At 64.0% G+C, this 57,671-nt stretch carries 49 protein-coding genes (2 of these 49 running past the window's edge); 20 read left to right on the top strand and 29 right to left on the bottom strand.

Annotation, left to right across the window (positions count from 1 at the left end; all coding sequences use genetic code 11):
* The 4 genes from EDF56_RS06430 to EDF56_RS06415 form a co-directional block, all read right to left on the bottom strand.
* Window positions 1-879, bottom strand: the 5' end (the start) of a protein-coding gene (locus EDF56_RS06430) for a TonB-dependent receptor (RefSeq protein WP_165912105.1). The gene continues 1,485 nt to the left of window position 1, outside the view; only the first 879 of its 2,364 coding nucleotides appear in the window; the start codon lies at window positions 877-879; its stop codon lies off the left edge, out of view.
* 57 nt (window positions 880-936) lie between these two features.
* Window positions 937-2,640, bottom strand: a complete 1,704-nt coding sequence (locus EDF56_RS06425; protein WP_207904640.1) for a class I adenylate-forming enzyme family protein — start codon at window positions 2,638-2,640, stop codon at window positions 937-939.
* A complete protein-coding gene (locus EDF56_RS06420; RefSeq protein ID WP_132385930.1) occupies window positions 2,640-3,758 on the bottom strand; it encodes an amidohydrolase family protein in 1,119 nt (372 codons plus the stop codon). The genes EDF56_RS06425 and EDF56_RS06420 overlap by 1 nt, the downstream gene beginning before the upstream one ends.
* A gap of 229 nt (window positions 3,759-3,987) precedes the next feature.
* A complete protein-coding gene (locus EDF56_RS06415) occupies window positions 3,988-4,869 on the bottom strand; it encodes a LysR family transcriptional regulator (RefSeq protein WP_132385929.1) in 882 nt (293 codons plus the stop codon).
* A gap of 139 nt (window positions 4,870-5,008) precedes the next feature.
* Between EDF56_RS06415 and EDF56_RS06410 the strand changes: the two genes are divergently transcribed.
* Together EDF56_RS06410 and EDF56_RS06405 are read left to right on the top strand one after the other, a co-directional pair.
* Window positions 5,009-6,211, top strand: coding sequence for an amidohydrolase family protein (locus EDF56_RS06410; RefSeq protein WP_132385928.1), 1,203 nt, complete (start codon window positions 5,009-5,011; stop codon window positions 6,209-6,211).
* 97 nt (window positions 6,212-6,308) lie between these two features.
* On the top strand, window positions 6,309-7,157 hold the full coding sequence (locus tag EDF56_RS06405) for a fumarylacetoacetate hydrolase family protein (RefSeq protein WP_132385927.1): 849 nt from the start codon (window positions 6,309-6,311) through the stop codon (window positions 7,155-7,157).
* Window positions 7,158-7,229: 72 nt separating this feature from the next.
* On the opposite strand, the gene EDF56_RS06400 is transcribed toward EDF56_RS06405, so the two are convergent.
* A complete protein-coding gene (locus tag EDF56_RS06400; RefSeq protein ID WP_207904639.1) occupies window positions 7,230-8,321 on the bottom strand; it encodes a Gfo/Idh/MocA family oxidoreductase in 1,092 nt (363 codons plus the stop codon).
* Window positions 8,322-8,427: 106 nt separating this feature from the next.
* Here EDF56_RS06400 and EDF56_RS06395 point away from each other — a divergent pair, with 106 nt between their 5' ends.
* The 4 genes from EDF56_RS06395 to EDF56_RS06375 all read left to right on the top strand — a co-directional run bounded on the left by EDF56_RS06395 (window position 8,428) and on the right by EDF56_RS06375 (window position 14,437).
* Entirely contained in the window at window positions 8,428-9,261 is an 834-nt protein-coding gene (locus tag EDF56_RS06395) for an aldo/keto reductase (RefSeq protein WP_243652428.1), read from the top strand.
* Window positions 9,258-10,325 (top strand): LLM class flavin-dependent oxidoreductase, encoded by a 1,068-nt coding sequence (locus EDF56_RS06390; protein WP_243652427.1) that lies wholly within the window; start codon window positions 9,258-9,260, stop codon window positions 10,323-10,325. The genes EDF56_RS06395 and EDF56_RS06390 overlap by 4 nt, the downstream gene beginning before the upstream one ends.
* A 495-nt stretch (window positions 10,326-10,820) precedes the next feature.
* Window positions 10,821-12,041 carry an MFS transporter gene (locus tag EDF56_RS06380; RefSeq protein WP_132385923.1) on the top strand — a complete coding sequence of 407 codons (1,221 nt, stop codon included), beginning with the start codon at window positions 10,821-10,823 and terminating at the stop codon, window positions 12,039-12,041.
* Between the two features lie 95 nt (window positions 12,042-12,136).
* Window positions 12,137-14,437, top strand: a complete 2,301-nt coding sequence (locus EDF56_RS06375) for a TonB-dependent receptor (protein ID WP_132385922.1) — start codon at window positions 12,137-12,139, stop codon at window positions 14,435-14,437.
* Between the two features lie 285 nt (window positions 14,438-14,722).
* Here EDF56_RS06375 and EDF56_RS06370 read toward each other — a convergent pair whose 3' ends face one another.
* Window positions 14,723-16,096 (bottom strand): FAD/NAD(P)-binding protein, encoded by a 1,374-nt coding sequence (locus EDF56_RS06370; protein WP_132385921.1) that lies wholly within the window; start codon window positions 16,094-16,096, stop codon window positions 14,723-14,725.
* 416 nt (window positions 16,097-16,512) lie between these two features.
* Between EDF56_RS06370 and EDF56_RS06365 the strand changes: the two genes are divergently transcribed.
* From EDF56_RS06365 to EDF56_RS06350, 4 genes are read left to right on the top strand one after another with little or no spacing between them, the layout of a single operon-like run.
* Entirely contained in the window at window positions 16,513-17,388 is an 876-nt protein-coding gene (locus tag EDF56_RS06365; RefSeq protein ID WP_132385920.1) for a TauD/TfdA family dioxygenase, read from the top strand.
* 50 nt (window positions 17,389-17,438) lie between these two features.
* Window positions 17,439-18,428, top strand: coding sequence for an aliphatic sulfonate ABC transporter substrate-binding protein (locus EDF56_RS06360; protein ID WP_132385919.1), 990 nt, complete (start codon window positions 17,439-17,441; stop codon window positions 18,426-18,428).
* Complete coding sequence (locus tag EDF56_RS06355; protein WP_132385918.1) at window positions 18,425-19,255, top strand: ABC transporter permease; 831 nt, start codon at window positions 18,425-18,427, stop codon at window positions 19,253-19,255. The genes EDF56_RS06360 and EDF56_RS06355 overlap by 4 nt, the downstream gene beginning before the upstream one ends.
* Window positions 19,256-19,265: 10 nt before the next feature.
* Entirely contained in the window at window positions 19,266-20,078 is an 813-nt protein-coding gene (locus tag EDF56_RS06350; protein ID WP_132385917.1) for an ABC transporter ATP-binding protein, read from the top strand.
* Between the two features lie 204 nt (window positions 20,079-20,282).
* Here the strand turns inward: EDF56_RS06350 and EDF56_RS06345 are convergent, their stop codons facing one another.
* From EDF56_RS06345 to EDF56_RS06330, 4 genes are all read right to left on the bottom strand, one after another.
* Window positions 20,283-20,939 (bottom strand): GntR family transcriptional regulator, encoded by a 657-nt coding sequence (locus tag EDF56_RS06345; protein WP_207904638.1) that lies wholly within the window; start codon window positions 20,937-20,939, stop codon window positions 20,283-20,285.
* 7 nt (window positions 20,940-20,946) lie between these two features.
* Window positions 20,947-22,173, bottom strand: coding sequence for a CoA transferase (locus tag EDF56_RS06340; RefSeq protein ID WP_132385916.1), 1,227 nt, complete (start codon window positions 22,171-22,173; stop codon window positions 20,947-20,949).
* Window positions 22,174-22,243: 70 nt separating this feature from the next.
* Window positions 22,244-23,215, bottom strand: coding sequence for a cytochrome c peroxidase (locus EDF56_RS06335; RefSeq protein ID WP_132385915.1), 972 nt, complete (start codon window positions 23,213-23,215; stop codon window positions 22,244-22,246).
* Window positions 23,216-23,222: 7 nt separating this feature from the next.
* Window positions 23,223-23,780 carry a homogentisate 1,2-dioxygenase gene (locus tag EDF56_RS06330; RefSeq protein WP_165912104.1) on the bottom strand — a complete coding sequence of 186 codons (558 nt, stop codon included), beginning with the start codon at window positions 23,778-23,780 and terminating at the stop codon, window positions 23,223-23,225.
* A gap of 104 nt (window positions 23,781-23,884) precedes the next feature.
* Between EDF56_RS06330 and EDF56_RS06325 the strand changes: the two genes are divergently transcribed.
* A complete protein-coding gene (locus EDF56_RS06325; protein WP_132385914.1) occupies window positions 23,885-25,936 on the top strand; it encodes a TonB-dependent receptor in 2,052 nt (683 codons plus the stop codon).
* A 13-nt stretch (window positions 25,937-25,949) separates the two neighbouring features.
* Here the strand turns inward: EDF56_RS06325 and EDF56_RS06320 are convergent, their stop codons facing one another.
* Complete coding sequence (locus tag EDF56_RS06320; RefSeq protein ID WP_132385913.1) at window positions 25,950-26,801, bottom strand: phosphatase PAP2 family protein; 852 nt, start codon at window positions 26,799-26,801, stop codon at window positions 25,950-25,952.
* Window positions 26,801-28,345 (bottom strand): arylsulfatase, encoded by a 1,545-nt coding sequence (locus EDF56_RS06315; RefSeq protein WP_132385912.1) that lies wholly within the window; start codon window positions 28,343-28,345, stop codon window positions 26,801-26,803. Before EDF56_RS06315 ends, EDF56_RS06320 begins: the two co-directional genes overlap by 1 nt.
* Before the next feature lie 277 nt (window positions 28,346-28,622).
* Here EDF56_RS06315 and EDF56_RS06310 point away from each other — a divergent pair, with 277 nt between their 5' ends.
* Window positions 28,623-29,480, top strand: coding sequence for a Na+-dependent transporter (locus tag EDF56_RS06310; protein WP_132385911.1), 858 nt, complete (start codon window positions 28,623-28,625; stop codon window positions 29,478-29,480).
* Between the two features lie 15 nt (window positions 29,481-29,495).
* On the opposite strand, the gene EDF56_RS06305 is transcribed toward EDF56_RS06310, so the two are convergent.
* The 5 genes from EDF56_RS06305 to EDF56_RS06285 all read right to left on the bottom strand — a co-directional run bounded on the left by EDF56_RS06305 (window position 29,496) and on the right by EDF56_RS06285 (window position 32,666).
* On the bottom strand, window positions 29,496-30,548 hold the full coding sequence (locus tag EDF56_RS06305) for a Gfo/Idh/MocA family oxidoreductase (protein WP_132385910.1): 1,053 nt from the start codon (window positions 30,546-30,548) through the stop codon (window positions 29,496-29,498).
* 112 nt (window positions 30,549-30,660) lie between these two features.
* Window positions 30,661-31,035, bottom strand: a complete 375-nt coding sequence (locus EDF56_RS06300) for a reverse transcriptase-like protein (RefSeq protein ID WP_243652426.1) — start codon at window positions 31,033-31,035, stop codon at window positions 30,661-30,663.
* Entirely contained in the window at window positions 31,032-31,685 is a 654-nt protein-coding gene (locus EDF56_RS06295) for a spermidine synthase (RefSeq protein ID WP_347812969.1), read from the bottom strand. Before EDF56_RS06295 ends, EDF56_RS06300 begins: the two co-directional genes overlap by 4 nt.
* A 74-nt stretch (window positions 31,686-31,759) precedes the next feature.
* Window positions 31,760-32,065: a DUF6481 family protein gene (locus EDF56_RS06290; RefSeq protein WP_132385907.1), complete on the bottom strand. Its 306-nt coding sequence runs from the start codon at window positions 32,063-32,065 to the stop codon at window positions 31,760-31,762.
* Between the two features lie 151 nt (window positions 32,066-32,216).
* Complete coding sequence (locus EDF56_RS06285; protein WP_132385906.1) at window positions 32,217-32,666, bottom strand: PaaI family thioesterase; 450 nt, start codon at window positions 32,664-32,666, stop codon at window positions 32,217-32,219.
* A 146-nt stretch (window positions 32,667-32,812) separates the two neighbouring features.
* On the opposite strand from EDF56_RS06285, the gene EDF56_RS06280 reads away from it, so the two are divergent.
* A complete protein-coding gene (locus EDF56_RS06280) occupies window positions 32,813-34,810 on the top strand; it encodes an aspartyl protease family protein (RefSeq protein ID WP_132385905.1) in 1,998 nt (665 codons plus the stop codon).
* A 25-nt stretch (window positions 34,811-34,835) separates the two neighbouring features.
* Here the strand turns inward: EDF56_RS06280 and EDF56_RS06275 are convergent, their stop codons facing one another.
* Window positions 34,836-35,726 (bottom strand): helix-turn-helix domain-containing protein, encoded by an 891-nt coding sequence (locus EDF56_RS06275; RefSeq protein ID WP_165912103.1) that lies wholly within the window; start codon window positions 35,724-35,726, stop codon window positions 34,836-34,838.
* A 108-nt stretch (window positions 35,727-35,834) separates the two neighbouring features.
* Here EDF56_RS06275 and EDF56_RS06270 point away from each other — a divergent pair, with 108 nt between their 5' ends.
* The 3 genes from EDF56_RS06270 (at window position 35,835) to EDF56_RS06260 (ending at window position 39,503) form a co-directional block, all read left to right on the top strand.
* Window positions 35,835-36,692 carry an SDR family oxidoreductase gene (locus tag EDF56_RS06270; RefSeq protein WP_132386316.1) on the top strand — a complete coding sequence of 286 codons (858 nt, stop codon included), beginning with the start codon at window positions 35,835-35,837 and terminating at the stop codon, window positions 36,690-36,692.
* 637 nt (window positions 36,693-37,329) lie between these two features.
* Window positions 37,330-37,611, top strand: coding sequence for a hypothetical protein (locus tag EDF56_RS06265; RefSeq protein ID WP_132385903.1), 282 nt, complete (start codon window positions 37,330-37,332; stop codon window positions 37,609-37,611).
* Window positions 37,608-39,503, top strand: coding sequence for a YcaO-like family protein (locus EDF56_RS06260; RefSeq protein ID WP_132385902.1), 1,896 nt, complete (start codon window positions 37,608-37,610; stop codon window positions 39,501-39,503). Before EDF56_RS06265 ends, EDF56_RS06260 begins: the two co-directional genes overlap by 4 nt.
* On the opposite strand, the gene EDF56_RS06255 is transcribed toward EDF56_RS06260, so the two are convergent.
* The 3 genes from EDF56_RS06255 to EDF56_RS06245 form a co-directional block, all read right to left on the bottom strand.
* A complete protein-coding gene (locus tag EDF56_RS06255; RefSeq protein ID WP_165912101.1) occupies window positions 39,463-41,283 on the bottom strand; it encodes a BTAD domain-containing putative transcriptional regulator in 1,821 nt (606 codons plus the stop codon). The two genes, EDF56_RS06260 and EDF56_RS06255, sit on opposite strands and share 41 nt — an antisense overlap.
* A gap of 387 nt (window positions 41,284-41,670) precedes the next feature.
* Complete coding sequence (locus EDF56_RS06250) at window positions 41,671-41,979, bottom strand: UrcA family protein (protein ID WP_165912100.1); 309 nt, start codon at window positions 41,977-41,979, stop codon at window positions 41,671-41,673.
* 183 nt (window positions 41,980-42,162) lie between these two features.
* Window positions 42,163-43,023, bottom strand: a complete 861-nt coding sequence (locus tag EDF56_RS06245; protein WP_243652425.1) for an exonuclease domain-containing protein — start codon at window positions 43,021-43,023, stop codon at window positions 42,163-42,165.
* 276 nt (window positions 43,024-43,299) lie between these two features.
* Here EDF56_RS06245 and EDF56_RS06240 point away from each other — a divergent pair, with 276 nt between their 5' ends.
* The gene (locus EDF56_RS06240; RefSeq protein ID WP_132385898.1) at window positions 43,300-43,707 is read left to right on the top strand and encodes a DUF6491 family protein; all 408 of its coding nucleotides are present in this window, start codon (window positions 43,300-43,302) and stop codon (window positions 43,705-43,707) included.
* Between the two features lie 115 nt (window positions 43,708-43,822).
* Window positions 43,823-44,485, top strand: coding sequence for a thiaminase II (gene tenA / locus EDF56_RS06235; protein ID WP_132385897.1), 663 nt, complete (start codon window positions 43,823-43,825; stop codon window positions 44,483-44,485).
* A 27-nt stretch (window positions 44,486-44,512) separates the two neighbouring features.
* Here tenA and EDF56_RS06230 read toward each other — a convergent pair whose 3' ends face one another.
* The 5 genes from EDF56_RS06230 to pyrC form a co-directional block, all read right to left on the bottom strand.
* Entirely contained in the window at window positions 44,513-45,310 is a 798-nt protein-coding gene (locus tag EDF56_RS06230; protein ID WP_132385896.1) for a S1/P1 nuclease, read from the bottom strand.
* Window positions 45,311-45,460: 150 nt separating this feature from the next.
* The gene (locus tag EDF56_RS06225) at window positions 45,461-46,081 is read right to left on the bottom strand and encodes a beta/gamma crystallin-related protein (RefSeq protein ID WP_132385895.1); all 621 of its coding nucleotides are present in this window, start codon (window positions 46,079-46,081) and stop codon (window positions 45,461-45,463) included.
* A gap of 62 nt (window positions 46,082-46,143) precedes the next feature.
* Window positions 46,144-47,556, bottom strand: coding sequence for an amidohydrolase family protein (locus EDF56_RS06220; protein ID WP_165912099.1), 1,413 nt, complete (start codon window positions 47,554-47,556; stop codon window positions 46,144-46,146).
* Between the two features lie 100 nt (window positions 47,557-47,656).
* Window positions 47,657-48,751 carry an endonuclease/exonuclease/phosphatase family protein gene (locus EDF56_RS06215; RefSeq protein ID WP_132385894.1) on the bottom strand — a complete coding sequence of 365 codons (1,095 nt, stop codon included), beginning with the start codon at window positions 48,749-48,751 and terminating at the stop codon, window positions 47,657-47,659.
* A 127-nt stretch (window positions 48,752-48,878) separates the two neighbouring features.
* Window positions 48,879-49,916, bottom strand: coding sequence for a dihydroorotase (pyrC, locus tag EDF56_RS06210; protein WP_132385893.1), 1,038 nt, complete (start codon window positions 49,914-49,916; stop codon window positions 48,879-48,881).
* Between the two features lie 158 nt (window positions 49,917-50,074).
* On the opposite strand from pyrC, the gene EDF56_RS06205 reads away from it, so the two are divergent.
* Entirely contained in the window at window positions 50,075-50,710 is a 636-nt protein-coding gene (locus EDF56_RS06205; protein ID WP_132385892.1) for a hypothetical protein, read from the top strand.
* Window positions 50,711-50,962: 252 nt separating this feature from the next.
* Window positions 50,963-51,538, top strand: a complete 576-nt coding sequence (locus tag EDF56_RS06200) for a lipid-binding SYLF domain-containing protein (protein WP_132385891.1) — start codon at window positions 50,963-50,965, stop codon at window positions 51,536-51,538.
* Between the two features lie 48 nt (window positions 51,539-51,586).
* Here EDF56_RS06200 and EDF56_RS06195 read toward each other — a convergent pair whose 3' ends face one another.
* The 3 genes from EDF56_RS06195 to EDF56_RS06185 form a co-directional block, all read right to left on the bottom strand.
* Complete coding sequence (locus EDF56_RS06195; RefSeq protein ID WP_132385890.1) at window positions 51,587-52,273, bottom strand: LamG domain-containing protein; 687 nt, start codon at window positions 52,271-52,273, stop codon at window positions 51,587-51,589.
* Window positions 52,273-56,115, bottom strand: coding sequence for a LamG-like jellyroll fold domain-containing protein (locus tag EDF56_RS06190; RefSeq protein ID WP_243652424.1), 3,843 nt, complete (start codon window positions 56,113-56,115; stop codon window positions 52,273-52,275). The genes EDF56_RS06195 and EDF56_RS06190 overlap by 1 nt, the downstream gene beginning before the upstream one ends.
* A gap of 131 nt (window positions 56,116-56,246) precedes the next feature.
* On the bottom strand, window positions 56,247-57,671 hold the 3' portion of the coding sequence (locus EDF56_RS06185) for a ShlB/FhaC/HecB family hemolysin secretion/activation protein (RefSeq protein ID WP_165912098.1). Its footprint extends 321 nt past the window's final position; 1,425 of the gene's 1,746 nt are visible here — the last part of the coding sequence; the start codon falls outside the window, past its right edge; it ends in the stop codon at window positions 56,247-56,249.

The raw sequence follows: 57,671 nt of genomic DNA, 5'->3' as shown, positions 1-57,671 counted from the left end.
AGGCGCGTACATCACCGAGAGGCGATCCCCGGGCGCGATGGGGATCGGGGACGGCGGCGCCGTCGGGTCCGCGTAGTCTAGCGATTCCGCCTGCACGAAAGTCACCGCCTTGCGCAAGGTCGTGGTGTAGGACCCGTCGAGCGTCAGGGCATCGAACGGCACCGCCCGCAGCGACACGCGGCCGCCTTCCGTGCGGCGCGAAGGATCGGTGGAATTGTTGATGCTGGAGATGCGGTTATCATCCCCTTCGTCAAGGATACCGGCAAGGCGGATGCCCAGCCTGTCGTTGATGAGCGGGATATTGAGCGCGGCCTGCCCGTTCACATCGCCCCAGGTGTTCACCGTGCCCGAGACGCTGCCGCCCACCTCGCTGAGGTCAGGGCGGCGCGTGGTGACGGTGATCGATCCCGAGGGGGACGCCCGCCCGCGCAAGGTCCCCTGCGGCCCGCGCAGGACCTCGATCTGGCCGATGTCGAACATCGACTGGAACAGGATCGGCGCCGAAGTGGGCGCATCGTTGAGGTAGAATTCGATAGTGCCGTTGTTGCCGCTGGCGTTCACGTCGTAGGCGATGCCACGCAGCGTTGCCCGCGTGGCAATGCCGTTCGGGTCCTGCGCCAGGGTCAGGCCCGGGACGAGGCTCTGGATTTCCTTGAACTCGCGGACATTCAGCTTGCTGATTTCCGCCCCGGTCACGGCCTGAACCGTGAGCGGAACGTCCTGCAACGTCTCCTCGCGGCGGCGGGCCGTGACGATGATCTCGCCCACGCCGATGGCGGACTGCGACGACGAATTCTCCGCCGTTTCCTGCGCCAAGGCGGGATCGACAAGACCCATAAAGCTGACACCCGCGAGCAGCAGCGTACCAATTCCCCTCATTATGTCCTCCCCAGGCATGTCGTTTTTTTTGAATTGGAATGGCGTGAAATCAGGGTGTTATGCCGGTGTTTTCTCCTGCGCCCACGCTGCCAGAGCGATACGATCGAGCTTGCCGCTGCCCAGTCTCGGCAAGTCGCCCACGAAGACCACATCACGCGGCAGCTTGAAGTGCGCGAGCCGGGGTTTCAGCCATGACAGCAGGTCCTCCCCACTGAGCGGGCGGTCCATCCTACAGACGATGTAGATCCGCACCGCTTCCACCTTGCGCGCGTCCTCGACGCACACGGCGGCGCAGTGTTCGACGGCCTCGTGCTCGCAGACGGTCCGCTCGACTTCTTCAAGACTGACGTTTTCGCCGCCGACCTTGGCCATCAGCTTGATCCGGCCGCGATAGGTGACGAAGCCCTCTTCATCGACCGAGACAAGGTCCTCGCTGTGCACCCAACCCTCGGCATCCAGTGCCCGTGCCGTCTCCTCCGGCTTGTTCCAGTAGCCGATCATGGTGTTGCCCCGCACCCACGCCTCGCCGATCTGACCGGGCGCGACGTCGAGCCCGGTTCGCGGGTCGATCACGCGCACCTCATTGCCTGGCAGCGGCCGACCGCCGGTGGCGTGCTTGTCCCGCGGATCGGTCGGTCCGGTGATTGCGCAGGGGCCGTAAGTCTCGGTCAGGCCGAAGGGGGAGAACGCGAATTCCACGTTCGGAAGCACCGTGCGTGCCGCCTCGTTGTGCACGTGGGCCAGCCGCAGGCTGTCCAGCACGATGCCGCGGGCATGCGCCTCCATCACGGCTTCCTTGCCCAGCACGCCAATGAACACGGTGGCGCGCTCCTGCTGGATCAGGCGGATCGCCAGATCGACATCGAAAGCCTCGGTGAACACCAGTGTACCGCCCTGCGGCAGCATGCTCATCAGCCCGTAGATGCTGCCCCCCGCGTGGAACAGCGGCATCATCGAGAAATAGGTATCGCCCTGCCCCATGCCCGTGCGCCGCGCATGCAGGATGCCGTTCGCCACGAAGCCGCCCTGCTGGAGCATCACGCCCTTCGGAAAGCCGGTGCTGCCCGAGGTGTACTTGACCATGATGAGGTCTTCGGGCGTGGCCGCGAGCGCCATGCGGTCGGCGATCGCCAGCCATTTCTCGCGCGTTTCGGGGGCCGTATCCTGAAGCGCAGACCAGTCGTAGGCGCCCGGATGCGAAGACCCGGAGCGGCTGTAGACCACCACGTTGCGCAGATCGGGCAAGTCCCGCGAGCACAAGGCACCCGGCGCCGTCGCCTCACCGAACTCCGGGCAGATCTGCGCCAGCATGTCCGGCATGTCGAGCTTGCGGAAGCGGTCGAGCATGATGAGGTGCCGCGCGCCGGACTGGGCGATGCAGTACTTCACTTCGGGCGGCTTGAGGAACGTGTTGATCGGAACCACCGCCGCGCCGAGCCGGACCGCCGCAAAGCACGAGACGACCCATTCGAGGCGATTGGTCATCCACAGCACCACGCGGTCCCCGCGCGCCACGCCTATGCTGGCGAGGCCTGCCGACATGTGGCGCACGCGGTCGAGCAACTGGGCATAAGTCAGTCGCCGGACGACGCCCTCATCGTCGGCGCCGACAATGGCATCGCGTTCCGGATCGAGCGCGGCGGCATCGACCAGCGCCTGCCACAGCGTGCGGGAACGGGCTGCCTCCAGCGCCGCGCGGTCAGCCACGCTGGCGGGAATCCAGGCGATCGGCCGGGCCTCGGTCATGGTCTCTTCCGGCATCAGGCCACCGCGAATTCGGGATGGTTCAGACGGAACAGGCGCGCAGCGTTGCCGCCGACGATATCCGCCTTCTCCCGTTCGGAAATGTCGATACCGTCAAACAGATGCGCGATGACCTCGCGTGAACGCGGGAACGTGCCTTCGTGATGCGGATAGTCCGCGCCCCAGAGCAGCGCCGATGTCCCCGTGACCGAGCGGGACATGATGCAGGCCCGGTCGGTCTGAAACGAACAGGCCACCTGCCGCGCGATGATTTCGTGCGGCAGCAGCGATAGCTTCGGGCGCACGAACGTCTCATGCGCCTCGTAAACCTCGTCCATCCGTTCGGCGAGCGCTGCCAGCCAGCTGGCGCCGCCCTCGATCACGCAGACCTTGGCGCCGGGAAACCGGTCAAGCAGGCCGCCGGCGACCATCGCGCCGATAGTGATCATCCCGTCGGTCGCCTGCACCATGTAGTTCATCACGGCGCCGCCCGCGCCCCGGAAGCTGCGGACATCGTTGCGCCCGGTGCCGGTGTGCAGTGCGAAGACGATGCCCAGCCGCTGGGCCGCGTCGAACACCGGGTCCCACGCATCTCTGGTATAGGCCGGCAGGCCGGAATCGCGCTCGATCAAGCTCGGCAGCATCGCCGATGTGAAGCCGAGCGCCGCCAGCCGCTCCATCTCCGCAACCGTCTGCGCGAAATCGCGCACCGGCAGGATCCCGCATCGCACGAAATGCCGGGTGTGGTCCTTCAGCAGGCCGTGCAGCCAATCGTTGTAGACTTGCGCCGTGGCCAGTTCGGCCTCGGCATTCTCGATCATGTAGGCGGTCAGCCCCAGGCTGGGAAACACGATCTCGGCATCGACGCCGTCCAGCGCCATGTCTTTCAGGCGATATTCGATCTCCCGGTTTCCCCGCCGGTCGGGGCGGCCGAACGGCTCGCCATCGGGGCCGATGCGCGGCGCCCCGCGTTCGATGGGCACGCGCTGGAGCACTTTGTCTCCCGCCTTCGACAGGATGAAATCCCCGTCCTTTTCCGCATGCAGGCCGAACTTGCGAAGCGAAGGCGGCAACCCCTCGCTGAACAGGTCGTTGGGTTCGACGATATGCCCGTCCGCGCTGAACACGAAAGTCATGGCTGCTCCTCCGGGGCAGGAGCACCCGCGCGGCGCCGGATTTGAAGAGAATGCAAGGCGCCCTCCGGCAACGACGATCCGTTGCCGGCAGAACTGTTCCCAAGCACCCTTCCCGTACGCGGCGCGGCTCTCCGCTGCCCTCTTGTTGTAACGGGCTCAGCCTATGTCAGGAGAAGCGCACGGAACATTCGCTATTGCCATATATCTCCCATCGAATTTTCCGATGGGTTCATTCGTGCTCGAACAGGAAGTGGTCGAACGCCGCGACCAGACGGCTGCGCCGGATCGAGGAAGGCCGCGCCAGACTGAAGGCACGGGTATAGGAAAACCCCGCGACATCGAGCTGCGCCAGCCGCCCGTTGTCGAGATCGAACTGAACCAGCGCGCGTGACAGGCAGCCGATTCCGCCTCCGGCAATGACGGCATGGCGCACGGCCCAATTGCTGGTGGATTCGAAGGCGACCGGCAACTGGCCAATCTCCTCGTGCATGTAGTAGCGCAGGCGCGCGGTCTCCGACGAGTTGGCCTCGCGCAGGCACCAGTGCGCGTCCTTCAGGTCGGCGATCTGCAATGGCCCGCGCCGGGCGAGCGGGTGATCGGCGCTGACCACCAGCACCAGCTCGTCCGTCTTCCACCGCGTCAGCTCGATACCCGGCACATTGGGGAAATTCTCGATCAGCGCGGTCTCGATCTCGAACCGGCCGAGGCGTTCGAACAGAGTCAGTGTCGATTCCGATTCCACCCGGATCTGGACTTTGGGATGACGGCGCATGAACTCCACACAGAGGCGCGGCAGTTCGGTTTCCGCGATCGTGGCGGTTGCACCGATCACGAGCTGGCCGCTCAGTTCCCCCTGCCCGTCGCGCTCGATATCTTCCAGTTCGCCCAGTACCGACCGCACCATCGGATGCAGGCGGCGCCCTTCGTCGGTGATCTGGAGCGGGCGCCCCTTGGCGTGGGCGAACAACTGGCGGCCCAGCACGATCTGAAGATCGCTGATCGCGGTGCTGGCCGCGCTCTGGCTGACATTGAGCTTCGCGGCGGCGGCCGTCACGCTGCCCAGCGTGGCCACCGCGTCGAATACCTGAAGCTGGCGAATGGATATCTTCATGATGGCAAGCGCCTCATCCCGGCCTGTTTTGGCACATCGTAGGAGTCATCGGAAAAACCGAAAAGCCCCCTCATGACTTTGCGGGTATTTCGCGGTGCTCCCGGTCGTATCATCGCCGCATCAAAACAGAGAGGATGCCATGAACACCGCCACGCTGGAGCGCTCGCAGACCGGTTCGTCGATCAAGGTCATTGATGCCGACACCCACCTTACCGAACCGCACGACATGTGGGTAAAGCGTGCGTCGGCGGCCATGCGCGACAGGGTGCCGCAAGTGAAGATGCTGAACGGCACGCGCAGCTGGGTGATCGATGGGGACAAGTCCATCGGCACCGGCGCGCATCCCAACAGCGCGATCCTCAAGCAGGGCGGCAAGGTCCGCGACCTCGACACGTTCCTGAAATTGCAGTTCGAGGACGTGCACACCGGATCCTCCTCCGTGAAGGAGCGTCTGGCGGTGATGGACGAGGCGGGCATCTACGCGCAGATCGTCTATCCCAATATCCTCGGCTTCGGCGGGCAGGCGGCAGCCAAGGTCGATCCGGAACTGCGGCTCGAATGCGTCAGGATCTACAATGACGCGATGGCGGAATTGCAGGAGGAAAGCGGGCAGCGCCTGTTCCCGATGGCGCTGTTGCCCTGGTGGGACGTGAAGCAGGCCGTGCGCGAGACCGAGCGCTGCATCGCGATGGGCCTGCGCGGGATCAACATCAATTCGGACCCGCACACCAGCACGGATGCGGACGGCAAGCCGCTCCCCGATCTCGGCCATGAACACTGGTATCCGCTCTGGGAAGTGTGCGAGGACAAGGACCTGCCGATCAACTTCCACATCGGCGCCTCGGAAACCGCGATCGACTGGATGGGGCAGCAGGGCTGGCCCTCGCTGCCGCGCGACTTGCGCTCCGGCATCAGCGGCGCGATGCTGTTCTTCAACAACGGCAAGGTGGTGTCGAACCTGATCTATTCGGGGCTGCTCGACCGATTCAGGAAGCTGAAGTTCGTCTCGGTGGAGAGCGGGATCGGCTGGGTGCCGTTCCTGATGGAAGCGCTGGACTACCAGTTGCAGGAAATCGCCGAGACCAAGAGCTTCGACAAGAAGCCCTCGGAATACTTCAAGAGCAACTTCTACGCCTGCTTCTGGTTCGAGGAAGGCCGCAGCGCCGCCGAAACCGCGCGCAAGGTGGGCATGGACAACGTCCTGTTCGAAACCGACTTCCCGCACCCCACCAGCCTCTATCCCATCGATCACCTGGAGAACCGGCTGGACGGCTTCACGTTTGAGGAGAAGTCGAAAGTCCTCAGCCTCAACGCATCGAAGCTCTACAAGATCGAAGTCTGACCGGGGAGGTCAGCGCAGGCAGCAAGGGCACGTTCCTCGCTGCCTGCTACTTATATTCCAATAAGATCGGGGCGCGGGGGCCCGGGGAGAGAAAGCCTTGAAAATCTGTCGCTTCACACTGGCCGATAGCCCGGAAATCCAGCGCCTCGGGATTGTCGAAGGCAACTTCGTTCACGATGTCACGGCCAGCACGGACGCATTGCCTGCCTTGCGGTGGCCATTCCCGCCGGGGGACCAATTGATCGGCCAGTTGCCGCATCTGCTTCCGATCATGGCGGATCTTGCGCAGACCATGCCGCCCATCGCGCTGGATGCGGTGCGCCTGCTCTCGCCGGTGGCCAACCCTTCCAAGGTGGTGTGCGGCGCAGGCAACTGGAAACACCACGGCGCCCCGTTCGGCATGATCGGTTTCATGGGCAAGTCGGCAACGGCAATTGTGGGCGCCGGTACCCCCGTGGAAATCCGCTGGCCGGACCGCACCACCCTGCATGAGCCCGAACTCGCCATCGTCATCGGGCGCAAGTGCACGAACGTCTCGCAGGCCGAAGCGCTCGACTATGTCGCCGGCTATGCCTGCGCCTTCGACACCACGCTCAAGCCCGAGCGCGAGGACTGGGCCTTCTGCAAATCGTTCGACACTTACGGCACGCTGGGCCCGTGGCTGGTCACGAAGGACGAGATCCCCGATCCCTCGGCGCTGTCCTACAAGTTCTGGGTGGACGACGACTTGCGCGGAGAGCGTAGTTTTGCGGACCTTACCGGAGCACCTGCGGAAATGATCGCATTCGCCTCTACCGCGATGACGCTCTATCCGGGCGACATCGTGCTTTCGGGCGCCGCCGATGTCGGCCCGATCCGGCCGGGAGAAACGATGACCATCGAAATCGGCGGGATCGGCCGGATGTCGGTGCCGATCGTGCTCTCTCCGCATGCGCGCGCCGGGTAATAGGCGCCGCCTCAGGAAGCGGGAAGCATACCCTCGACAAGGATAGCTTCCCGCCTCGTGAAAAAGGGCGCGTCAGGCGCCGAGCAGTTCCGCCATCTCCACCACGCGCTTCTCCCGCGCGCTGAGTTCCGCCGCCGCGCCGATGGCGACTGCCATCAACCCGTCGCGCGCGGTAACCTGAACCTCGCCCTCGCCGCGAACCGCGCGGGCGAAAGCCTCGTGCTGGTAGAATGTCGCGCCGTGATGCGAGCCGGCATCCATCGCCGCCTCGTCCACCGCCACATGCCAGCGCTCGACCGCCTTGGGGCCGGGCCAGGGCACGCGCGGCGACCAGACGAGATCACCTGGCGGGATCAGCACGTCGAGGCGGCCCTTGTCGCCGGTCGCGCTCATCTCTTCCTGATGCTCGGCGCCTTCGGCAAACATGCACAGATCCAGCAACGCACGGGTGCCATCCGCAAAATCGACAGTGGTGAAGCTGTTGTCGATGATGTCGGGCTGGCGGCCGTCATAGCGCTCGTCGACGTGGTTCACATCCATCGCGCCCGAACAATAGACGCGCACCGGCTCCGAGCGGGTGATGAGCCGCATCAGGTCGAAGAAGTGGCAGCACTTCTCCACCATGGTACCGCCGGTATTGGCCGAGAAACGGTTCCAGTCGCGCACTTTGACGAGGAACGGGAAGCGGTGCTCGCGGATCGAGAGCATCTGCAAGTGGCCGACCTTGCCGCCGTGGATCTCGTCGATGAAGGCCTTGGCGGGCGGCATGAAGCGGTATTCCATGCCGGTCCAGAACACGCCCTTGCGCGCCTCGGCGCGCTCGACCACCCAGCGCGCGTCTTCCATCGTCGTGCAGAGCGGCTTTTCGCAGAGGATCGCCACGTCGCTGTCCAGCAGCGGTTCCAGCACCGCCCGGTGCGTGAAATTCGGCGAAACCACGACGACCGCATCGAGGCCCGCGTTGGCAATCATGCTGGCGCTGTCGGCATATTCGGCCACGCCCTCGGCCTCGGCGCCCAGCGCGTCCTTGGCCCAGCCCAGCGAGGTCGGCTCGGGATCCGCAATTGCAACGACTTGGGCGCCTTCAAGGATTTTAAGGTTGTGGATGTGTTCCACACCCATCATGCCGGTACCGACGATCCCGTACCGCAAAGCGTCTTTCATTTCGGCAATCTCTATTATATCGGTTGAGAATATGACCCTCCCCCTATCGACCCAATCCGTCCCGCTCGGCAAGAGTGGAATTTCCGTTTTTCCGATTGCCTGGGGCATGTGGCGGCTCGCCCGAGCCGATGGCAATGACGATATCGGCGCCATTGTCGCGCGTATCGAAGCCGCTCTCGAAGCGGGCATCACCCTGTTCGACACCGCAGATATCTACGGCTGCGACGCAGCGCTCGGCTTCGGCGGTGCGGAGTTGCTGCTGGGCAAGGCGCTCGCCGCCCGGCCTGACCTGCGCGCGCGCATGGTGATCGCCACCAAGGGCGGCATCGTGCTGGGCGTGCCCTACGATTCGAGCCCGGAATATCTGAACAAGGCGCTCGAAGCCTCACTGGAACGCCTCGGCCTGCCGTCGGTCGAACTCTACCAGATCCACCGCCGCGACTTCCTGGCCCACCCGCGTGACGTGGCCGCAGCCCTCTCCGCCATGGTCGAGAGCGGCAAGGTCAAGTCCATCGGCGTGTCCAACTACAGCCCCGCCGAGTTCGAGGCGCTGCAAGCCTTCCTGCCCTTCCCCATCGTCTCCACCCAGCCGGAATTCTCGGCCGCGCGTTATGCGCCGCTCTATGACGGCACGCTGGATCAGGCGATGGCCCGCGACGTGGCGGTGCTGGCATGGTCGCCGCTCGGTGGCGGCCGCCTTGCATCGGGTTCGGAAGAGCCGGTCGCGAAACTGTTGGCCGCGCAGGGCGAGCGCTTCGGCACCGATGCCGCCGCTGCCGCGCTCTCGTGGGTCATGGCGCATCCCTCGCGCGCGATCCCCATCGTCGGCTCGCAGAACCCGGAACGCATCCTCGCCTCGCGCGATGCGCTCAAGGTCGAATGGACCGCGCCCGAATGGTATGCGGTGCTGGAAGCCTCGATGGGAGCACGCCTGCCGTGAGTTTGGATCCCTGCGAGATCAGCTGGTTCTCGGCGCTCTGCGACGATGACTACGAGTTCCTCGGCCAGCCGGACCCGATGCTGCGCTCCAGCTGGGAGCACTGCCGCAATATCGTGACCGCCGCCGAGGAGGGCGGTTTCGACAATGTGCTGCTGCCTTCCGGCTATGCGCTCGGCATCGACACTACTGCCTTTGCCGCCGCCATCGCCACGCAAGTCCGCCGCATCAAGCTGCTGATGGCCGTGCGCATCGGCGAGATGTGGCCTGCCCAGCTTGCCCGCCAGATCGCCACGATTGACCAGATCTTGGGCGGCAGGCTGAACATCAACATCATTTCCAGCGAAATGCCGGGCGAAACGCTCGACGGCGGCGCGCGCTATGAGCGCACCACCGAGGCCATCGAGATCCTGCGCACCCTGCTCTCGGGCCAGCCGCTCGATCATCAGGGCCGGTTCTGGAACCTGAAGCTCGACGCCCCGCGCATGATCGCGCCGGGTTCGAAGTGTCCGGCGCTCTACTTCGGCGGCCTGTCGGAACCTGCCCGCGAAGTCGCCGCCAAGGGCTGCGACGTCTACCTCATGTGGCCGGATCGCATGGAGGCGGTGAAGGAAACCATCGCCGACATGCGTGCTCGCGCGGCGAAATATAGCCGCACCTTGCGCTTCGGCTACCGCGTCCACGTGATCGTGCGCGAGACCGAAGCGGACGCACGCCTTGCCGCCAACCGCCTGCTCTCGCGCCTCGACGCGGCCGAGGGTGCGGCGATCCGCGCGCGTTCGCTCGACTCCCAGTCGGTCGGCGTGCAGGCGCAGGCGGCTCTGCGCGAAACCGCGAGCGATGACGGCTACGCCGAGGACAACCTGTGGACCGGCATCGGCCGCGCCCGCTCGGGCTGCGGCGCCGCCATCGTTGGCGATCCGGATCAGGTGCTGGCGAAGCTTCAGGCCTATCGCGAGGCCGGGATCGATGCCTTCATCCTCTCCGGCTATCCGCATGCGGCGGAGGCGGATCTGTTCGCCCGGCACGTGCTGCCTAGGATCGATCACGGCCCCTTGATGTTCTGATTTCCAGCGCTTCCCGGTTCCTCCCCTGCAAGGGGAGGTGGCAGCGGCGAAGCCGCTGACGGAGGGGTGAAACGGGCTCGGGCCGTGGCGCCACGCCGAGAGCCCGACACCCCTCCACCACCCTTCGGGCGGTCCCCCTCCCCTTGCAGGGGAGGATTTTGGGGCGTCCCGCAAGTGGACCGGCGCGAGTAAACGCGTACGAATTCCTTAGGCCATCGTGGCCTCAACAATACCGTCGCCCCCGCGAAGGCGGGGGCCCCGCTGCCTTTGCTCCACGCTCGCCAAGAACAAGCGGGGTCCCCGCCTCCGCGGGGACGACGGAGAGTTTTTAGGGGGATCTCAGCCCAACTCCGCCGCCTCCAATCCCACCCCCGAGGCTAGAATTTCTTGTTCGCGCACGTCTGGCCCCACCGCTAGACCACGGGTTCAGAACAGAAGGTCCGCGATGTCGATTTCCCCCCGAGCCCCGATGAACCGCCGCAAGGCGCGCCGCGCATGACTCTCTCTCCGCGCCGCCGCTGGCTGCTCTTCACACTCGCCCTGACGGCGGGCGTGCTCAATCTCGTCGACCGCCAGATCATCTCGGTGCTCAAACCCACGATCGCCGCCGACCTTGGCTGGACGGACAACGATTACGGCACACTGGCGGCATGGTTTCAGGCAGGCGCGGCATTCGGCTTCCTCGCGGCAGGCTGGATCGTTGACCGGCTGGGCGCGAAATGGGCCAATGCGGCAGGCGTCGCCGCCTGGTCGCTGGCAGCGATGACCCATGGCTGGGCCAGCAGCTTCAGCCAGTTCGTGCTCTGCCGCATCGGCCTTGGCGCCACGGAATCGATGGGCACTCCGGCCGGCGTGAAGACCATCGCGACGATCTTCCCGCCCAATCTGCGCTCGCTGGGCTTCGGCCTCACCAACATGATGAACAGCATCGGCGCCATCCTTGCGCCGCTGGCGATCCCGGTGGTCGCGGCTTTCTGGGGCTGGCGCGCGGCGTTCGTGATCGCGGGCCTGATCGGCCTTGCGTGGGTGCTGGCATGGCTGACCGCCTCGCGCGGGGTGGATTTCGGCGATAGCCAGCCCGCCGTCCCCGGCAACGTCCTCTCGGGCGACAGGCTGTTCCTCAAGGAAGGCCGCACCTGGACCATCGCCCTCGCCAAGGTCCTGTCCGACGCGACGTGGTGGCTGATGCTGTTCTGGATGCCGGACTACTTCCACCGGCAGTTCGGCCTTTCCGGCACCGAACTCGGGCCGCCGCTGGCGCTGGCCTATTGTGGATCGGCGGCGGGTTCGCTGCTGTCGGGCTATGCCGCCAATCGGCTGTTGTCGAAGGGCTGGAGCGCCAACCGCACGCGCAAGACGCTGATGCTGATCTCCGCGCTCTGCGTGGTCCCCGTGCCGCTGGCACTCCACGCACAGGAATACTGGATGGCAGTCGGCCTGATGGCGCTGACGCTAGCCGGGCATCAGGGTTTTTCGACCAACCTGTTCGGCCTGATCGCCGACGTCACGCCGCGCCACAAAGTCGGCCGCGTGACCGGCTTCGGGGCATTCTGCGGCAACCTTGGCGGTACCGCGATCAGCAAGATTGCCGGGCTCGTGCTGGCTGCCGGGCTCGGTTACGGCCCGCTCTTCGGCTTCGCCTCGGTATCCTACCTGCTGGCGCTGGGGTGGATCCAGATCACCATGCCCAGAATCGTCCCTGCCGAGGATACGTAGGATCACCTCGTCTCCCGCATGGGGCGACTAAAGGAAAACTATCTTTCTCAACTGAATTGGTTGACTATGGTCCGCGCGGTTCAAGGGAGACAAGAATGACCATGACCCCGCTCCGCGCCGCCCGCACTCTGCTGCTGGCATCCGCGGTTCTCTTCCCGGCAGCGGCCTATGCCGATGAGGCTGCCGATCGAAGCGCCATCACCCCGCAGCCGGGCGAGATCGTCGTTACCGCGCGTTATCGCGATGAATCGCTCCAGCAGGTGCCGATCGCGATCACCGCCGTCAGCGGCCAGTCGCTTAACGACCGCGCGATCCACACGCTGCAGGACCTCTCCAACACCGTTCCCTCGATCGATTTCCGCAATGGCGCATCGAACAAGGACCGCACGGTCTTCATTCGCGGTGTCGGCACGATCAGCACCTCTCCGGGCGTCGAATCCTCCGTCTCCACCGTGCTCGACGGCGTCGTGCTCACCCGCCCGGGCCAGGCCACGCTGGATGTCGGCGAAGTGGAGCGCATCGAAGTTCTGCGCGGCCCGCAGGGCACGCTGTTCGGCAAGAACGCCTCGGCGGGTGTCATCAGCATCGTCACCGCCGCGCCCTCGCAGCAGTTCCACGCCTATGCCGAAGGCTCCGCGACGACCGACGAGGAATACCGCATCAAGGCGGGCGTTACCGGCGGCATCGCGCCCGGCATTTCGGCCCGGATCGACGGCCTCTATGCCAATTATGACGGCAATGTGCGCAACGTCTACACCGGCAACGAGGTGAACGGCTACGAGCGTTACGGCGTGCGCGGCAAGATCCAGGCGCAGGCGACCGACACGCTGAAGCTGACCCTCGCGGGCGATTACCTGCACTCGCACGACACGACGCCGAGCGGCGTCTACGCCAGCACCAGCCAGATCGCCTATCCCACCGGCGCGGTCACGCAGTCCCCGGCACTTGCCGCGTTCCTGGCCAGCCAGGGCATCACCGCCGGCCCCGAAAACCGCAAGGTCAGCACCAATTTCGACACCGATGTGCGCGACCGGAACTACGGCGGCTCGCTGACCGCCGAATGGGGCATCGGCGACTACACCGTCACCTCGATCACCGCCTATCGCGAGTGGAAGAACGAGCAGCATCAGGACTACGACGCCCTCTCGCAGCTTTCCGCCACGTTCCCCGAGGGTGAGGACTTCGGCACGGTCGACAACCACCAGTTCTCTCAGGAACTGCGCCTGACGTCGCCGAAGGGCAAGTTCATCGACTATGTGGTGGGCGCTTACTACCTCCACACCAAGACTGATGAAGTCTACACCCGCGCGCTCACCCGCCTGATCTCCGGCGCCGAGAACACCGTGACGGGCGTGGCGAATTACGGCGTCACCGGCGATAACTACGCGGTGTTCGGTGAGGCCAATATCAACTTTACCTCGTGGCTGCGCGCCATCGCTGGCTATCGTTCGACCTGGGACGATCTCAGCTACTACCACGTGCGCACGTCGACCAACGACCCGACCAATTCGGGCTCGCCCTCGCTCGATGTCGCGGGCATCCGCGCCTATCACAACTCGGCGGATTCGACCTCGACACGCGGCGATTCCTATCGCGGCGGCATCCAGGCGGACTTCCTGACCAACAATCAGGCCTATTTCACCTATTCGCGCGGCTACAAGGGCCCGGCCTACAACGCCTATTTCAACATGCGCTCGCTCAACGCGACCACGCCGCTGGATGAAATCGCGCTGAAGCCCGAAACCTCTGACTCGTTCGAAGGCGGCATCAAGGGATCGGCGCTCAATCGCCAGATCACCTATGCGCTGGCGGTCTATTCCACCAAGTTCCACAACTATCAGGCCAACTACAACGACGTGGTGGGCGGTGCGCAAGTCACCCGCCTGATCAACGCGGGCACCGTGCAGACCAAGGGCGTGGAGTTCGACTTCGGCCTGCACCCGATCCCGGGCCTCTCGCTCGATACCTCGGTCGCCTATACCGATGCCAAGGTGATCCACTTCATCTGCCCGGCCGGCGCGCCGTCGAGCTGCGATATCGACGGACAGGTCCTGCCGTTCGCGCCGAAGTGGAAGCTTTACAGCAACGCGGCCTATCGCTTCGCGCTGTCGAACGCGCTGGACCTCGAAGTGCAGTCGGACATCACGCTGAAGAGCCGCACGCAGTACCAGCTGACCGAAACGCCGGGCACGGTGCAGCCGGGCTACTATGTGTGGAATGCCAGCGTCGCGCTAATCGGCACGACCGGCGACTGGCAGCTGCGCGGTTTCGTGAAGAACATCACGAACCAGAGCTATTCGAACTACCTTGCCAACGGCACGCTGGCCGGTATCGTCCGCTACGTGCCGCGTGACGACAAGCGCTATGCGGGCATTCTGCTGCGCAAGGACTTCTGATTGAGCGGGCCGTGGGTGGGAGAATATCCGCTCACCCACGGCCTACCCATGAGCGTCCAAGTCCGAACTCAGCCCAAAAACAAACCCGTCGCCCCCGCGAAGGCGGGGGCCCCGCTTTCTGGTTTCACGCGGAGGCGCGGAGACGCAGAGAAAACCGTGCAGCATTGCACCGTCCTCTCTGCGCCTCCGCGCCTCCGCGTGCTGAACGAAGAACAAGCGGGATCCCCGCCTTCGCGGGGATGACGGAGCGTTGAATTCAAATTTTGATCAGGAAATCCAAGCCGTTCAGAGCCCCTCGCCACCCACCCAATGGGCGTCGGCCAAATAGCGCGCAAGGTTCCAGACCTGCCGCCGGATATCCGGCACCGCCACGATCTCCCAGGCCTCGCCCTTGGTCACCGGTCCGACTGCGAACAGGGTGTCCTGCGGCTTGCCCTCGGCATCGCGCACGCGGCCGAGATGTTCGACATCCAGCCCCAGCCGGTGCTCGTCCGGCCGAACCCGGCCCTGTGCGAGCAAATCCTGCACCAGCGGCAACCCGCTGCGCAGCAGGTCGCCCTCGGGCCCGGTGCAATTAATCACCCGGCAGACTTCCAGCCTTTCCAGCCGATCCTCGCCGCGCGGACGATAGTCCACCGCGACGCCCCGATCCGTGGCCTGCGAGCCGGCCAGCTTGCCGGCAACGAAGTCCAGCCGTCCTTCCGCTTCCAGTTCCGCCAGCCGCTTCGCCACATCGGGCGCAAGGCGATGCCGGTGGACATCCCAATAGGGCCGCAAGTGCCGCAGGAAGCGGCGCTGGGCGGCAGCATCATGACGGCGCCAGAGGTTCTGCGTGTGCGGCCGCTGCTCGTCCACCGCCGCGCGCCAGCCAATCACTTTGGCCCGCTCCCGGATCTGGCGGACCAGTGCGGAACCGCGCGCATCGGGCGCCGGGACGTTCTCGACCGCCGGGCCCGTCTCGGCATGGGCGTGCGGCTTCAATCCGCGCCGCGACAGCGCGGTGATGCGGCCCTTGAACCCTGCCTTGTCGAGCGAGAGGATCATGTCCGCGGCCGTCAGCCCCGTGCCGATCAGCAGCACATGATCCAAAGTCTGGGCATCGGCAACCGCGCCGGGATTCCACGGATCGGCGAAGCAGCGATCCTCAGGCAGCGCCGCCAGTGCCGGATGCGGCGCGGGCGGGAAGTTGCCCAGCGCCAGAACCAGCGAACGGGCCTCGATCTCGCTGCCGTCGTCCAGTTGCACAGTGACCTGTCCGTCTCCAAAACGCGCCGACAGCGCTTCGGCGCTGATGATCTGCGCCCTCGGCCCGGCATCGGACAGCGCCTTGATCAGCAGTTCGCGCAAGTAGAGTCCATACGTCAGCCGGGGCACGAAGCGATTGGCCTGTTCCTCCCCCGTCTGGCCGATCCAGCGCAGGAAGTTCGCCGGATCGTCGGGAAAGGCGCTCATGTTGGCGGCGCGCACGTTGAGCAGATGCTCCGGCCCCCGCGTGCCGAACGCGAGTCCCTTGGCAAGCTGCGTCTGGTTGCGCTCGATCAGCACCACCCGCACGCCCTGGCGGATCAGGTTGATGGTGAGCAGGGTGCCACTGAACCCGGCGCCGACTACGGCTATGGGAAGGTCGCTGGGTTCGACTTTGGGGAGCATCTGATTCATGTCGCCTCCAGCCTATCCGCATAGCCACCCATTTATCAACCATTTTGGTTGAGAATAATGCCGGTATCATAATGAAAGGCGAAAAAACTGGGGAATTGCCGGGCTCGCGATGCCAGATCCTCGCTTGATCGCGCCCTGTAGCAACGCTTCATGGGCCCGCGGGCGACGACCGGTGCATGGCTTACGACGACGCCCGAATGACAGCTGGCCGGGCAACCGAATCCCCGTTGACAGAACATTGTCCACCGTTATGGTTGAGAATGTAAGGCGCACCACGAGTCCGCCTTTCCCCGGCCTCCTCCGGTGGCACGAAGCCCCGCGAAGCCTTCCGTGCAGGTCGTCAACGACAGCACCCCCATCCCGTAATTTTCGATGCTGCCCGCCACCCGCGCCGCAGCCGACGAGGAGATTGTGCGATGAATGCCGTCACCCATGCTACCCGCCCTGCCGAAACCCATGCCATCGACGATTTCGAAGTCATCCGCGTGGAAGCCAATCTCGGCGCAGAGATCCGGGGCCTCGACCTTACCGGCCCGGTCACCGACGAACTGGCCGACCTGCTCCGCAGCCTCTTGTGGGAACATCAGGTCCTGTTCTTCCGCAATACCGGCATCGATGATGCCAAACAGGCCGAAATCGGCCGCATCTTCGGCCCGCCGGTGGCCGACAGCATCGCCAAACGCCGGGGCGTGAAGGATGAGGACATCATCCCCTTCAACACCGGCCCCTATTCCAACGGCTATTACGGCACGCCCTGGCACGCCGACGCGACCTACCTCGAAACACCCTATCAGGTATCCATCCTGCGCAGCGTGATCGCGCCGGAACTCGGCGGCGACACCGCCTTTTCCAGCGGCATCTCCGCCTACGAAGCGCTCCCTGACGAGGTGAAGCAGAAGATCGAAAGCCTCGACGCCATCCACCGCCCGAACGGCAAGGCCTACCGGCTTATCGATGACGAGAAGGAACTGGCCGATTACCTCGACGAATATAGCGGCGTGGCCCATCCTGTGGTCATCACCCACCCCTTCAACGGCCGCAAGGTGCTCTACGTCAACGAAGGCTTCACCAAGGAAGTGGTCGGCCTGCCGGAAGACGAGAGCAAGGAGCTGCTCCGCACCCTGACGCACCAGTTCTACCGGCCCGAAAACATCGTGCGGTTCAAGTGGCAGCCGGGCTCGCTGGCGATCTGGGACAACCGCTCCGTCCAGCACTACGGCGTGGCCGACTATGGGCAGGCCCAGCGTCAGCTCGTCCGCATCGTCGCCCAGGGCGACCGGCCGCGCCGCTGAACCCGCCGATCTCCGCCCCTTCCGAAAAAACTGAGCAAGGGTCCGCATCCGTGACCAATCCCCGTCGCCTCTCCGGTTTCCTTGCCTTGAGTTCCGTTGCCCTGCTGGCAGCCTGCCACTCCTCTTCCAAGCAGGACGAGCAGCCCACCCTGCGCGTCGCCGACCAGCTCCACACGCTGCAATCGGCGATCGGCGCGGCGGGCGAGGGCCAGCCTAAGTCCTATCAGATCCAATGGTCGAATTTCATTGGCGGCCCGGCCGTGATCGCGGCCGAGACCGGCGGATCGGTGGACCTTGGCTGGATGGCGGAAACGCCGATGGTCTTCGCGCAGGCGGCGGGCAGCCCGGTTCGGGTCGTCGCGGTCAGCAGAGGGCTAAAACCGGGCACCTCGAACATCGCGCTGGTGGTGGCGGCCAATTCGCCGATCCATTCCGTGGCGGATCTCAAGGGCAAGAAAATCGGCTACACGTCGGGGACGATCTCGCAATATCTGGTCGCGCGGCTGCTCGATCAGGCCGGTCTGAACTTTGACGACATCACCTCGGTCAGTCTCTCCGGCATCAGCACCGCGGTGCTGGACAACGGGACTGTCGACGCCTTCACCGCAGCGGAACCGATGCTCACACAAGGGATCGAGGCCGGCAAGCTGCGCGTGCTGGCCTATGGCGGCCAGCCTGTCACGCCGGGATATGGCTATCTCGTGGCTTCCGAGGCCGCGCTGGCCGATCCCAAGCGCGCGGCGCTCATCGCCGATTTCGTGGAGCGCACCGCCCGTTCGGTGAAATGGCAGCGCGAGAATGTCGACAAGGCTGCACAGGTCTCGGCCAAGGCCTACAACGTCACCCCCGCACTGGCCGGCCAGATCCTGCGCCGCATGCCACTGGGCTATACCCCGATCGATGCCTCGATCGTGGCCGGCCACCAGCAGGAGTCCGACCTGTTCCACAAGTTCGGCCTGATCCGCCAGCGGGTCGATGCCTCGAAACTGTTCGACCACCGCTTCGACGCGTTGGTCCGTACCGTGGAGAACGGACGATGAATGCTCCCTTCTTCGATCCCGGCCCGCTCGTTCGCCCCGCGATCCGCACGAAGGAGGACAAGCCGGACCGCCTTTCGCTGGCGCGCCGGGCGATCGGGCCGCTGCTGGTGCTCGCGCTCTGGGCGGGAACGACCAGCACCGGTCTGGTGAGTGCCACGACCCTGCCCTCCCCCAGCGCACTCGCGACGACATTAGCGCATTTGTGGACCGAGCAGGCGCTTCCCCACCAGGTCGCCGTCTCGCTCACCCGCGCTCTGGCGGGCGCCGCGCTCGGCATTTCGCTGGGGCTGCTGCTCGGCATCATCGCGGGGTTGACGCGGCTTGGCGAGGAACTGTTCGACGCAACCTTGCAGATGATGCGCACCGCTCCGCCGCTGGCTTTGGTGCCGCTGTTCATCGTCTGGTTCGGCGTTGACGAAACGCCCAAGCTGCTGCTGATCGGCCTTGCGACCCTGTTCCCCATGTACCTCAACACCTACTCGGGCGTGCGCAATGTCGACCGCAAGGTGGTGGAGGCTTCCCGCACTTTCGGCCTCAGGGGCCCGCGCCTGATCCGCGAGGTGATATTGCCGCTGGCCCTGCCCTCGATCCTCACGGGTCTGCGCTTTTCGCTCGGCGTATCGCTGCTGATGCTGATCGCGGCCGAAACGATCAATGCACAGGCCGGGCTCGGCTACCTGCTCAACACCGCGCAGGTCTATCAGCAGGTCGACGTGATCCTCGTCTGCATCTTCATCTACGCCGTGCTCGGCCTTGGCGCCGACCTTTTCGTTCGCCTGCTCGAAAGAGTGCTCATGCCGTGGCGCGCCAATCTGGCAGCGCGATAGGAGACCGACGATGCTGCATTCCGCACCTTCCAAGCCTTCCGCTTCCGTCCACCCGCTTTTCGTACAGGAAGTGCTCCGCAATCGCGAGATCGACCCCTTCGAGGGTCGTCCGCAAGCGGTGGCCGTGCAAGGCGTCTCGCGCCTGTTCCACGGCCGCCCCGTGCTTGACGGGGTGGACCTGTCGATCCGGCCGGGCGAGTTCGTCGCCCTGCTGGGTGCCTCGGGCAGCGGCAAGACCACCCTCCTGCGGATCCTCGCCGGACTCGACGCCCCCGACAGCGGTGAGGCGTGGGTGCCCGAAGCACGGACCGTGGTGTTCCAGGAACCGCGCCTGATCCAGACCAAAAAAGTCTGGAAGAACGTCGTGACCGGCCTTTCCGGCCGCGCCGCGGCACGGCACGTGGCAGCCGAGGCACTGGCCGAAGTGGGCCTTGACCACCGCGCCGACGCATGGCCCGCCACGCTTTCGGGCGGCGAGGCGCAGCGGGCGGCGCTGGCCCGCGCATTGGTGCGCAAGCCGCGCCTGCTGCTGCTGGACGAGCCCTTCGCCGCGCTCGACGCGCTGACCCGCCTACGCATGCAGCGGCTGATCGGCGCGCTGTGCCAGACGCATTCACCGGCCACACTGCTCGTCACCCACGATGTGGAGGAAGCGCTGCTGCTGGCCGACCGCGTGCTGGTGCTGCGCAACGGCCGCATTGCCTATGACAAGCGCATCACGCTGGAGCGTCCGCGTGTCGCCAGCGGTCAGGAATTCGACGCCTTGCGCAGTGAACTGCTGTCAGAACTGGGCGTGCATGAGGAAAATCCAGTGCCCGCCTGAAGCGGCAAAGGAATGTAAACCGGCCAATCCCAACCCTCAGCCGTCATCCCCGCGAAGGCGGGGATCCCGCTTCTTGCGCGCGAAACGAGAGGTTGAAAGGCAGCGGGGCCCCCGCCTTCGCGGGGGCGACGAAGCAGTGGACCTGGAAGTTTAGCGTCACATTGAAGCCGAGCGGACATCCAACGCCGAATTCATCCGCGCACTTTAGCCCTGCTCCACGGACTCCCGAAGTTCGCGAAAACCCGTCTCGATATGCTGCCGCGTGGCCAGCATGGCCGTGGCGGTATCGCCCGCGATCAGCGCGGCCAGCATATCGTCATGCTCGTCAGCAGCGCGGCTGACGCGCCCTTCGAGCCGATTGATAAGGTCGAAGGGATAGCGGGCCCAGAGGATCTGCACGAAATGCAGCGTCTGCGGCATCGCGGCGATCTCGAACATGCGGTGGTGGAACCGGTAGTTCGCCGCACGCGCCGCCTCGTTGTCGCCCGCCGAGAAGGCGGCGGCGAACTCGCCCGCCAGCACGGTCAGTTCGGCGATGTCGGCCCCGGTGACGTTCTCCACTGCGCCGCGCACAAGCTGGGTTTCCAGCAGGATGCGCAAGTTCAGAACCTCGCTCGAAGCCTCGATATCGAACGGCGCGACAGTGGCGCCGCGATGGCTGTCGCCGATCACGTAGCCCTCGGCCGAAAGCAGTTTCAGCGCCTCGCGGACCGGGGTAATGCTGGTCTTGAGCAGCGTGGCGATTTCCTGCTGCTTGAGGCGGGAGCCACGGGGAATCCGGCCCGAGATGATGCCTTCGCGCAGGAAGTCCGCAACCTGCTCTTCCTTCGTGCGAAACGGCATCATCGCATTGGTCGTCACTTGCGCATCACCCCTTTTGTCGCACCGGTGCCCAGGCGAAATCGCCGGGTTGATAGGCCTTGGCGGCCCCCGCTGACAACAGCGCCGCCGCTTCCTCCCCCGAATAACCGAGATCGGCGAGCAGCACTTCGGTATGTTCGCCGATCTCCGGCGGCGGCAAGCCGGGCTCGACAGGACCCACGCCCGCGAATTCGGGAACTTCGAACTGGAGCCCGCGATATTCCACATCGCGCAGCTTGCCCGGCTGACGGGCCTGCGGCGTTTCGAGTACGCGTTCGAGCGGCATGACTTCGTGGAAGCCAAGGCCCGCGGCTTCGAGCCGGGCCACGGCTTCGTCGAACGTGAACCGGGCCACCGCTATACGCACGGCCTCTTCCACGGTTTCGCGGGCCTTCTTGCGGTCGCGCAGCCTGGCGAATTCGGGAGCATCATGCTCGGGCATGGCAAGCGCGCCGGTCAACCGCGCCCAATGCGCATCGGTGAGGACGAGCAGGTAGATCCAGCGCTGGTCCGAAGTGAGATAGGCGCCGTAGCCAGGCATCGAGAACTCGCCGCCGCCCTCTTTTTCAAGGCGGCCGAGCAACTGCGTCTTGAGCTGCATGCCCGCCAGATCGCGTGCGGCCAGATGGAGGCCGGTCTCGTATAGGCCCACCTCGATCCGGCGCGCCGCCTCGTCGGCATCGGGATCGAGCAGTGCGGAAAGCACGCGGATCACCGCGTAAGTGCCCGCGAACTGGTCGTGGTAGGAAGGGCCGAAGCGCGTCGGTCGGTCGTCCACGCGGTGGTCGTCCATGGCCCCGGTCGCCGCTTCGGCAATCGGGTTGGTCATCAGCCCTTCGGCCTGTGGGCCATGGGTGTAACCCTTGATGTGGACGTGCACGAGGCGCGGGTTCACGGCCATGCAATCGTCCGCCGTAACCCCCAGCTTGCGGGCGGCCGAGGGCGCAAGGTTGTGAATCACCACGCGCGACGTGGCGACAAGACGGCGGAACACCTCCTTGCCCTCTTCCGTGGTCAGATCGAGGCAGATCGCCTTCTTCGAATGGCTATAGGCAATGATCGTCCCGGAGGGCCCCCCGCGCACCAGAGAACGCGTGGTATCGCCTGCGGGCGGCTCGATCTTGATGACCTCCGCCCCCAACTGCGAAAGAATATGCGCCGCGAACGGCGCCGCGATCATGGTGCCGAGTTCCAGCACGCGCATGCCCGAAAGGGGCCTGTTTCCCTTGCTCATGCCTGTCTGGCTAGCAATAATGCATTATCCATCATAGCCACGCCGCATCCGTCGGGCGATATCCGGCGTATCAAAGCGGCTTGCCGCAAGCCTCCATCGGCAACGAGAGGCGGGGATCCGTCAGGAAGGCGTGGTCGGTCAGGCTGCCGAGGAATGCGAGAAGCGCGTCCAAATCAGGCTCCGACACGGAAATGCCGTCGTGCACGCGGATGGCGTCGGCAAGCGTGGGTGCGGAGCCGTCGTGCAGATAGGGCGCGGTGACGCCCACATTGCGCAAGCTCGGCGTGCGGAACTTGCCGAAATCCTCGCGGGATGCGGTGACTTCCGCCAATCCCGCATCGCCGCCCGCCGCGCCGATGCGGTGAAACTTCGCGTCCGTGAAGTCCTTGCCGGCGTGACAGGACGCGCAGGATCGCTTGAACACCTCCAGACCGCGCCGGGCTTCCGCAGAGAGACCATCCGCCTGCCCGGCCGCGAACCGGTCCCACGGACTGCTGCGCGAGACCAGCGTCCGCTCGAATGCGGCGATCGCGCTGACCGTATTGTCATAGTCGATCCGGCCACCTCCGCGCGGAAAGGCCTTGCGGTACATGGTGCGATAGCACGGATCGCGCCCAAGCCTTTTCGGTATCTCCGCCTCATGCCCGGTCATCGCCATCTCCACCGGATGCTCTCCGAGGATCGGCACGGCGGCCTGCTTCTCAAGCGTGGTCTGGCGCGGATCGGCCCATGTCAGCGGCGATAGCGAAGCAAGGTTCTGAAGGCCGGGGACGTTCCGCCGCCCGGGATCGCCAAGCGCGCCGGGATGCATGCGATTGCCATCCGCGAAAGCGTGGTGCTGTTCATGACACGTCGCGCAGGACATCGTCCCGTTGATCGAGAGGTCCGCGTCGTAGAACAGCCGCCGCCCCAATTCGACTTTGGCCGCGCTGTCTGCGCGCACCACAGCGCCCGTCTCCCGCCCCTCACCCGATCCCGAAACGGCGAGCAGGCCGAAAAACGCAGTGGCGATCAGCAACAGGCCCGGCAGGGCATAACGCATGGCAGCGTCAGGGCAGCCGGGCGATCAGCAGCGGCAGACGGGATTCGGGATTGGCCGAAATCTGAAGCTGATAGTCGCCGGGTTCGAGCGTGAAGTCGACCATCTTGCGAATGCCCGAACAGTCCGGCCCATGGCCATGCGCGATGGAAGAGACGGCGGCCCCGCCCTTGACTACATCGATCCACGCGGCCGATCCAAGCGCCACACGGTACTTGCCGGGCTCTGTAATCGTGAAGGCGAAAATTCCGCCAAAACTGACCGATCCGCCCGGTTTTTCGGGCCTTAGCGCAAAGTGGACTTCGGGCGTGGCGCGCAATCCGCCGTCGACCGCCTTGCCCACTTCGAGCCGCGCGGCGGTGAGTCCGTGCGCGTCCCCCGCTGCCACCAGGGTCGTCCGCGAGTTCCATGCCGAGAGTTCGGGTGGCAGCGCGACAGGGGTGGAAGGACAGGCGATCGGGTCGGGAACGACGTTCGCCATCTCCTGAGCCCCGGCCGCGCCGGAGGCCAGCAATGCCGCGAGCGCCCAACCGCCGGATAAAACCCCGATACCGCGTCCCGTCACCATGAGTCCCTCATTTCGTTGCACTTTCGCGTCCGCAAAAAACTATATACGGCCGGATATAGAGAATCGCCAGAGCGGCGACAGTACAAATCATGGGGGTTCCAGTCATGCGTCTTGCATCCGCGTTTGCGGTTACTCTTTCCTGCGCGCTCGCCGCGCCTGCGCTGGCGCAGACCGCTGCGCCGTCCGACCAGACCGAACGCAGCGATGCCTTCACGCTGGGCCAGATCATCGTCACGGCGCCCTCGCCGACGGCGCCCTCGATCACATCGTCCACGCTCGATGCCGAAGCCATGCAACTGTTCAATCGCACCAGTCTGGACGACGCGGTGAACCTCATGCCCGGCGTGTCTTCGTCGAACAGCGGCGGATCGCGCAACGAACGCCTGATCAACGTGCGCGGGTTCGATCGCTTTCAGGTTCCGCTCTCGATCGACGGCATCCGCGTCTACCTGCCCGCCGATGGACGGCTGGACTATGGCCGCTTCCTCACTGCCGACATCTCGCAAGTGCAGGTCGCCAAAGGCTATGCCTCGGTGCTGGACGGCCCGGGCGCGATGGGCGGGGCGATCAACCTCGTCACCCGCACCCCCACGCAAGCGATCGAGGCAGAAGCGCGCGGCACCCTGAACCTTGGCCGTGAGGCGGAATACAGCGGCTACAACCTCTTCGCCCTGCTCGGCACCCGGCAGGACAAGTGGTACGCGCAGGCGAGCTACACGCGCAATTTCACCGATCACTGGGACCTTCCCGGCAGCTATGAACCGACGCCGGGCTCGGCCGAGGACGGCGGCCACCGCGACCTCTCGCGCACCGAGGACTGGCGCGTGAACGCCAAAGTCGGCTTCACGCCCAATGCCACCGACGAATATTCGCTGAACTACACCCGGCAGGAAGGCTCGAAGAACGCGCCGCTGCACATAACCGATCCGGTCTCCAGCCAGCGCAACTGGTCCTGGCCGTACTGGAACATCGACAGCATCTACTTCCTCTCGACCACCGCGCTGGGGGATTATGGGACGCTGAAAACGCGCGTCTACCGCAATAGCTTCGACAACCTGCTGAGCGCCTTCGACGACGCCACCGAGACCACGCAGACGAAACCACGCGCCTTCAACAGCTACTATGCCGACACCGCGTGGGGCGGCTCTGCGCAGCTCGATGTCGACGTCAGCCCCGCCAACCGCCTGAGCGTGGCCGGGCATTACCGGCGCGACAAGCATGTCGAATGGCAGCAGGTCTTCCCCTCGGGCGCAACCGAGCCGAAGCAGACCAGCATCGAGGAAACCTACAGCATCGCCGCGGAAAACCGGCTCGCCTTCAGCCCGACACTCGCGCTGACGGCCGGCGTCAGCTTCGACTGGCGCGATCTTTCCAAGGCGGAGGACTACGCCAATAACGCGCTGATCGAGTACCCGCTGCACAACGGCAAGGCGCTCAACGGTCAGGCGCAGCTCAACTGGACGCCCGACAACGTTACTAGTCTTCATGCCAGCATATCGTCGCGGGCGCGCTTCCCGACGATCTTCGAACGCTTCAGTTCACGCTTCGGCGGCGCGGTATCCAGCCCGGATCTCAAGGCCGAGCGCGCTACCAATTACGAGATCGGCGGCTCGCGCGATTTCGGCCCACTCCATGCCGAAGCGGCCCTGTTCTATTCGCACCTCAACGATGTGATCGTCGCCTTCCCGTTCCTTTATCAAGGACAGTCGGTCACCCAGAGCCGCAACCTTGGCAGCGGCAATTACTACGGCGGCGAGATCGCCTTGACCGCAAAGCTTGCCAACACGCTGAGCCTCGGCGGCAATTACACCTACACCCACCGCGACCTTGACGATCCGACCAACAGCGCCTTCCAGCCAACCGGCGTGCCCACGCACAAGGCCTTCGTCTGGGCAGACTGGTCGCCGCTCGATGGCCTGCACGTTCTGCCCAATGCCGATATCGCGTCGAACCGCTGGACGGTGAACACCGCCGGCACGCGGTACTACCGCACGGGCAGCTATGCGCTGGCCAATCTCACCGTCAATTACGCGCTCTATCGGGGTGTGGAAGTGGGCGCGGGCGTGCGCAACCTGTTCGATGACTACTACGTGCTCACCGATGGCTTCCCCGAGCCGGGCCGAAGCTTTTTCCTGAGCTTCCAGTACAAGTACTGAGGCGCCGTCCTCATTACTGCATGGTCAATCCCGCCGCTTCCGCCGCGCATGTTGCGGCGGGCGGCGCGGATGGCCGGGACGCGAGTTCGGCCCGGGCGGCATCGAGATCCGCGCGGAAGGCCTTGTCCGCATTGAGGCGCGCGACGGCCGCCGCCGCCATCAGCCGTCCCGCATCCACGTCGCTGGCCCAGTGGGCGTTGCAGACCAGTCGGCTCTCGCCGAAAGCATAGCCTCGCTGGAGGATGGCGTCGGTATGCTCCGGCACCAGTTGGGTGAAGATCAGGGCCCAGCCCCATCCGAGTGCACTGTGGCCCGAGGGATAGGAGCCATCGGTCCGCAAGGTGGCTTCATCGGCGGGAAGGCAAGTGCCGTTGCCATGCGCGACAAAGGGGCGGACGCGCTGGTAGTGATCCTTCGCCTTGTAGGTCGACAGGCCGATATCGATCATCGACTTGCCCAGCAGCCGGTAGAGGACCGGCGTCCGCTTCGGATCGGGTGTGACTCCGGCGGCGCAGGCGAAAGTCTGGAAGGCATGGGCAGGCTTGAGATCGGCATCGCTGGCCGCCTGCACGAAACGCGGCGAGCCCGGCGCGCGTGACATCGCCTTGCTGACTTCCTCATCGCGCGCAAAAGCTGCCGATTCCGCTGCGGGCGGTGGCGGCAGCAGGGCCAGACTGTCAGGCAGCTGGTCCATCGGCAGATAGCCCTTGGGCATGCCGGGAGGCAGCTTTGCGGTGATGCTCGGCACCGATCCGGCTGACGTTCGGGCCGAAGTCTGGCCGTCCGGCGCCTGAGCCGCCGCCGAGACGAAAGTCGCGGCGGCGGCCAGGGAGGACAGGAGTGCGGCGCTACGCACTCCGCCCATCAACTCGATCCAGCGGATGCGTCAGCCATCTTGGCGATTGCATCGTCGATGGTGAAGCTGTTGGGACGCTGGATCGGCGGGAACTCCTTGAAAGTATCCGCAAACATCGCGGCGCCCGTCTGTGCGGCGTAGATGAAGTACGCGTTGTACAGGAACCAGTCGTAGTACGTGTTGGACGTGATATCGGCGAATTCGTAGGGGTCGGTTCGCAGATTGAACAACTTGGGGAGGCGTAGCCGGGTGAAGGGCTCGGCCCAGACCTGCATCGTTCCCTTGCAGCGCTGTTCGAGGAACACCAGCTTCCAGTTGTCGTAGCGCATGGCGAGGATGTCGCCGTCGTCGCTGATGTAGAAGAAGAAGTTGCGCGGGCTCTTCTCTTCCTTGCCGGTGATGTGGCCCAACAGGCTCACCCCGTCGATGTGGTTCTTGTAGGTCCGGCCGATCGCCGAGTAGCCGTTCTTCACTTTCTCGACGATGTCGGGCGCGCCGGCCATTTCGAGGAACGTGGGCAGCCAGTCGTGATGCTGGACGATGCCGTTGGAAACCGAACCCGGCTTCACCTTGCCCGGCCAGCGGATCACCAGCGGAATGCGGAAAGCGCCTTCCCAGTTGGTGTTCTTTTCGCTGCGGAACGGCGTCATGCCGCCATCCGGCCAGGAATTGCGATGCGGCCCGTTGTCGGTCGAGTACATGACGAAGGTATCATCGGCGATGCCCATCTCGTCGAGCGCGTCGAGCACCTCGCCCACGTTCTTGTCATGATCGATCATGGTGTCGTGGTAATTGGACTGCCAGCGGCCGGCCTGACCGAGACTTTCCTTCTTGGTGTGCGTGAACATGTGCATGTGAGTGGTGTTGAGCCACACGAACCAAGGCTTGCCCTCCGCCTCCTGCTTCTTCATGAAAGCGAGCGCGGCAGCGACGAACTCGTCGTCGCAGGTCTCCATCCGCTTCTTGGTGAGCGGGCCGGTATCCTCGATCTTCTGCTTGCCCACCTTGCCCCAGCGCGGCATTTCGGTGGGATCGTCCACGTCGGTCGCCCAGCTGTGAATCACGCCGCGCGGACCGAAACGCTCCTTGAAGTGCGGCATATCCGGTTCGTGCGCGGGATAGTGCTCCATCTCCGGCTCTTCCTCGGCATTGAGGTGATAGAGGTTGCCGAAGAACTCGTCGAAACCGTGGTTGGTGGGCAGCATGTGGTTGAGATCGCCCAGGTGGTTCTTGCCGAACTGCCCGGTCGCATAGCCCTGCTCCTTCAGCAGCGCAGCGATGGTGACGATCTTCTCGTTCATGCCGATGGGAGCGGCCGGAATACCCACTTTCGACAGTCCGGTGCGCAGCACGCTCTGCCCGGTGATGAAGGAAGAGCGGCCGGCAGTGCAGCTTTGTTCGCCGTAACTGTCGGTGAACTTCATGCCTTCCTTGGCAATCCGGTCGATGTTCGGCGTTCGATAGCCCATCAGACCATCGGTATAGCAACTCAGGTTGCTGATTCCGATGTCATCTCCCCAGATTACCAGAATGTTCGGCTGTCCGTTCGGCATCAGACTTTCCCTTCGAGTATTTAAGCCAATAGTCGAAGGTTCGGCGGCCCGTATCTATCGGTAGTTTCCCTGAACATCGCACAATGCGCCCCCGACGCCCGCGGCATTTCGTTTTGTCTTTATTGTTTTTGCGGCCCCCGCACTTCGCCGGAGCGCCCCCGGAGATCCGTCCGCAAATCCTAGGGGTAATCCCCGATTCATGCGCAGGCTTCGGTACTTCAGATTTGCCCGGGACATTTGCCGATCAGCCACGACGATCCCGCTGGAGAAGGCTTCGATGGAATTCGTCAAACATCTCCTGCCGCTGCTGCTGACGGGCAGCCTTGCCCTGATGATTATCGCGGCCGGCATCGCATCCTCACGCGGGGACTTCGCCTATGTGCTCGCCCGCCCGGCGCTGCTGGGCCGCGCGATGGTTGCCATCGTCGTCATCCCGGTCCTGATTGCGGTTGTCATCATCGCGCTGTGCCCGATTTCCCATTCGGCGAAAGCCGGGATCTTCCTGATGGCGATTTCTCCGGTGGCCCCGCTCATGCCCGGCAAGGCACTGAAGTTCGGAGGCCATGGGGCATACGTATATGGCCTGCAGGCGGCCGGCGCGGTGCTGGCGCTCCTGTTCGTGCCGACACTGGGCGAACTGGGCTCGAAGTTCTACGACGTGGATGCCCATTTCCCGATCGGCGTGGTCGCGCGGAACATCTTCGTCGGGCTGGTGATACCGCTGGGAATCGGACTGGTGCTGGGCCGTCTGGTCTTGCGGAAGGTTTCACCGGCGCTTCCGCGCACACTGATGATCATCGCCAACCTGCTGCTGATACTCGCCTTTCTACCGATCCTGGCCAGCCTCCTGCCGGACATCGGGGCATTGATCGGCGACGGGACCATTCTGGCCATGGCAGTCGTGGTCGGCACAGCCTTGATCGGAGGGCACCTGCTGGGCGGCCCTGACCCGGCCAACCGCGCGACGCTCGCCTTCTCGGCATCGATGCGTCACCCCGGCATCGCGCTCGCCCTTGCCGGGGCCAACCATGCCGACAAGGCGATAACCGCTGCCGTGCTGTTGTTCCTCCTCGTCGGCCTGGTGGTGCTTATTCCCTACCAGGTCGCCCTCAAGCGGAAGGCCGCACCGGCCTGAAGAAGGCCTGTCTTCTCAAATCACCTGCAAGGCACCGCCGGCAGCAGCGGAGGCGCGCATGGCGTCCATCACCTGCATCGTCGCCAACCCGTCTGCAAATGTCGGAGGCGCAATCGACGAACCCGCCTCAGTCCCCGCGATCCGGGCCATCAGTGCCTCGCACAGGCGCGTGAAAGGGCCCATCTCGAAGTGCGAAAGCCGGTCAGCAGGCGGCGGCGGAGGAAGCTGCAAATCCGCAGGCACCGGCAATTCGCGAGTGCCGCTCCTGTCGGCCACGAACACTTTGCCGCCTTCGATCCAAACGGTGCCTTTCGAGCCCGCGCAGCGGCACAGGCTCGCAGGTGCACCCCAAGCTCCGGCCGACTGCTGCATCGAACCCTCGACACCGTTTTTCATCAGAAAGCGCATCGAATAGCTGTCTTCGGCAACGCTCTCGCGGTCCGACACGGTCATCAGGTTGGCGCTCAGCAAGTGGAAATCGCCAAGCCACGCGCGGATCTGGTCGATCAGGTGCGACCCGCCCGCGCCGAGCCATCCGCCGCCGAATTCCACATCGAACCACCACTTCGGCAATCGCGCCTCGGGATCGGCGCAGAACGGGATGAACTGGTCCAGCACCAGAAATCGCGGCTCCCCGATCAGACCTTCGGAGATCGCGCGCCCGAACAGCGCACGCTCAGGCAGCCAGCGGAATTCGTGCGAGACCATATGGACAATCCCGGCGCCTTCGGCGGCCCCCAGCAAGGCCTTGCCCTGCGCCGCATCGAACGCGAAAGGCTTCTCGCAAAGGACATGGCAGCCACGCGCGATCGCCGTTCGCGCAAGCGCCGCATGGGTGCTCGGCGTGGTCGCGATAGTCACGATCCTGGCGCCAGTTGCGCTGATCGCCTCGTCAAGATCGGTGAAGAATGCGGGAATGCCGAGCGATGCAGCCTTGCGCTCCAGACGCTCGGCGTTTCTGCCCACCAGGCCGACGATATGAAAACCGGCTGCTCGCAAGGCCGGAACGTGGATTCGGCAGCCGAAGCCGGTGCCGACGACCAGGACGCCGAAATCTGCAGTGCCCATATCTACGCTTTCCCTTCCCCATCCACGCTTCGGCGTGTTCGTTCGGGCAAGTTATGATAGTAAATACTATCTTGCAAGGCGCCACCGCGATAGGGCGAGGATATAGCGCGGCTCAGAGCCGGCCGTGGGCCCGCTCAAGCGCTATTCCGGCAAGGTTCTGTCCGCGCCGGACATACCGGATCCGCACGCGATCGAAATCGCGGACCGATGTCTGAAATGTGGCAAGGTATTCGGCAAATCTGGGCGCAACGCGGCGGGTCGCGCCGTTGATCTGGTCCACGACCATGGTCGAATCGCCGAGCAGGGTCACGTCCCTGACGCCAAGCGAACGCGCCAGTTGCAGCCCCTCGATAGCGGCGAGCCATTCCGCATCGTTGCTGTCGCCGCGCCCCAGATCAGTCCGGAGGAAGGTCCTTCCCCCCGCGACTACCGCCGTTTCGATCGGCCCGGGATTGGGACGACAGCCGCCGTCGAAATAGATCTTCACGAATGCGCTTCGCCGGGATTGCGGGCAAACCAGATAACATGATCCGCCCCCCCTTCGCGGGCGCATTCATCCACGACGACTTCGGTCACGTGGAACCCCACTTCCTTGAGGCGCTGGACGAAGTTGGCGCAAGTCGAGGCCGACCAGACGGCAAGGATGCCACCCGGCTTCAGCGCCAGACGCGCCGCCTTCAGCCCGCGAACGGTGTAAAGGTGATCGTTCTCAAGCCGCGTGATCCCCTCAGGCCCGTTGTCGACATCGAGCAGGATCGCATCGTACCCTGCCCGGGCGGAATCGATCAGCATCGCGACATCGTCGTTGACAAGCAGGACCCGCGGATCGTCGAGGCAACCCGCGGTCAGGCGCTGCATCGGCCCGCGCGCCCATGCAATGATTTCCGGCACGAGTTCGGCCATCGTCACATGGGCATCGGGGCCCAGCACCGCCAGGGCCGCGCGCAAGGTATAGCCCAGACCATAGCCGCCGATCAGCAGTTCGGCCGCAGGCCGATTGCCAAGCCGATCGCACGTCATCGTCGCCAGCGCCTCTTCCGAGGCGCTGGCCCGTGTACTCATGAGTTCGGTGCGATCGAGCAGGATCGTGAACTCATCCCCCCGCTGCACCAGACGCAAATGCACGCCGTCGGGCACTTCGGCAGTGTCTATCTGTTCATGCCCGGCAATCGTGATGCGTTTGGGGGACGGAGGCGGCTCCGTAGCCGATTTTACCGTGATGACTTGCGTGCCTTGCGTGCAGCATAACGCGCGTCACGCGCCGCCTTGAGTTCGGCCTCCGTTGGCGGGACCACGATAGCGGCGGCCTTTGCAGCTTCGGCGATTCTCTTGGCTTCGGCCCGCTCGGCCGCGCGCTTTGCCCGCAGTTCCTCGCGCTCACGCGCCTTCTCGGCACGTTCGGCCAGCACCGCGGGATCGACTGCGGGCTTCGCCTTCAACTGGGCAAGCGCTTTCGCTCGTGCCGCCGAAGCAGCCGCAACGCGATCCTGAAAGCCCGGTTCCTTGTATCCTGCCATTGATTGTACCTGATGTTCCTCTGAGATCACGAGCGCGCGTAAGCGATGCGCCGACAACCATCCGCTGCGTGATCGTGCCTGAAGCGCCTAGCACGAAGAGTCTCCGGAAGCGACCTGCCAATATCGGAAGCGGTTTGGGGCTCGCGAAAACTTAAGGCAAAACGAATCCCACAGTCGCCTGCGCGACCGGTCGATGCTCGGCCTCCTGCCACAGTCTCACGTCGAGAGTGGCCAGCCTCCTGCCCAATTTCAGCACGGGCGCATCGGCAACGATCGGCGCCAGATGGCAGGCCCGCAAGAACGTGATGTTGAGCGTATTCGTAACTGCCATCGCCACCGGGCCAACGTGAGCAAGCACTACGGCATAGGCGGCAACGTCCACCAGGCCCATGAGCGTGGGGCCGGAAACAATGCCGCCGGGCCGGACCATGTCACTGCCGGGGTTAAGCTGCATCCGCACGTGCCCGGGTTCCACAGACACCAGATCGCCGAATGCCGGCCGGGCAGCCGCCGGAAATGCCGCGTCCAGAAAGAGCGCAAGTCCCGCAAGATCGAAGCGGAGCCGATCGTCGGAGATCGGGTTCTGAGATATTGTCGCCATCGGCGCACCTTACGGCATGGAAAGCGCCGGGCCCAGCGTTCTCCCAGTATTTCCGCGGCGCCGGCGAGCGCCATGGAAACGCGAACCGAGCGATGACAAAAATATAATTGGCTGACGGGAATTAGCCCATTTAGCCGCAACAAACCATGAACAGAGCGAAGACATATCTGCATGACCCGCTTGAGCCCGACCACGCTCATGCAGAAACGGCCCTGTGCACCCGGCATCAACACCCGTCGATAACTTTGAAATTGCAGGTCATTTATAAAACGATGAAGGCTCTTTTCCGCTCCTGCGCCCTGCTTTCGATGGCAGCTATTGCCCTTCTGTCGGAGCCTGCACTGGCCGATGCCGACAAGTGCAAGTTCGATATGATGGCGAAATTGCCCGTTGTCATGGAGGGTGAGCGAGCCAGCGTCGCGGTGAAATTCAATGGCAAGGACAGCCGCGTCTGGCTCGACAGCGGCGCCTTCTTCAATTTCATGCCCAAGGCCAAGGCAATGGAACTGGGTCTTTCGACCGGGCCCTTGCCTGCCGGCTTTTTCGTGAGCGGGATCGGCGGCAGCTTTACCCCCGAACTGGCACGCGTGCGCGACTTCGGCATCCTTGGTGCCACACTGCACAACATGGAATTCGTCGTCGGCGGCAGCGACAGCGGCAACGGATTTCTTGGCGCTAACCTGCTCGGCATTTGGGATACAGAATTCGACCTCGCCAAAGGGGCCGTCAATCTGTTCAAGGAAGCTGGCTGCAGCAAAGTAAGCATGGCTTACTGGGGTGCGGGCATGTCGGTGGGTGAGGCACGGCTGCTAGGCGGCGCGTTCCCCAACGATCATCACATCTATGTGGAAGTGTTCGTCAACGGCCATCCGCTGCGCGCCATGCTCGACTCCGGAGCGCCGACTTCCGTCATCGGCCGCCACGCCGTGGGCCAGGCCGGGATCGATCTCACGGCACCGCAGGTCGTGGCATCGGTCAATATGAGCGGCGTCGGGTCGCATGAGCGCAAAAGCTGGATCGTCCGCACCAAATCCATCTCGATCGGCGGCGAGAATATCGCCAACAGCCCGATCCGTGTGGTTGATGACGCTGCCGACGACAAAGATTACGACATGTTGCTCGGCGTCGATTTCCTGATGGCCCACCACGTGCTGATATCGCAGCCGCAACACAAAATGTTCCTGACGTACAATGGCGGCCCGATCTTCTCCGCCAGCACCGACCGGGAAATCGGACGCCACAGCACAACGCTGGGGAAAGACCTCGGCGCAAGCGAAACGGTGGCCGAGCCCAAGACCGCCGATGAATTTGCCGGGCGCGGCTCCGCGCGGCTCATCAAAGGCGATGCCGTTGGCGCCATCGCCGACTTCACGGACGCCATCAAGCTGGCGCCGGAAAACGCCAACTTCCTTGCCCATCGCGCCCAGGCCTACATGCGGAATGGACAACGCGATCTGGCGACGAAGGATGTCGGCGCCGCACTGGCGATTACCCCCAACGACCACCGCCTGCTCACCACCCGCGCACAGATCGCGCTGGCCAAGGGAGACAGGGCGCAGGCGCTGGCCGATACAGAGGCGGCCGCCGCAAACACCCCCAAGGGCTCGCTCGACGCAATGAGCCTGGTGCTGCTGTACGAGCGATTGGGAATGCCCGATCGGGGACTGGCGCTTATCGATCCGGTCATCGAACTTCACCGGGGCGACTCCAAATACCCGGCCTTGCTCAACGCGCGCAGCTGGAACCGGGGCCTTGCCAATGCCGATCTCGATAGCGCGCTGAAAGACATCAACACCGCGCTCAAGAAGGCCGGGCCGAATGCTGGCATGCTGGACACCCGCGCGCTGATCCAGTTCCGGCGCAAGGACTATGTCTCCGCCATCGCCGATGAAAGCGCGGCTCTCGACAAGCAGCCCGATCTGGCCGCCGCCCTGTTCACCCGCGGCCTCGCGCGCGCGGCCAACGGCGACGTCGTCGGCGGAAATGCGGATATCGACTCCGCTCGCAAATCCCGACCAGGGATCGAGCGGCGCTACGCCGCCTACGGGCTGCTGGCACCCGGAGCGAAGCCCGCGATGTTATCAGGGGCGTCGTCAGTCGAGCCTGACGATGCCGAGGATCAGGATAATGGTGACCTTCTCTGATCCTCAGCTGTCGGTAGCTCCATCGCTATGGTCTGCGGCCGTGAGTCTCGTCCGTGATGAAAGCGGCAATGGCGCCTAACCTATCGGCATAGTGCTCGATCTCTCCGACACTGAGATTCCGGGGAATGCCGCTGATGACCAGTTGCAGCGAAACGGTGCCCGTGGGCGAAAACACGGGCGCGGTGATATAGCCAATCCCGTCCTCGCCCAGATCACTGAGGTCGAGAAGCTGCACTTCGCGCGGCGTCAGGTGGCTCACCAGATCGAACACGGACGACCAGTAAGCCTCGTCGCGCTTCTGACCGGCCGGCAGCGCGGTCGCCTCGCGGGCGTGGCTGGTACTGGGCCCGTTGGCGGCAACCGCGTAGCCGCGCCGCCGAATTACGGGGAATGCCGCCAATAGCCGTGCACGAACCGCTTCGCTGATGTGGGGGGTCGCCTTGTCGAGATATGCGTCGATCACCGCATCTCCACCCCAGGCAACATGGCAAAGCCCAAGCGGCGGCACGAGCGGACGGCGCTCTCCCACGCGCGTCAGGCCGCGATGCGATTGCGGCGTCCCTTCCTTGGCCAGCACCAGAATCTCGTCATCGACCACGGTGTTGGCGCTGCACTGAACGTTCAGTTCCAGTGCCAGGCGTGCAATCTCGCGTCGTGCGATGTCGATCCCGCGATGTTTTTCCACGGCCGCTTGCCCGATCGCCACCATCGCCATGCCCAGCGAATAGGTTCGCTGCTTTTCATTGCGCGAGAGGAACCCGGCCCCGGCCAAAGTGGTCAGGATTCGATGCGCCGATCCGTTACTTAGCCCAAGATGTCGTGCGATTTCCGCCAGCGAGAAGCTTTCCGTGGGCCGCGCGGTGAGGAAGTTCAGCACGTCGATCACGCGAGCGGTCGGATTGGACGTGTCTGGCAAGGGCGAACTTCCTGTCCCGAGATTTACAAAGGTATTGACTCCAATCTTCGTAAATCACATCGTTCCATAAATAACAATATATATTCCAATATTGGAACGGATGAGATGATGGAAAGGCAGAACGAACTCGATCTCCACGGCAAGGTCGTGATTATTACCGGAGCCAGCCGGGGTGTGGGCAAGGAAGCCGCGCTCCAGTTTGCCGCACGCGGCGCGCGGGTGGTATTGGCGGCCCGCACGGTGGAGGTCGACGAAGCCTTGCCGGGGACGATCGGCGAAACGCTCGCTCGGATCGAAGCTATGGGCGGCGAAGCCATCGCCGTGGCGACCGACCTTGCCAGGGAGGACGATCTGAAGGCACTCGTCGATGCTGCAGTATCCCGCTTCGGCGGCGTCGACGTCCTCGTCAACAATGCCGCCGCGACCACGGGCGATATCTGGGGCAAGCCGTTCCTCGAATTGACCCGCGCCGAGTGGCTCTACCAATTCGACGTCAATGTGCACGCGCCGTTCACGCTTACGCAACTGGTCGTGCCGATCATGGAAAAGCGCGGCGGCGGGCGCATCATCAATCTGTCCACCGGAAGCGGCGAGGTTTTCCGCCGGGCCGAGGAACCGCCGAAGCTGGACGCCGTCGGCACGTTCAGCCTCGCGGTGCCGGGTTACTATTCGAGCAAGCGGGCGCTGGACCGTTTCGGCAATTGCATGGCACCGGAATTCCACGCCCGGAACATTGCAATCATCGGCATGCATCCGGGACTGGTCTCCACCGAACTGGTGCAGATCCGGGTGAAAGAGCGCGGACTGGATGACAGCGTGGCGGTGCCCATGGCCGTGCCTGCGCGGATGCTGGTCTATTTCGCGGCCTGCGAGAACCCTTGGGAATATACCGGGCGCCTGTTCTGGGCAGAACGAGAGATGGCCGAGATGGGCATCGAACTCGATCCCGTCGCCAGCGATGCGTAGAGCCAACCATCCTCAATTCTGCCTAGCAATCTACGCTGCGGGAAGAGAAATGGAGAGCGGTCCAGTTCTTGGGCCCGGTCAACAGCTCGCCACAGACGGATTAATCGGTGCCGGTCGCGCGTAAACCGCCGTCTCGGGAGGAACTCGCCACCGAACCGGAAGGGTGAAGCAACGAACTCCGCGGCGCGACTGTTAGCATTGAGGGCGGCCTTTCCCACGGCGCCGAGCTAAACAACACACGCGAATGCGGTGTGCCCCGGCGCCGTTGCTTCGCCCCATCCCACAAGAGCGCAAAGGCCGTGCGGAAGAATTGGTAGATGCGAAGAAATTGATAGCCGCTCGCTGCCCTCGCGCCCCGCCCTCCACTACCCAATCAAAAGCAGGGAAGGTCCCACCCGTTGCTTTGGGAGGCAGCCGAATTCAATGAAATTGCTCCAGAAATTGTGGGACAACATTTTTCTAATCATTTGTAATCCAAGCGCACAGCGAAACTGCAATCGATTATATTCTCGCCAACTCACCAACTAATTATGATCTTACAAGTCAAATTTTAACGGGCGGAATTACAAAATCATCAATTCATTTTCGTAATACACGAAGAATGATATGATGCCCCTCGGGAATCGAGGAGGTAACATTGGCTGAAATCGACGATCAAACTGACATTCCCGACCATTTCTTTATTGCGATGGATCTGGATGGCAAGCCGCATTACGTGCTGTGCGGATCGGTATACTCCTTTGCGGAGGATGCGCTTTCCGAATCGGCACTTGCAGGGATCAAAGCACTTTTTGAAACGCTGACCCTCAATGCAACACCAATCACCGAAGAAAATAAGGACACCGCTCCAGTCACTATGAAATTCTATTCAATGCAATCTGCACTATTGGGTCAATCCGCACATAGATCCGGTAAATGACACTTGAGCCTCGTGCTCGAGATTTAAGCAAGACCCTTTTCCTGGCGCGAAAGGCCGCCCGCATCGCCGGTGTTACGCGCATCGGCGATGTTTCCCGGTTCGCCGTGCCGGGCATACCGGTGTTTCAGGCAATCCGCCCCTTTTCGAAATCGCTGAGCGTTTCGCAGGGCAAGGGCATAACGCCGATGGCCGGTACTGTTGGCGCCCTGCTCGAAGCGGTCGAACTCTGGGCAGCGGAAAATCTGCAGCCACCAACCTCCCGGGCACGGCTGATCGATCTCGATCCCTCGGATCGGTTGTTGTGGTCGGGCGACAGGCACGCACTCGCCCTGTCACTGGCCTCCCACCGGGAGCGCTACTGGCTGGATGGACTGGACCTCTTCAACCATGCGCCGTGCAAAGTCCCGTTCGATCTTCTGTCGCTCGATTTCACGCAGCACTGCTTTGAATTCAGCGTGACCTCCAACGGCCTCGCTTGCGGTAACAATGACGACGAAGCACGGGCATCCGGAGTGGCCGAGCTGCTGGAGCACCATTGCTGCGCGCAAGTCGAAGCACTCTCGCCGCGAGAACGCTGCGCGCAGCAAGTGGTGCTCGCAACCATCGACGACCCCGTTCTTATCCGACTTATACGGCACATTCAGGCGGCGGGCTTTCAACTGCGTGCCTGGAGCATTGGCGACGCATTCGGGATCGCTGCCTTCCAGTGCCTGATTACCGAAACGAAACGCCAGTTCGACGATCTCGCCCCCTCGGCCGGCAGCGGCTGCCATCCGGACAGACGTGTCGCCTTCGCACGGGCCATGCTCGAAGCCGTCCAGTCGCGCGCGACCCTGTTCGCCGGCGCGCGCGACGATCTTGAAGCGCAATCCTATGCAATGGGGAGGCAGCAGGAATTCGCCGTCCTGCTTTCATACCTCGGGTTTGGCGAAGGCTCCCACCGCTGGCACGACATACCGACCCGCGAGGGGCTGGACGCCCCAGCCCGCCTGCACTTCCTGTTGCAGGCGGCGCGGTCAATTGCCGACGTACCGGTTGTCGCGTTCAAGCACCAACTCCCGGTGGAGGGCTTGAGCCTGTGGCATTGTCTGGCGCCCGGCCTCATGGATCTGGCGAGAGCGAATGAGCCCCATGAGCCGGATCGCCGCGCCCCCACCATCTTGCGCGCGCGCCGTCGCGACACCGTTCTGTTCGCGGGGCCCAGCCTATACGGCCTCGACGTTGCCGACGATATCGAAGTCCGCCCGCCCGCCGTCTGCGGCGATCTGGCCGCGCTTCTCGACAAGCCCCCCGCGACGGTGGCGCTGATCGACGGCTTCTTCCGAACAGCGCGCACGACTTGGCACAAGGAAATACTCAGCTTGCTGGCAGCCGGCGTCCGCGTAATCGGCGGCGCGAGCCTCGGCGCGATCCGCGCTGCCGAGCTGGATGTCTATGGCATGGAAGGGATCGGCGATATCTACGACGCCTACCGTCGCGGCACATTGATCCGCGACGACGCGGTGCTCATTTGCCATGCCCCCCGCGAGCTTGGCTACGCTCCCATGACGACGGCTCTCGTCGACGCGGAATTCGTGTTGGCAGGCCTCGACGTTGAGGAGAGAGACCGCCGCATGATGCAGCGCATCGTGCGCACCACGGATTACACCGTCCGGACCTGGCGCCACTGCCGCGCGCTTTTCACGCAGCGTACCGGGCGCGATTTTCCGGTTCCGGCCGATCAGCTTGAGCGTTGCCCTTCGATCAAAAGACACGATGCGGAGCGCATTCTCGAAGCGATGCGCAAGCCGCGCACAGGCGCGGTCGCAGCTTGCGCAGAGCCTCCCCGAACTTTCTACTACGAACAGCTCCTCACCAACGCGGAGCCAGTATTTGCGCAAGGTTCGACTTGATGAACGTGCGATGTTCGATGGGGTTGAGCGGCAAGGTATAGTCCACCCACTCCATCACATCCTCCAGCTGCGGCTTCGTCGGCTGCTGCCAGGCACGCAAAAAAGCATCCCTGAAGCGCTCTTCGATTTCTGCCATCAGGCCGTCGCTATCGTCCAGCCTTACGGCATTCGCCATGCGGACGGCGGTGTATTGCAGCCCCATTTCGCCCGATACGGAGAAATGCGCCTCCGCGTCCTCCGCAAATCCCCGCAGCGCCGCAAGGACCGCGTAATCGGCGTGATAGTCGCTGGGCGGGAATGGATTCTGCCGGAACGCCCGCTGCATCAGGTCTTCCGCCGCCTCGAAAAGGCCGAGGTGGCACATGCCGAACGCGCACATGTTCACCATGTCCGGATCGTTCGGCAATGCCGCCAGCGCGGCCTTGAACTCGCGTTCGGCATGCGCGACATTGCCCTTGCGAAGCTCGCACCATGCCTGACGCAGCCGCACTTCGCAGTGCCCGGGTTGCACCTTGACCGCCTCCCGTAGATGCCGTTCGGACGCCTCCCTGAAAGCCTGAACGTCATGGCCGCAGACCTGCTGCCAGAAATCGGTGTTGTACATACGAACCAGCAGCAGCCGGGCGGCGATATGGGCCGGATCCTCCTCGACCAGCTCTTCCAACAGAGCCACCGCCGCTTTCACGGACTCCAGATCGCCCAACTGGCGGATCAGCAATCGCGCCCGCGTGTATTTCGCGCCTTCCTCCGCCAATTCGCCGTCGTGCGACCACAGCTGCCTTTCAAGATCGCGGTCGATCGCGGGCAGGACGACTCCGCTCGCCTTCTCGACCAGCATGTCGATCGCCTCGATCTCCAGCGCCGCGAGCCGGATAGTTTCGGCCCAGAGGATCACGTGGCTTGCCGCATTGGCAAGTTGCAGGCTGGCCTGATAGCCGGAACCGATCTGCCGCACGTTCCCGGATAGGGAATAGATGGCCAGAGCATGTTCCGCCTCGGCAACGACGGAGCCGACATCGCCTTCGTCGAGCGCCAGGACGTGGAGGCCGCGAAACTGGCAGACGGCGCTGCGGATCTCGTCGACGCAGGCCTCGCCGAACGAGCGCACCGCATCCTCCTGCCCCTGCGCGCGGAGCGGCGAGACCAGCACAAGCGGCATCATGTCGCGGCTGCGCAGCGCTATGCTGGGAGAATTCGCCCTTCGCCCCCCGCCGCCCACTGCGTCCTGGGAAGGCGAGATACCTTCAGCCAGTGAATGGAACAGTTCGCGCGTCCGCGCCGATGGGCGGGCGCCGAACTCGCTGTCGAGCCGATTGCACAGCTCGCGGTAGCGGCGGTGGAGCGAGCTGCCATCACCGATGTCATGGTCGAGCCGCATGCCCAACCGCGCGGCGGCTTCGTTGGCCGGCTCAAGGCGATCGAGCGATCGCAGGATTTCGCGGGCGTGCTTCATGTCATGCAAGCCCGCGCATCGCAGGGCGTCGAGCACCTCTTCCAGTACCTGCTCGCGCAGCCGGACACGCTCGGCCATCAGCCATTCGTCGAATCTCGGCGAGAGGTCGAGAAAGTCCTCCAGCACATCGCCATGCGAATGGCCCAGCACCGTGGCCAGGACCTCCAGATCCTGCGCGTGGGCCGCCTTGCTGATCAAATCCAGATCGGATTGCACCCGCTGCCCATCCAGATGAACGGCATCGCGATCCATGGCGAAAGCCTCGCCAAGGCCCGACAGTTCGCGCAGTTCCTTCAGCGCCTGTCGAAGGCTCGCTCTGGCTTGCATGGGTGCCCGATCGCTCCACAACAGACCCGCCAGGCTTTCCCGCGTCGCGCTTCGGTCCGGAGCCAGCGTCAGATAGGCAAGAATGCCCCGCGCCTTCCGCCCCGGCAGCGGCATGTTCGCCCCCTGATGCCGGATTGCGAATACCCCCAAGAGGTTTACGCAAACCGGTTGCATCTCGGCGTTGCAGTTGTCCACTGAAGCAGTCACGCGCAGTTTCCATCCGCTGAAGTCGTACCGCAGCCGCCTTCAAGTCATGGCCTGTATGTGCCGTCATGGAAAATGCCTCTTTAAGTATCGTATAGCAAGCAAGGGGTGCCTTTATACGGCACCCCCGCCCATTTATTTGGCTCGCCCGGCCTATTTCGACCCAGTCAACTAATACGACTTCTATTGGACAACCGACGCCTGCGCGATTTGCGACACCGGATTTGTCGCAAGGTTGATGGCGATATCCCGCTGCCGCCGGACCTCACGCTGGGCGTCCTGCATGCAACGCGTGCCGCCCCGGTCCTCCCATGTGGAATGGAAATTGTTGTCAGCGCAGACCTTGCGAACCGCCCGGCTCAGGCGCCGATCGAGCATCGCCACGCCCTCAGGGGTCGCCAGATTGAGATCGCTGTAGTGAACCTGTTCCGTGCGCACGACTTCCCGGGCATGCAAGGCCGCCGGAACGCAATTCGCGGCGATCGTCAGCAATAGAAAAGCAGCGCCGACCGAATTAAATCTGATCGTGTTCATTTCCCGTCTCCAGGCTGGTCCGGCAAAAACTACCGGACGAGGAGGTCATGGGACGGGACACGTGATCGGCCACTTCGGGCCCGCGTGAAAAAAGCGTGAAAAATGCTATGGGGCGGAAATGAGCGGCGAGACCGCCCCTTTTTAGGCTGACTTCGCGATCCGGGCGCGCAGCGCCTCTTCGGTGACGATCTCGATCGGCCGTCCTGCGTCGCGCAGTTCCTGCGCCTTGCGATGGAGTGGGCTGGCATCCACCCATCGGCCGTACGGCTGCGCGCTGGCGATCACCAGCATCGTGGTCGTCATGCCCACCGTGCTGACAACGCGCGCGCCGGCCTGCGCCGCCCACTGCGCCAGCGGACCATCCCGCGCCTCGCCCAGCACGGCAAGGCGCGCCCCCGAAAGCGGCCCCGAAGCGGCGGGCGCAGGGGCTTTGCCCCGCACACGCTGCGGCTTGGTCATCCAACCTTCAAGATCCACGCCGGTCGACTCGATGGCCCTCAGGATCACGATGCCCGCCGCGCGGGCATCGCTCAGCGCGTCGTGATGGCGGTGCTCGATCCCGAGGAAGCTGGCGAGGACGTTCAAGCGATGGCTCGGCAATTGCGGCCAGGCCCGTTTGGCCACCGAAACGCTGTCCAGCCAGCGTGTTTCGATGGCGGGGCGCTCGCTCACCCGGCAGGCCGCGCCAAGTGCGCCCTTGTCGAACCATGAATGGGCAACCGTGATCCGCCCGCTCAGATAGGCATCGACCGCCTCGTGGATCTCGCCATAGGAAGGCGCGCCGACAACGTGCCGCGCCGTGATCCCGTGGATGCCCACGTTGAACGGAGAGAACTCGTCACGCGGATCCACGAGCGTTTCGTAGGCGAAGACTTCCTGGCCGCCCTTGAATCCGACGATCCCGATCTGACAGATGCTGCTGACCCGCGAGCATGCGGTCTCTACGTCAACAACGACGAAATCGGGCGCGTCGGAAGCAAGTGCGGTGGGCGGCGTATTCACGGGATTCAACGAGAGCATGCGCCGCCTATAGCAAGGCGGTCCCGGCTGGGCGAGGCCGCCATGCCATAGGCGGCCCCATACGGGCGGATTTCGTCGATCTGCCCCGTATAAAATGCTCGCCTGTCATGATAATCATGAGGAACGCGATGTAGAGGCAGTGTCGTCCTGCCAATGGCCCTATCCGCACACGGTCCTTCCGCCCCGGACAGCGTGATGTCCGCAGTCATCTGGAATTTCGGAGAGAGAAATAAGCACAAGCCCCAGAGGAGAGTAGTGATGGAAAAAGCTACAGTTCTGATCTCAACAGCAGTCGCTCTGCTGACGATTACGGCATGTGCAGGCACCGATCACGGTAACACTTCCGCATCGCGCGAACCCCGCCGATGTTTCTGGCCATCGGACGTGCGCAATTTCCGGGCCGTCAATGCGACAACGGTCAATATCCGCGCCGGACGCGATGTTTACCGCCTCGATCTGCTGGGTAGCTGCCCCAATATCAACTGGAATGAGCGGATGGGCCTGATGACGACCGGAAGCTCCACGATCTGCGTAGGCTCAGGCCTTGGGACCTCGGTCGTGACGCGCGGAACGGCCGGGCGGGGGCAACAGCGCTGCCCCGTGCAGACGATCACGGCACTGACGCCCGAAGAAGTGGCCGCACTTCCAGGCCGCGAGCGGCCCTGAACGGATTCCCCCAATCGGCCCTCTCCCGATGAGGGCCGATTGACGCCTTTTCATCGACTTCCTAAGCGCGGAGGGCTCTACCAGTCCCACCACCGCTTGCGAAGGAACCCGCGCGATGAGCTTCTGCGATACGATCTGGGAGGAAATCGCCCCGCTGCGCCGGGCCATTCTCGAACATCCCTTCCTGACCGAACTCGCGGCCGGCACGCTGGAAGCGGAGAGTTTTCGCCACTACATCGTGCAGGACAGTCTCTATCTGGCCGAATACGCGCGCGCCCTCGCGCTTGCCGCTGCGCGTGCGCCGACGGCGGCGGGGCGCCTGGAATTCTCGGACGGCGCCAAGGTCGCCGTGCAGGTCGAGGAAGCGCTTCATCAGGCGTTCTTCGCGCAGTTCGGCGTGACTGCCGAAATGGCGCATGAAAGCGAGCCCACGCCCGCGTGCCTCGCCTATACCAGCTACCTCAACGCGCTGGCCGCCACCCGCAGCTATGAGGAACTGATCGCCGGAATCCTGCCCTGCTTCTGGGTCTATTGGGAAGTCGGCTGCAACGTGAAGCCCAGCGCGGCCTCGCCCAATCCCTATGCCGCGTGGATCGACACTTATGCGGCACCCTCGTTCGGCGAAGCGACCGACCGCGTGCGCATGCTGGTGGACGAGGCTGCGGAAAACGCCACCCCGGCGACGCGAAAAGCGATGGCGACAGCCTTCCGCAACGCCGCGCGCTACGAATGGATGTTCTGGGATTCCGCCTATCGCCGCGCCGCCTGGCCGATCTAGCGCCAGCGCCGGAGCGGCTGACGACTACTATTTCTTCACCGCCGCCGCCGGTTCGGGGTTCTCGAAAGCCCAGTTCAGGTAAGCCGCAATGCGAACGCCCGCGTGCTTGAGCCGGTCGTCGATCTCGCCGCGATGCTGATAGGCATAGTCCCACGAAAGGCTGGGGTTCGCGGGGTAGATCGTCTTGCGCAGGGCAACGCTCTCGGCAATCCAGACCGCCGGATCGCGCTGATTCCAGGCGATAACCTGTTCGGGCGTAATCGAGCGCGACAGCCAATGGGCATATTCGGAATAGGATAGCGAGCGGTGCTCGATCAGTCCGGAATCCCAGACCGAGTGCAGATTGCTCGGCGTTCCGAACCACGTAACCGAAACGGTGTTGCCGCCGCGGTCGTCGCCGCCACCGGCATGCAGCGGCTGATGCAGATCGCCAATGATGTGCACGATGAAGCGCAGCGCCGTGCGCTTGTCATCCAGCGAGGCATTCGGATCGCGCAGAGTCGCCGTGAAGCGCGTCAGGGCCGTCATCGCGTCGCCTTCGGGCGGCGCGTCCGAAGCGGCATAGCGGTCGCCATGCACAGTCACATAGTGCCACGGGCTGGCTTTCTTCTGCCAGAATTCGGCAGGATCGGACTTCATGTCGTCCGGCCATGTCGCCGCTTCGGCAAGGTCTTCCTCGCCAAGCAGCAGGCGGACATTGGCACGGGCCACGCCGCTCAGGTTTTCATCGGCAATGGCACCGGTAATCCGGTGTCCAATCGGCCCCCATGCCTGAGCCGGGGATGCGATGGCGAGCGAGAGAGCGGTAAGGGTCAGAAAGCGCATGCGAATTCCATACAGGCGCAACCGGGCCTCGCAAAGAGGGGAGCGAGCACCTTTCCCACGGCTTCCCGGCACTGCCGGATCAAATCATTCTCCAACAACCGCATTCCGCCGAAACCAGGATCGCGTCCCGGCGGAAATCGGCCTGACCGCTCAGGTGATGGAGCGCGCGCACAGGACATCGGCGACATAGACCCGGCCGGAAACCGTCTCTGTCGTCTGCGTCCGCGCCACCACCCAGCCCACGGAGCGGCAGAACTGGTTCGCCGCCTGCCGGGCACAATTGGAGCTGGAACCGCCCTCGCACTGGATGCGCTGCCCGTCGCGCAGCGGCGCGGGGAAGAATTCCGCCGACGCCCCGCGCAAGGACTGGCCGACGCCCGTCCCGAAAGCGCCGGTCGGGCGCATGGACAGTATCGTCCGGAACTGCGGATTGAGTGTGGGCTGGTCCCGCGTGATCGTGGTGCAGCGGCCGGCGTAGTTGCGGGCCGTGCAGATCTGCCACTCACCGCTTCGCACCCGGATCGAGCGTGCATCCCATCCCAGATTCAGATTGGGCTGGGCATTCGTCACCGACACGAAGGGGCCGTTGAACAGCGTGTCCCGGTGAACGATCGCTTCAAGCACATTGGCTCCGGGTGGTGCCGGACGCCGCTCCTCCGGCTGCACCGCCGGAGCGGCCTCCTGCTGTGTCGCTGCGGGCGGCTCCTGACTAGCCGCAAGCCCGGGAAACATGAATGCCGCCGCAAGTGCGGCACTAACGATGATGCGCATCGCCGTCCTCCTGCCATTGCTGTGAAGATGGGGCATTCGCGCTGAATGCCCCATCGCTTCGATTATCGTGACAGAGTGTTCTTGTAGACCTTTCCGTCCTTCATGATGACCACGAAATTCCTGGCCGGATCGGCGACCAGATTGAGGTTCTGGAGCGGGTTGCCGTCCACCAGCAGAAGATCCGCCAGCGCCCCGGTTTCAACGACGCCCAGCGTGCCCGCGTAAGGCGCACGCTTGCCCGACAGCTTCAGCAGTTCGGCATTGGTGGAGGTTGCCATGATCAGCGCTTCCGCAGGCGTGTACCAGCGGGCCAGAGAGGCCAGAATGGCGCCCTGCTGCTGCGCCAATGCGCGTGAGAACAGGACGTCGGTGCCGAATGCCGTCTTGATCTTGTACTTCTTGGCATACTCATAAGTGCGCGCGATGCCAGGGAAGACTTCGTCCGCTTTTTCCCGCTGGACGGAACCCACCGGCATGCCGGTGCGCATTTCATCGGGCAGAGGTTGCAGGCTGAGCCAGATGCCCTTCTGGGCGATCAGCTTGGCGTCGGCCTCGGTCATCAGAAAACCATGTTCGATACAGGTCACGCCTGCGGCAATGGCCGACTCGATCGCTGCCGGGGTAAAGGCGTGCACGGTAACGTACGTGCCCCAGTTATGCGCGGCTTCCACGGCCGCTTGCAGCTCCGGCACGGTAAAGGTCACCACATCGATCGGGCTGAACGGGGAAGAGACGCCGCCCCCGGCCGTAAGCTTGATCTGCGAGGCGCCCTGCATCAACTGCTCGCGGACACGCACACGCACTTCATCTGGGCTGTCGGCAATGGCATAGCCGCCCAACTGCTCTCCGCGCGTGAGCGGGCCGCCGATCTGGCGCGGCAGGTCCGACAGCGACCGGAAATCGCCATGGCCACTGGTAACGGTAATCATCGCTCCGGCCGGGTAGATGCGCGGGCCGACCGCAAACCCGGCATCGATCGCCTGCTTGAGGCCGAACACCGGTCCGCCCACGTCGCGCACTGTTGTAAAGCCGCGCAGCAGCGTGTCTTTCGCCTCATCGCCCGCGATCAGGTTGAGGTAGCCTTCATTTCCGGTGAGCATTTCGGCCGGGGTCGGGCGGATGAACATCGCATGCCAATGCGCGTCGATCAGGCCGGGCATCAGGGTCCGGCCGCCGCCGTCTATAACCAGCGTATTCGCATCGGCGGCAATCGCGTCCGTCGAAATACGCTCGATCGTGTTGCCGCGGACAAGCACATTGGAGGGCGCCGAAAGGTTCGCGTTCTTGCCGTCAAAAATGCGGACATTCTGGAACAGCGTCGCCTGAGGTCCTGCGTCGGCGGGGGCCTGCTGGGCCATGGCGGGAACGGAAAGCATCGCAAGCAGAGACGCCAGCAGCGCCACCGGCCAGAAACGGCCGACGGCGCGCGAATCCGGCGCGCCCAGAACCTTCTTCAACCATGTGCATGACCTCATGGCATTTCCTCCTCCTGACACCGCCGCCTACCCGGCCATCGCGTCGAAATCGAAACCCTGAAAAAACGCTCACAGATGACGAAGGCCTGCGTCCATTCGCCTATTTGTTCAAAGATGCACTGGTGGGCGCAGCGCAGGCCGAAACCGAAGCGGTCTGCGAACCGTTCACCGGCCAGCTGAGTTCGTACACGACCCGAAAACCGTTATGGTCGGAAAGGACCGGCCCGCTCGGCCCGCCATCGAACATGCCTTCGGCGCGTATGGGGCGTATCTTCACGACCGCGCCCGACGAAAAATACTGCTTGTCCTGCACGCGCCGCCATTGATCGGCGTGCTCCCAATGTTCAAGAACCTCGCACTGGTCGGGCTTCTCGATGCAGAACTGGTGGACGTTCTGTAACGGGAACTGCCGCGAGAAATGCTCGAAGCGGACGTCGGAGTTCCGCATGTTGAAATCCCCGGCGATGATCGTGGGGCTAGACAAGTCTCCGGTCGTGCTCGCGAAATCGGACAGTTCGTTGGTCTGCCGCTCGTGGGCGGCCGCGTGGCGCTCCACCGATACGCCCGACGCACGCTGCGCCTGCATATGGGTGTTGAAGACATCGATCCTTCCCGGGACGCCCGGGATAATGATCTCTGCCATGAGCGCGCCCTTGTTGGACAGGCAGTCAAACCCCGCGCAACTGCCCCTTGCATAGGGCCGCGCCTGTGCAAGCACGACCGGGTAATCCGTGGCGATCACCAGCCCGCTCGATGTAAAATTCTGCGCGATTTCGCCGCGGAAAATATTGCGCCTGCCCGGCAGCGGGCCTTGTACGTTGGGAGCCTGCCGCGTGCTGGTGTGCGGGCCGACGGTCAGATCAGTATAGCCCGTATCCTCGACCGCCTGGGCGGCAGCGCCGCTGAAGACTTCCTGGAACACGATGATGTCGGGGCCGTTATGCTGCGCGCGGAACGCGGCGAGACGCTTGCCGATCTCGCGCAGATAGGGCGCCCGGTTCTGACGGGCCGGCCAGGGCAGGCCTTCGATATTGTACGTGAGCACATCGATGTGCGTAATGGCTGTTGTGCCATCCGCCGAATAAGTGATTGGAGGCCCCGTAGCAGCCGCGCAATCGGCCGAACGTTCCGCAGGCAGGCTTGCGCATCCTGATAGTAGGAGTGCGGCACCTAATGGTGGAATACACAACCTCACAGTGACTTACTTATCACCGCGCGCCCCAACCGGCGCAAGCGATATCTTGTCTCAATGACTGGAGGCGTACTCCAAGACGCGGTCACGTTGCGACAAGGCAACACGACCGTCGTCCTGGCTTCAATACTTAGCGAACGAAGCGCCAGCGCATCGTTTCACCGGCATGGAACGGAACCACGCTGATCTCTCCATGCGTGATCGCGGCCGGCACGACCACATCCTCACGCCGCAAGGTCACGGTGCCCTCGTTCAGGGGCAGGCCGTAGAAATTGGGGCCATGCACGGAAGCGAAACCTTCCAGGCGGTCGAGCACGCCTTCCTCGTCGAACACCTGGGCGTAGCTTTCCAGAGCGTACGGTGCGTTGAAGATGCCCGCGCATCCGCAGGCCGCTTCCTTGCGCTCCACCGTGTGCGGCGCGGTATCGGTGCCGAGGAAGAACTTCGGCGAGCCGGACACCGCCGCCTTGCGCACCGCGAGACGGTGCTGTTCGCGCTTCGCCACCGGCAGGCAGTAGGCATGCGGGCGAATGCCACCGTCGAAAATCGCGTTGCGGTTGATAATCATGTGCTGCGGCGTGATCGTGGCGCCAATCTGCGGCCCGCTGCCGACAACGAAATCGACCGCATCGGCCGTCGTGATGTGTTCGAGCACGATCTTGAGGCCCGGGAAATCGCGCACCAGCGGCGTGAGAATGCGCTCGATGTAAACGGCCTCGCGGTCGAAAATGTCGACTTCGCGATCCGTCACTTCGCCGTGGATGAGCAGCGGCATGCCGATCCGCTGCATGGTCTCCAGCACGCGGGCAAGCTTGCGCACATCGGTAACGCCGTGCGCGGAATTGGTGGTGGCATTGGCGGGATAGAGCTTGCAGGCGGCGAACACGCCCTGCTCGAACCCGCGCTCGATTTCCGCCGGATCGGCATCGTCGGTCAGATAGCAGGTCATCAGCGGCGTGAAGTCCGAACCGGCCGGGAGAGCGGCCAGAATGCGCTCCCGATAGGCCTGCGCCGCAGCCACGGTGACGATGGGCGGCGTCAGGTTCGGCATGACGATGGCGCGCGCGAACTGGTCTGCTGTGTAGCCGACGACGGCTTTCAGCATCTCGCCATCGCGAAGATGCACATGCCAATCGTCGGGGCGGCGGATCGTGATCTGTGATGTCATGCCGCCGCTTTAGCCGCCAAGATGCGAGTCGTCGATGGTTCCGGCAGCATCGATCGACATGCGGCGAAGCACGGCCATCCGCCGATAATTTCCTATAATGAAATCAAACCGGGTTCATTCCAACCGCCCTATGCCCGGCACGCAAGGCGAGGTGCAAAATGACAATAAGCCCAATCGATCGGGTTTCGGCGGCCGCCTCCGGCCTGATGACCGCGAGCAGCGAACAGGCCGCAAACTTCGAGCCTCCTCACTCGGCGGATTCGGGAGCGCAAGCGGCAGATTTTCCGAAGCCGGTAGCCGCGCAGACAATAGGCTTCGGCAATCTACTGCTGCCGAGCACGGCCATGAATCTCATGAAACTGCTGGATGGAGAGCCGGTAGCTCCACTCGGCTCAAAGGCCCTTACGGATCGCGAAGTGCTTCAGCGCAACATGAAGCTGGCGGCTGCGAATTCGGAGAAACCGCCATCTGCCGGAGATCCCAATTATTACACGCAGAAGGATCTCGATACGATCAAGGCGGCCACCGGTTACAATCTTGTCGTATTCAACGGCGGAACCGCAATAGTCGATGACAATGGAAACCCTCCCCCGTCAGACATAGGCACGAATATTTCCATCCTTGCGGCCACTATATCCGGAGATCGTTCGGTGGGGATATTCAAAGGCGAAGTAACCGGCGGCGAATTACGCGATATATTTGCGCGTTACGCCGACATCGGCCAGTCATTTTCTGCCGATTGGCTCGACAAGGCGATAGACTTTCTCCAGAGCAGCCCGTCAGTCAGCCAATAGTCCCGATAGTCGAGGGCTAGTTCGGCTCTCCACCCCGCCAAGCTGAAAACGCACAAACGTGCCCTATTAGGTGCGCTCGACCGGCGCACATTCCAACGAAGGATTCTTTCGGAATCTCGGTGTTTACCCCAATGGAATCCTTCGGATCCACGCGTAACGTGCCCGTCTCAGCCTTCCTGACGTTGTCCGAAGGCCGGATATACGTGGCGGAGGCCCAATGTCACCTTCACCCGTTCTTTGAAAGGTCATGCGATGAGGTTAGATCGTCTGCAAATCACGCGTCGTCTGGCAGTTGGTGGCATCGCGGCCGCCGTACTGACAATGGCTGTTCCGACACAGGTGAGCGCCGCTTCATCGGCGGCGGAAATCGAGGCAAAGTCGCGGGCCGCGCTGAACCAGCTCCTTGCCTCCAACCCCAAGGCGGCAGCCGTTGGCAAGAAGGCCAAGGGCGTCATGGTCTTTCCCAAGATCATCAAGGGCGGCTTCGTGATCGCCGGTTCATCCGGTGACGGCACGCTGTTTGTAAACGGCAAGGCAACACGGTTCTTCAACATGTCGAGCGCTTCGGTCGGCTTGCAGGCCGGAGCCCAAGGGTACGGCTATGCGCTCTTTTTCATGAATGAGCAAAAGATGGCCGAGACGATCAACGGCGCGAGTTGGGATGCCGGCTCCGATGCCAGCATAGCGTTCATCGACAAGGGCGCCGAAGCGTCGCTCGATACGGCCAACCTGAACAAAGCGATCTATGCGTTCGCCTTCAGTCAGAAGGGCTTGATGGGCGGGGTTAGCCTGAAGGGCAGCAGGATCAAGGAAATCCATCCGAAGTAACCGGATGCAAGCGGCGGGCGAGGTGCCATTCGGGCGAACGTGCCCGGCTCACCTGTCCGCCGCTTTCCCAATGGAATGCAACAATCCGAAGTGCGAGGGTGCCAGCGCACGGTCGGTGAAGCGCGCCGTGCGGATGGCGCCGTGGAAGAAGTTCACGCGGTTATAGCGCACGCCTATCGAGGTGTTGCCCGGCCCTTGCGGCGTGAAGCCGTCAACCCGCGCCTCGCCTTCCAGCACGCCGTCGACATAGCTGCGATAGGTCGTTCCGTCGAACGTCTGGGCAACGTGATACCAGCGGCCGATGGGGTGCAGCTTCGCCGGGTCGATCAGGACCTGCGAATAGCCCTTCCCCTTGATGAAGCTGTCCAGATACCACGAATTTCCGACCACCCGGATCTCGAACATGATCCGCGTCTGGTTAGCGGGATCGTCCGAGGCGAGATGCAGCCAGCGCTGCTCGAACGCGCCGCCGTCGGGCCGGAACACCGCCTCCAACGTGAACTGCCGCGCGCCGGCAAGCGGATGGCGGGCAAGGTAGAGCGCATCGTCCACGCCGTCGAACACCACGGCCTTGCCGACCGGTCCGTCCTCGACATGGGGATTGCCGAGCACTTGCGGGTGCAAGTTGCCGATGCGGTCGAGGCGGTCGAACGTCCAAACGACCTGCCCCTCCTTCGCCTGCGCCGGGGCGGCCAACACCGCCAGCACCAGCAGGGCGAGGGCCCGGACACGCATCAGTGCGCCTCCCCAAGGATCACGACATTGTTGCGCTGGGTCACTTCCGGCGCTCCGGTCGAGACTCTGACATGCAGCACTTCAGGCGCACCGGCGGGCACGGTGAGCGTGACCGTTGCCGTCTTGGCCAGGAGGTCGGTCGGCGGCGCCAGCGCAGGCACGGGGGCGGAAGCGAGGACCTTGCCCTCGGGCGTCTCCAGCGTGAGCGTGCCCGCAGGCGCGGCGACCGAGCCGAGGCTGTGCACGGTGACGGCAAGCCTGTTGCCCTTGCGCGTCACGTCATCGAGACCGATGCCGAGATCGGGGCGATGCTCGGGCTGGACAGCGGCCTTCTGCTTGAGCCGGAAAGTCATGACCGTCGCCGTGCCCGGCGCGAAGGTGACCGGCAGCGAACCGCCGCGTTCCAGTTCGACCTCGCGCGGGGTCGCGCCCTTCGCGACATCGCTGCCGTCCGCAGCAAGACCCTGCGTCATTTCCCAGGTGCCCGCCACCACGTTCCACGTTCCCATGTCCGCGCGCTGCTCGGTGCCGGTGGTGTTGTAGGCGACGACCGTGAACTGCTCGGGCGTTGCATCGCGCACGAGGATCGCCACTTTCACCGCCGCCTCGGGATCGGCGAAGCGCCAGCTCACCGCGTTGCCCGGATAAGTCTGGTTACGCTTGAGGGCGATACCGCCGAGCCGCTCGCGCTGGAGCAGCTCGTTCGGCGCCTCCACGCGGTCGCTCCACCAATGGCCTTCGGTGTACATGTACATGTGCTGGCTCTTGTCCGAGATGCCATGGGCATTGAGCGCCTCCAGCCAGGCACGGTCGCCGGTGGTGTTCCAGGCCTCGAACCGGGCGAAGTCGTCGCCGCCCTCTGCCTTGCGCAGCACGGGGTCCTTCAGATCCCCCCGCTTGCCCAGTACGGTCAGGGCGTTCTCGTTAAGCTCGGCCAGCACGCCGAAATTGTCCTTGCCGACGCGGCCGAGGATCGGGCGCAGATACTTGTCGTCGCCGGTGAAGCGCCATGCCGCCCAGGCCGACTGCATCGGCAGCGTGGCGCCGCCGCCGTCGCCCGCGCGCTCAGTGTCGTGGTCGAAGCTGATGTCGTTGGGGAAAGTCCAGAGCCCGTTCGCGCCCTGCTTGCCATGGGCCAGCAAGCCGTCGACCAAGCCCGTCACCAGTCCCCGCGCGGTCGGATCGGCATTATAGAGGCCCAGCAGGACCGGCGTGTGCATGATGACGAAACCATAGGGTTTCTGCCATGCCCACGGCTCGTCGCGGTAGATCTTGCGCGCGCCGTACCAGCTGGACGAAATGTGCATGTGCCCCGCCGGGTTCACGCGGATCACTTTGCCCAGCGCCTTGACGGTGGCCATCATCCGCTCGACCGCCTTGGGTTCGCCCCAGTTGAGGTAAAGCCGCTCGGCGTCGGAATTGATGCCTTCCTCGTAGACGTGCAGCTCGTCGGTGGTGATGTAGCCCAGTCCATCGACGATCATGCCGTTCTTGTAGACCGCGTCCGATAGCGCCCGCAGCGATCCGTTGATCTTGTCCGGATCGACGCCCATCAGCGCAAGGCCGGGCCATTGCTGGGTCAGGTCGGTATCGTCGGAAATGCCGCCGCCGAAATCGCCGTAGGGCACTTGCCGATTGTCGATCCACCAGTTCACGAATTGGCGAGTGAGCTTCAGGTCCTCAAGCTGGCGGAACGCCCAGAGCGGCATGCCGGCCGGCGGCTGCGGCTGGACGAAGGGTGGAAGCTGCGCCTCCGAATAGCCGATGTCCGCCCAGTAGCGCCGCGCTTCCAGATTGTCGGGATCGACGCGCAGCAGGTCGGTGATGTCGCCATAGAGGCGCCGATAGAGCGCGGCGCGCTTGGACGCGGTATGCTCCTCGACCAGGAAGGCCCAGTTGTCCTTCACCTGATTGAAGCGGTCGGCCACATGTTCGACTTTCGCCTCGACACGGTCCTTGAAGACGAGGCGCACGGTCATCCCGTCGATCGATTTCGCGCCGAAGTCCGGCGCGGCCGAGGCCACCGTCATGTAGAGGCTGTCCGCCGTCAGGATCCGGTCGCGCAAGTCCAGCCAGAGCGTGCGCGGCTGTCCGGGACGCACCGATACCTGCACGTCGATCATGTCGCGGTCGGGCCAGATCGGGTCCTTCACGCGGATGTCGAGCGGGATCACGCCTTGCGCATTGGGCTTCGCGTCGATCGCGGGCAGGTCGATGGCCAGCCCGTCCAGCCCGTCGTGGACGTTCTCCCAGCCATAGTTCCAGGCGCGCGCCAGTGGGCGGCCTGCCGGAGCGTCGCCGAAGTTCGAGGGGATCAGCACATGGACCAGCGGCAGGTCGTCGCCGCTGCGCCGCGCCATGCCCGAGGCGCCGGCGCTGCCCGCGCCGACCGCCGCCTTTACCCCGCCGGTCGGGAGCGCCACCACGGTCGAACGCTCGTTCGCCGGATAGCGCCCGGCGATATGCGCATTGAGCTGCTCCAGCGCGCCAAGGTCCGACGCGGCATCGGCGTGCACCGTATAGCTAAGCTGGAACGTGCCCTTGGGCACTTCCCCGGCATGGATATCGTAGGCCCAGATCTCCTGGATCGGCTGCTCCTGCATCACATTGGTGAAGCGCAAGCTGCCGCCCGTCTTCGTGGGGGTATCGGTGAGCGAGCGCACCACGCCCTTGGGCCGCGCCGCCAGCTTGCTCCACGCGGACTTACCATCGGGAGACCACTCCAGCGCGCCGTAGGCCGCGCCGCGAATTTCGACGCGGTTGAACGCCGCGTTCTGCGGCAGCGTCAGTTCGTAGGTCTTGCCGCCCTCAACATAGACGTTCCAGTCCGGCAGCTCGAAATAATCGTCACGCCCGGGCAGGCGAGAGCGGTTGTAGACGCCGGGCCAGGTGGTCTCGGCAATGCCGTCCACGCCCTTCCACATCCATTCCTTGAGGTCCTTGGCATCCGCGAATTCGACCTTGCGGATGGCGGTGACCTTGTCATCCAGCACGGGCGGGCTCTGCGTGTCCCAGCCGAAGCGATGGAGCCACGCCTTGCGCAGATCGGTCTGAGCTGAAGCAGGCGTTCCGGCCGGTTGCTGCCGCGCCGCCAGTTGCGCCACTTGTGTACCGTCCAGCATGTGGTCGTAGACGCGGATGCCGTCGAGGTCGGACCCGCGCATGAAGTTGTAGCGGCTCTGCACCTGATGCGGCGCGATGACGCGGCCCGCGAGGCCGAACTGGTCCAACGCCATGTCGAGATCCGCCGCCTGCTGCTTCGAGGCCACTTCCTTGCCATCCCAGAACAGCCGCACGCCCTGCGTCTCGTCCCAGGCGAAGGCGATGTGGTGCCAGTCATCGGCGGTCGGCGGCGTCGGGATCGTCCAGCTTACCCGCACGCGCGAGAGATTGGCGTCGGTCACGAAAGCATCGAAGCCGTGGCCGTTCCAGTCGATGCGCAGGAAGGCCATGTCCCAGCTCGAATGGTCGCCCGCGCTCGCGCGGAAGATGACGAACGGCGCCTCGCCCACCGGCGTATGGCTGCGCCAGAAGAACGACAGCGTGCCGCGCTGCGCATAGATATTGCCGGGCGCCTCCCACGCGACATAGCCGCCATCGGACCATCGCCCCGCACCGCCGACGGCACCGTCAGGAACGATCGAGACATCGCTCTTGAAGTTCGGAACCGCCGCGCCGCCGGACACCGTCGCATCGAACCCGCTGTCGAGCGGCGCATGGAACAGCAGGCCGTCCGCCTCCTGCGCGATAGCCGGAGCCCCGGCAATGCAGAGACCGGCGACAGCCAGAGCAATCCGCGAACAGACCAGATTCGTCACGATACGCCATTGGGGGTGCGACACGCAGGCTTCTCTCCCTTGGCGGGCCGGGGAGAACACTCTCCACGGTCTCCGTCCTTGGGCAACCTTATGACACCGGTATCATTTCGATCAAGCCCCCCGCTGCCAGCCTGTATGAAAAGTAATCCCCCGCCTCAGAACCCGATCGTGGCGACCATCGCCAGCCGGGTCTCCTTGCTGTCCGCAAAGGGCGCCTTCTTCAATTGCTGACCCAGATCGAGTTCGAGATCGAGATAGCGGCCCACCGTATAGTGCGCCTTGGCGCCCACGCTCACCAGTTCGGCGTTCTTGGGCGAATCCGGCAGGCGCCGCTGCTGCCACACCTTGCCGTAGTCAACGAAGACCCCAAGCTGCATCTGGTCCTCGAACTGCCCACTCTTCGCCAGCAGGTGGAAGGCTGGAGAGTTCAATTCGGTCTTGGCGAGGAAACCCTGGCTGCCCAACGCCGCGTTGGGATCGTAACCGCGCACGCTGCCCAGCCCGCCGGCGGAAAGCTGCTCGCTGTACGGCAGGTTGCTGGTGGCGAACTGGGCCATGCCGCGCACAACCCAGTTAATCCCGTGCGGGAGATAGGTCGTGCGCGTGATCGAGATGCGGTCGTAGGCGTAAGTCGCCTTGCCATAGGGCACCAGTTGCTGGAGATCGGCATCGGTATTGTGGCTGGTGACATTGCCGGGCGAGATCACGGTCTGGTTCTCCAGCACCGTCTGGCCGTGCCGGTCGTTGATCGTGCCGGTGAAGATCACCGGAACCTGGAACACTTCGACGGCGGAATCGAGCAGCCGGAAGCCCAGGAATTCAAGGTTGCTGTTCGCGCGCTTGTAATCGATGCCCACCTGGATGCTGGTCCGCACCGTGCCCGGCCCGCGCATGTTGTGCACGAAGCGCGCGCTGACCTGGCCGGAATGCCCCTCGCTGTTGAACAGGTCGGAAAATTCCGGCTTCTGAATGGCATAGGCACCGAAGATCATCAGCCGGTCGTCCGGCGTGATCGGGATGACGTCGCTCGCGGAATGGGAGGTATATTCACCCTTGAAACTGCGCGTAAACTGGTAGGAGAGGATCTGGCCGGTCCCCAGCACATTGCCCCAGTTGAAGCCCACGAACCATTCGTCGCGGCCCAGCGTGGGCACGCCCTGATTGTCATACCCGGCATAGACGCGCACCGGCAGCCGGTCGTGCGCTTCCAGCACGAGGTCGGTCGTGCCGGTTTCCTGCCCGGGCCGGACCACGCCGTCCACGGTCAGGAACGGGTTCTGGTTATAGTCGTCCAGTGCCTCGCGCAGGCGCGGCAGGGTCAGCACTTCGCCCGTTCGCAGATCGCTCATGCCCCGGATCAGGTTCGACGAGAAATGGCGGTTGCCCGTCACGTCGATGGCGCCGACCCGGTATTCGGTGACGACTACCTGCACCACGCCGCTCTGTACGTTCTGCGGCGGCACGCCGACATCGACGAAGGGATGATCCCCGGTCCGATAGGCATCCTGCACCACGCGGACGATGGCATTGAGATCGCCGCGCGTCAGCGGCCGGTTCAGATAGGGCCGCATCGCCGCGTC

The sequence above is a fragment of the Novosphingobium sp. PhB165 genome (genome assembly GCF_004341845.1).
In the GTDB taxonomy this organism is placed as follows: Bacteria; Pseudomonadota; Alphaproteobacteria; order Sphingomonadales; family Sphingomonadaceae; genus Novosphingobium.
The sequence above is the reverse complement of the archived record's forward strand: the minus strand, read 5'-3'. Positions and strand labels throughout refer to the sequence as shown.

Excerpts from the sequence above, each read along its gene's own strand:
- EDF56_RS06365 (WP_132385920.1), top strand. The coding sequence starts at position 16,513 with ATGAATGCCGTCACCCATGCTACCCGCCCTGCCGAAACCCATGCCATC.
- EDF56_RS06280 (WP_132385905.1), top strand. The coding sequence starts at position 32,813 with ATGAACAGAGCGAAGACATATCTGCATGACCCGCTTGAGCCCGACCAC.
- EDF56_RS06350 (WP_132385917.1), top strand. The coding sequence starts at position 19,266 with ATGCTGCATTCCGCACCTTCCAAGCCTTCCGCTTCCGTCCACCCGCTT.
- EDF56_RS06340 (WP_132385916.1), bottom strand. The coding sequence starts at position 22,173 with ATGAGCAAGGGAAACAGGCCCCTTTCGGGCATGCGCGTGCTGGAACTC.
- EDF56_RS06240 (WP_132385898.1), top strand. The coding sequence starts at position 43,300 with ATGGAAAAAGCTACAGTTCTGATCTCAACAGCAGTCGCTCTGCTGACG.
- EDF56_RS06415 (WP_132385929.1), bottom strand. The coding sequence starts at position 4,869 with ATGAAGATATCCATTCGCCAGCTTCAGGTATTCGACGCGGTGGCCACG.
- EDF56_RS06370 (WP_132385921.1), bottom strand. The coding sequence starts at position 16,096 with ATGAATCAGATGCTCCCCAAAGTCGAACCCAGCGACCTTCCCATAGCC.
- EDF56_RS06310 (WP_132385911.1), top strand. The coding sequence starts at position 28,623 with ATGGAATTCGTCAAACATCTCCTGCCGCTGCTGCTGACGGGCAGCCTT.
- EDF56_RS06255 (WP_165912101.1), bottom strand. The coding sequence starts at position 41,283 with ATGCAAGCCAGAGCGAGCCTTCGACAGGCGCTGAAGGAACTGCGCGAA.
- EDF56_RS06205 (WP_132385892.1), top strand. The coding sequence starts at position 50,075 with ATGACAATAAGCCCAATCGATCGGGTTTCGGCGGCCGCCTCCGGCCTG.
- EDF56_RS06400 (WP_207904639.1), bottom strand. The coding sequence starts at position 8,321 with ATGAAAGACGCTTTGCGGTACGGGATCGTCGGTACCGGCATGATGGGT.
- pyrC (WP_132385893.1), bottom strand. The coding sequence starts at position 49,916 with ATGACATCACAGATCACGATCCGCCGCCCCGACGATTGGCATGTGCAT.
- EDF56_RS06425 (WP_207904640.1), bottom strand. The coding sequence starts at position 2,640 with ATGCCGGAAGAGACCATGACCGAGGCCCGGCCGATCGCCTGGATTCCC.
- EDF56_RS06330 (WP_165912104.1), bottom strand. The coding sequence starts at position 23,780 with ATGGTGACGGGACGCGGTATCGGGGTTTTATCCGGCGGTTGGGCGCTC.
- EDF56_RS06420 (WP_132385930.1), bottom strand. The coding sequence starts at position 3,758 with ATGACTTTCGTGTTCAGCGCGGACGGGCATATCGTCGAACCCAACGAC.
- tenA (WP_132385897.1), top strand. The coding sequence starts at position 43,823 with ATGAGCTTCTGCGATACGATCTGGGAGGAAATCGCCCCGCTGCGCCGG.
- EDF56_RS06270 (WP_132386316.1), top strand. The coding sequence starts at position 35,835 with ATGGAAAGGCAGAACGAACTCGATCTCCACGGCAAGGTCGTGATTATT.
- EDF56_RS06230 (WP_132385896.1), bottom strand. The coding sequence starts at position 45,310 with ATGCGCTTTCTGACCCTTACCGCTCTCTCGCTCGCCATCGCATCCCCG.
- EDF56_RS06410 (WP_132385928.1), top strand. The coding sequence starts at position 5,009 with ATGAACACCGCCACGCTGGAGCGCTCGCAGACCGGTTCGTCGATCAAG.
- EDF56_RS06200 (WP_132385891.1), top strand. The coding sequence starts at position 50,963 with ATGAGGTTAGATCGTCTGCAAATCACGCGTCGTCTGGCAGTTGGTGGC.
- EDF56_RS06260 (WP_132385902.1), top strand. The coding sequence starts at position 37,608 with ATGACACTTGAGCCTCGTGCTCGAGATTTAAGCAAGACCCTTTTCCTG.
- EDF56_RS06325 (WP_132385914.1), top strand. The coding sequence starts at position 23,885 with ATGCGTCTTGCATCCGCGTTTGCGGTTACTCTTTCCTGCGCGCTCGCC.
- EDF56_RS06225 (WP_132385895.1), bottom strand. The coding sequence starts at position 46,081 with ATGCGCATCATCGTTAGTGCCGCACTTGCGGCGGCATTCATGTTTCCC.
- EDF56_RS06380 (WP_132385923.1), top strand. The coding sequence starts at position 10,821 with ATGACTCTCTCTCCGCGCCGCCGCTGGCTGCTCTTCACACTCGCCCTG.
- EDF56_RS06315 (WP_132385912.1), bottom strand. The coding sequence starts at position 28,345 with ATGCCGAACGGACAGCCGAACATTCTGGTAATCTGGGGAGATGACATC.
- EDF56_RS06220 (WP_165912099.1), bottom strand. The coding sequence starts at position 47,556 with ATGAGGTCATGCACATGGTTGAAGAAGGTTCTGGGCGCGCCGGATTCG.
- EDF56_RS06395 (WP_243652428.1), top strand. The coding sequence starts at position 8,428 with ATGTGGCGGCTCGCCCGAGCCGATGGCAATGACGATATCGGCGCCATT.
- EDF56_RS06285 (WP_132385906.1), bottom strand. The coding sequence starts at position 32,666 with ATGGCGACAATATCTCAGAACCCGATCTCCGACGATCGGCTCCGCTTC.
- EDF56_RS06375 (WP_132385922.1), top strand. The coding sequence starts at position 12,137 with ATGACCATGACCCCGCTCCGCGCCGCCCGCACTCTGCTGCTGGCATCC.
- EDF56_RS06290 (WP_132385907.1), bottom strand. The coding sequence starts at position 32,065 with ATGGCAGGATACAAGGAACCGGGCTTTCAGGATCGCGTTGCGGCTGCT.
- EDF56_RS06305 (WP_132385910.1), bottom strand. The coding sequence starts at position 30,548 with ATGGGCACTGCAGATTTCGGCGTCCTGGTCGTCGGCACCGGCTTCGGC.
- EDF56_RS06195 (WP_132385890.1), bottom strand. The coding sequence starts at position 52,273 with ATGCGTGTCCGGGCCCTCGCCCTGCTGGTGCTGGCGGTGTTGGCCGCC.
- EDF56_RS06320 (WP_132385913.1), bottom strand. The coding sequence starts at position 26,801 with ATGGGCGGAGTGCGTAGCGCCGCACTCCTGTCCTCCCTGGCCGCCGCC.
- EDF56_RS06355 (WP_132385918.1), top strand. The coding sequence starts at position 18,425 with ATGAATGCTCCCTTCTTCGATCCCGGCCCGCTCGTTCGCCCCGCGATC.
- EDF56_RS06335 (WP_132385915.1), bottom strand. The coding sequence starts at position 23,215 with ATGCGTTATGCCCTGCCGGGCCTGTTGCTGATCGCCACTGCGTTTTTC.